The organism is Actinocorallia longicatena, from assembly GCF_039534125.1.
Taxonomy (GTDB): domain Bacteria; phylum Actinomycetota; class Actinomycetes; order Streptosporangiales; family Streptosporangiaceae; genus Actinocorallia; species Actinocorallia longicatena.
The window spans coordinates 1-54675 of sequence record NZ_BAAAUV010000024.1 but is presented as its reverse complement, the minus strand read 5'-3'; the positions used below and the strand labels follow the sequence as shown (position 1 = coordinate 54675).

Genomic DNA, 54675 nt, shown 5'->3' with positions numbered 1-54675 from the left:
CGCCTACGTGCTGCCCGAGGTCATCAGGCTCGACCGCAACGGCTATCCGGTCGTCTCGAACAACCCGCTGCCGACCTGGCTGGAACGCGACGTCCGCAAGGCCGTCGCGATGTGCCCCGCCCTCGCATTGCGCCGCAGTCCCCGCTGAACCATTCCCCGCTCTGCTCCGTACCGGTTCCTGATCGGACGAGTGAGAGAGGGAGGTGCGACATGAGCACCGTGCGGAGGTTCGCCGCGAAGCGACGGGTCCGGACCGTCATGCGGAACCGTCAGCTCAACGACGCGCAGATCCGCACGGCGGCGATCCTGGCCGCTTGCCTCCTGCTGGCGGGGATCGCGCTCTATGTGATGGCCAGGCCGCCGGGAATCCAGGCGCTGGGATTGCCGGCGGCCTCCACCCAGACCAACTGGGGGCCGCTCACCGAGGAGGACCGGCAGCTCCTGACCAAGGTCAAGCAGGCCGGGCTGTGGGAGATGCCCGTCGGCGCGCAGGCGCAGACCAGGGCGAGCCGCAGCAGCGTCAAGGACACCGGCCGGAAGATCAACGCTGAGCACAAGGTGCTCGACCAGGACGTCATCGCCGTCGCGGCCAGGCTCGGCGTGGACCTTCCCGCGAACCCGAACCCGCAACAGCAGGCCTGGATGGACGAGCTGTCGGGCCTTTCAGGCGACGCCTACGACCGCGCCTTCGCGAACCGGCTGCGCGCCGCGCACGGCAAGGTCTTCTCCTTCGTCGCCACGGTCCGCGCGGACACCGGCAACAGCCTCATCAGGGAGTTCGCCACCCGGACGATGACCTTCGTCCAGCGGCACATGGGCTACCTGGAGAGCACCGGACTGGTCGACTACACCCAACGCGCGTAAGAGAAAGAGGTCCACCCATGCGACGAGGAATCGTCTTCGTGGCGCTGTTCGGCGCACTCACCATGGCCCCCGCGGGCGCCATGGCCGCGCCCTGGCCCAAGCCCTCCAGGACCGCCGTCCAGGCACCTCCCGGAGCACAGGACACCGCGACCCCGGGGGTGACCGAGGCACCGCCCGACGTGGCCGTCACCGAGCAGCCGACCGAGGTCCCCACCGAGGCTCCGGCCGTGGATCCGACGGCTCCCGCCCAGGATCCGACACAGGACCCGGCCGAGGTCCCCACCGAGAATCCGGCCACCGACCCAGCGGCCGAGCCGACCCAGGCCGTCACCGAGCCGCCGGCGCAGGCCGTCGCGCCGATCCCGGCGGATCTCTTCATCGACATCCGCAGGGTGAGGCCGAACCGGAACGAGCCGAGAACCGCCAGGGGCGGTTCGGCGGGCTCCTTCGTCTCACAGTGCGGGACCAATGGCAACGCGCACCACAACCCCGACAACTTCATCGTCGCGCCGGGGGTCTCGAACGGCGCCCACCACACCCACGACTACGTCGGGAACCTCTCGACCGACGGCTTCTCCACCGACCAGAGCCTCCAGGCCGCCGGCACCACCTGCCGTAACGACGACCGGTCGACCTACTTCTGGCCGGTGCTGCGCGTCCGCAACGGCGCCGGTGACGTCGGCGAGGACGGCAACGTGGGAACGATCCTGCGCCCGGCCTCGGCGAACCTGCGCTTCCGCGGCAACCCGCGGGCCAAGGTCGTCGCGATGCCGAGATTCCTGCGCGTCATCACCGGCAACGCCAAGTCCGTCAGCCAGGCCGGAGCGAACGCCGCGGCCCAGTGGACCTGCACCGGCTTCCAGAACCGGATCACGCAGAAGTACCCCATCTGCCCGCAGGGCAGCCGCGTCACCCGGATCCTGGACTTCCCGAGCTGCTGGGACGGCCAGAACGTCGACAGCGCCAACCACCGCACCCATGTCGTCTTCCCCGACAAGGCCACCGGAGCCTGCCCGGCCGGCACCAAGGCGATCCCGCAGCTGCGGATGACCCTGACCTACAACGTGTCGCGCGCCAAGGCCAGGTCGATCGCGCTGGACTCCTTCCCCGAGGAGCAGCACGACCCGATCACCGACCATGCCGACTTCGAGCAGGTCATGCCCCAGCGCCTCACCCAGCGCATCGTCACCTGCGTGAACACCAACCGCAACTGCTAGCCCTCTCCGGATAGAACGCGGCGATGGTCCGCTGGGCGCCCCACGCCCGCACCCGCCGCGCGGCCGAGACCGCCGGTCGCCCGCCCGGCGGTCTCGCCCCCCTTTCCCCCATCTCTTCGAGCGAGGGACGGCGATGACCGATGACCATGACCGCGGACTGGATGTGCTGTAGTGATCTGACGCTGGGCGCCGCGGACGACGCCCCCTACTGGGCGCGGCGCAGCGCCGAGAACACGCTGGGCGCCTGGAAGGTCCACGACCCCGACGGGGTGGTCCTGCTGATGGTCTCGGAGCTGGTGACCAACGCCGTGGCCGTCAGCGGCCCGGCGGACCCGGTGCGGCTGCGGCTGATCCGGCTGGCCGACCGGGTGCGGGTGACGGTCTGGGACCGGTGCTCGCTCCAGCCGGCCGTCCGGGCCGCGGACGGCGAAGCCGCCCTCGAGAACGAGGACGGCCGCGGTCTGTGGCTGGTGGAGAACCTCAGCATCGCCTGGGGCTGGATGCTGGAGGCCTCCGGGGGGAAGTTCGTCTGGTGCGAGTTCCTCTGCGATCAGTGGCCGTGACCCGAGCCGCCCGAAGCGTGGTCCTCGCCCGCGACGATGGTGCCCCCGACCTTCTGCTGGAACGTCTTGAGCTGGGGCTCGGTGCCGACGATCACCCAGCGCGGGCCCTCGAGGTAGAGGCCGCCCCACGGCTTGGCCTCGGTCAGCCACGACTTGGCGGCCTCGTCGGTCGAGAAGGAGACCAGGACGTACTTGCCCTGGGCGGTCTCGCAGGATCCCTGCTTCAGCTCCGCGGCGCCCTGCTGCGGGCGGAGTTCGCAGCCGGTGCCGGAGGCGAGCTGCTCGAGGCTCATGGGCTTGGCCTGGACGCCCTGCGGCGCGGCGGCCGAGCAGGCGGCCGTCAGGACGGCCAGGGCGACGGCGCACGGGTAGCGGAAACGGACCATTGCTGCTCCTCATCGATGGGCTTCCCGGCGGTACGCGCGCCGGGGCCCGATGAGTTCAACCGATGAGGTCAGCGGCTCTCGAACAGGGCGATGGCCGTCAGCAGCTCGACGAGGTCGGCGATGTGCCGGGGATTGCGCCCGGTCCGCTCCTGGATGCGCTGGAGCCGGTACTGCGCGGTGTTGTGGTGGACCTTGAGCTCCTGGGCGGCCGCCCGCAGGTTGAGGTCGGCGTCGGCGAAGGCGCGGATGGTGTCGACGAGCGTCCCGCCGCGCATCCGGTCGGTCTCGAGCAGCTCGCGGACGGGCGGGGAGACCAGGTGCCAGGCCGTCGGGTCGGCCCGCAGCGCCAGGTACCGGAACGGCGACAGCAGCGGCAGCGCGGTGACGCCGCCGCCGGGCCCGACCAGGTCGAGGGCCAGGCGCGCCTCGGCGTAGGCGCGCGGCAGATCCGCGGCGCCCTCGGTGATGGTGCTCATCCCGACCGCGAGCCGGATCCCCTGCTCGGCCAGTTCCTCGGTGGCGGCCGTCAGAGCCTCGCTGAGCCGCCGCGGGTCGGCCCCCGGACGGGCGGCGGCGAACGCCATGATCTCCTCGTGCCTGGCGGCGACCAGGGGCCTGCGGTCGGTGCCGCCGATCCCGCCGAGGGCCGCGCACGCCACGTAGAGTTCGTCCGCTCCGAGCGGAGGGGACCCGACCGAAACCGCCACGATGACGGCGATGGAGGCGTCCGGCGTGATGCCGTGCGCCCGGGCGAGCTCTACCATCGGACGTCCCGTGACGGCCTTCCCGGCCAGGAGCGTCTCGGCGAGGTCGCGGCGGCGCCGGTCGTCCTCGGCGATGGTCGAGCTCTGGTACTCGAGGTAGCCCTGGGCGGCGTAGTCGCTGAGCAGGTGGGTGAACCGCACCAGCTCGGAGGAGAGCATCAGCACCGCCCGGTCCGTGGCGGGGGAGGGGAGGGCGTAGGAGGAGATGGCGTTCCAGTAGACGCGCTGCACGATCCGGAAGCCCTTGAGGTAGGCCTCCAGCGGGATGCCGCGCTGCGCGATCTTGGCGGCGAAGGTGCGCGGCGAGGCGATGTCGGCGTCGGTGAGCCGGCGCCCCTCGATGCTGGCCGTCGCGGCCTTGGTCGTGCCGACCATCAGGGAGTGGTGGAGGTCGACCCGGAACTCGTCGCTCACGGTGGAGAACTCGGGGATCTCGCTGCTCATCGCGCGCACGGCCTCTTCGCAGAGTTCGACGGCGTCGGCGTGGATCCGCCGCGCGATCCGGAGGTACTCCTTCCGGACCGCGGCGTCCATCTTGGAGTGCGATCCGCCCGTCATGCCCCGGATAGTCACCCTGGAACGGGACTTTCGTCAATCAGAGGTACGGGAGGGACGGGTTTTATGTGCCGCGCACAAATCCGGGCGTCCGGGTTTGGGTCGCGTGCCCGATGTCACACCGTGGTCACCGACCTAGCCTGACGCGAGGAGGTTTCCAGTGGCCAAACACGCGGCGATGCCGGGGTCGAACCGCCCGGACCTGACCGCACGGCGCACGCTGTACCGCTATCCGGACACGGGTCCGAGGTATCTCTACCTCTCGATAGCGGTGGCCTCGACGATCGTCCTGTACTACGAGCTGTACGTGTTCGGCGGGGTCGCGCCGCTGGTGCTCGCGCACTACCGGATGTCGTTCTCGTACTACGTGAACATCCTGGTCGTGGCCAACCTCATCGGGGCGTTCGGGTCGCTGGCCGCGGGCCTCGGTGACCGGTGGGGCCGCATCAACATCGTCGTCTACGGACTGGCGGTGACCGGGATGCTGTCGCTGCTGACGCCGCTGGCCGCGACCAAGGCGTCCTTCGCCCTGATGCTGATCATGATCAGCGTGGTCGAGGGCGCGGTGCTGGTCGCGACGCCCGCCCTGGTCCGCGACTTCTCCCCGCAGCTCGGCCGCGCCTCGGCGATGGGGTTCTGGGCGGTCGGACCGGTGGCCGGCAGCCTGATCGTGAGCTTCGTGGCCAACCGGACCCTCCAGCGGTTCGGCGACTCGTGGGAGAGCCAGTACTACCTCGTCGGCGCGGCCGGGCTGGTGATGTGCGCGGTGGCGTTCTTCGGGCTCCGCGAGCTGTCGCCGCCGCTGCGCGACCAGGTGCTGGTCGGCAAGGAGGACCGGAAGGTCCTGGAGGTCCATGTCGCGTCGGGCAGCCACCGGATGCGGACGGACGTCCCGTGGTCGCACGTCGCCAGGCCCGACATCCTGCTGCCCGCCCTCGGGATCTCGCTGTTCCTGCTGGTCTACTACGTGGCCATCGGCTTCTCCACGCTCTACCTGAGTACGCTCTTCGGCTTCACGACCCACGAGGTGAACGGGCTCAACACCTGGTTCTGGCTGGTGAACGCCGTCACGCTGATAGCGGTCGGCGCCCTGTCGGACCGGCTCCGCGTGCGCAAGCCGTTCATGGTCGTGGGAACGGTCCTCACGATCCTGAGCACCTATCTGCTGATCGGCCACGCGGGCCGTCCGGACACCGGCGGGCTGACGGTCGCGCTGATCCTCGGCCTGCTCGGCCTGGGCCTCGGCACCGCCTACGTGCCGTGGATGGCGGCCTTCACCGAGACCGTGGAGCGCTGCAATCCCGCCCTGATCGCGCCCGGCCTGGCGATCTGGGGCTGGCTCGTCCGCATCTGCGCGTGCCTGTCGTTCTTCCTTCTGCCGATCATCGTGGGCAGCATGAACACCCTGGTCGACGCCACCGCCACGGGCGACGTCGCCGCCATGCGGGCGGCCGCCGCCCAGGCCCCGGCGCAGTGGCGGCACTGGTGGTGGATCTGCATCGTCGCCCAGGTCGCCTTCCTCCTGCTGATGCTGCCCCTGGCCGGACGCTGGAGCAGCCGTGCCGCCCGGGCCGACCTCGACGCGCACCGCCGCCGCATGCGCCGTCTGCTTCCCTATCAGCCGCCCGTCCGCGTCCCCTGGAGCGAATGATGATCGTCAACCCGGCTCCGCCTCCCCTCGAGGACAACGCCTTCGACCCGGCGAGGGTCGCCGCCGCGCCCCGCCGCGCCCGCGACGAGGAGGCGGACTTCGGCCGCATCAGGGCGGCCGAGCTCAACGCCACCGAGCGCAACTGGCACGTCATGTACGGGTCGGGGTCCCGCTCCTTCTGGGCCTTCCCGCTCTGGGACCCGGGCGCCCGGCTGATCCTCGAGGACGTCGACCCGCACCGGCTGCGCCGCCTCATGCACGAGACGGAGGCCCGGCACCTGCCGCGGTGACCGGAACGGTCCGCACGGACGAGGCCCGGACCGTGAGGAGGGTCGGCCGTCCGGCGTGGACCGTCGCCGGACCGCCCGCCAGCGTCCCGGCCAGGGCGGTGACGGCCAGGTCGACGGTCCCGGCCGGGTCCAGCGAGACCGTGCTGACCGGGGGAGAGGTCCAGCCGTAGGCGGGGTCCTCGCTGCACGTCACGAGCAGGACGTCGGCGGGGACCTCGAGGCCGAGGGCCCGCGCCGCCGACAGGACGGCGCGGCCACAGCCGTCGAACAGGCCGTAGACGGCGTCGGCGCCCGCGGCCAGCAGCCGCCCGGCCGCGACCCTGCCCTCGGTGTCGTCCTCCTCGATGTGGCCGATCAGCGGCTCGTCCACGTACCGCTCGTAGGCCTCGACGCAGGAGCGCGTGTAGTGGTCGGTGGCGTGCCCGGCCAGCAGCGCGATGCGCCGCGCCCCCTGCGAGGCCAGATGGTCCAGGACGCGCAGGGTCGTGGCGGCGTGGTCGTTGTCGACCCAGGACTCGCCGGGGGCCAGATCCCAGGGACGGCCGTCGAAGGCGATCGGGATGCCGCGCGAGCGCAGCGCCGCGACGGCCGGATCACCCTCGGGGCTGTCGAGGAGGATCACCCCGTCGACGGCGAGGGTCCGCCAGCCGCGGTCGGTGAGCGCGGCCGGCAGGACGGTCAGCGCGTAGCCGTGGCGGTGGGCCGCGGCCGTCGCCGAGGTGATCAGCCGGGCGTAGTAGGCGACCTCGCTGAAGTTCCAGGAGTGCCCGCCGTAGGTGGTGACGGCCAGGCCGAGCACGCGGGTCCGCCCGGTGCGCAGCGCCCGTCCGGCGGGGTTGGGGAGGTAGCCGAGCCGGTCGGCGACCTCCCGGACGCGCCGCCGGGTCGCCTCGGAGAGCCGCCCGGTGCCGTTGAGGGCGTTGGAGACGGTCGCGGTGGACACCTCGGCCGCCCTGGCCACCTCGGAGATCGTCACCGTCACGGCCGCAGTCTACGGAATCCGTTGTGAAGACGGTATTTCACTGGTGTTATCCGCAGTTGGCGGCGATTGTGGTTAATGGATTAATCGATCACTCTCGCAACCATGCGAATCCGGACAATCATCACAGGCGGCGCCGTCGTTGCGCTGGGCCTGAGCGTTCCCGCGGTCCCCGCGTCCGCCGCCGTGGCGAAGGCCGACCTCGTCCTGCGGCACGGCTCGGTGGAGACAGGGAAGGGCGGCCGGGCGAAGGCCGTCGCGGTCCGCAGGGGCACGATCGTCTACGTCGGCACCGACGCGGGCGTGCGGCGCTACGTCGGCGAGAAGACCAGGGTCGTGAACCTGCGCGGCAGGACGGTCATGCCCGGCATCGAGGACGGCCACCTCCACCTCACGCCGAAGCTCCCCGTCTGCGACCTGGAGTACCGGTTCCTGACCGTGCCCGAGACCCAGGCCCTCCTGCGCGAGTGCCTGGACGCCGACAAGGCCGCGGGCAAGACCGACGCCGACTGGATGACGGTCCTCAACTGGGACCTGCCGGGCATGAAGCCCGCGGGGACCGTGCCGACCAAGGCCCTCCTGGACGCCCTCGGCACCCGGCGCCCGATCTACATGTTCTCCGACGACGGCCACAACGCCCTGGTCAACAGCCGCGCCCTGGAGCTGGCCGGGATCACCAAGGCCACGAAGGACCCGCGGGGCGGCGTCATCGTCCGGGACGCCTCCGGCGAGCCGACCGGCTACCTCAAGGAGGACACGGCGATCGACCTGGTCCGCGGCAAGATCCCGCCGGCACCGCTGGCGGAACGGGTCGAGGGCCTGCGCGCGACCCTGAAGTACGTGACGTCCTACGGCCTCACCGCCTACCAGCCGCAGCTCCTGACCGAGGCCGACCTCCAGGCGTGGAAGTACCTCGCCGACCGGCACGAGCTGCCCGGCCGGGTCGTCGGCTCGCTGAACCTCGACGCCAACGCCGCCTACGAGGATCTGCCCGGCACCCTGAAGAAGATCAAGGCGCTCAGGAAGAAGTACGAGGGCCCGAACTTCGCGATCAGGACCGTGGGCGAGATCTTCGCCGACGGGGTGATCGAGTACCCGAACCAGACCGCCCTGCTGCTCAAGCCCTACCTGGTGAGGAACGCCAAGGGCAGGTGGGTGCCGGGGAAGACCAAGGGCCCGGTCAGGGTCACCCAGAAGCGCCTCAACAGGGTCGTCGCGGCGCTCGACAAGGCGCGCTGGCAGGTCCACGTCCACGCGATCGGCGACGGGGCCGTCCGGGAGGCGCTCGACTCCTTCGCCTACGCCAGGAAGCGGAACGGCGACCACGGGCAGCGGCACGTCATCGCGCACGCCCAGCTCGTCGACCCGGCCGACTACCAGCGGTTCAGGAAGCTGAACGTGACGCCGTCGGTGGCCGTCCAGTGGGCGGAGAAGGACCCCTACACGATGGAGTCGCTCAAGCCCTACATCGGCACCGAGCGGTGGAAGCGCATGTACCCGTGGAACTCGCTAATCAAGGCGGGCGCCCGGATCGCCAACGGCTCGGACTTCCCCGTCGACTCCCTCAACCCGATGGAACAGCTCGAGAAGGCCGTCACCCGGACCACCGAGGACACCCAGGGGAACGCGCACTACGCGGGCCCCCTGAACGCCAAGGAGCGCATCACCCTCTCCCAGGCGATCAGGATCCACACCCTGAACACCGCCTACCTGCTCGGCCTGGAGAAGAAGACCGGCTCCCTGGAGGTCGGCAAGCGCTTCGACGCGATCGTCCTGAGCGGGAACATCCGCGAGGTCAGGACCACCAGGATCAGCGACCTGAAGGTCACCGCCACCCTGGTCGGCGGAAAGGTGAAGGCGGGCAGGCTCTAAGCTCGGCTGCATGAGTCGTGACGAGAACCCGGTCGTCCTGTCGAAGATCTACACCCGGACGGGTGACGACGGGACGACCGGTCTCGGTGACATGTCGCGGACCTCCAAGACCGATCCGCGCCTGGCCGCCTACGCCGACGTCGAGGAGGCCAACGCGGCCCTCGGGGTCGTGGTGACGCTCGGCGGGCTGCCCGGGCCGCTGACGGCCGTGCTGCGGCGGATCCAGAACGATCTGTTCGACGTGGGGGCGGATCTGTCCACGCCGGTCGTCGCGGACCTCGGGTACGAGCCGCTGCGCGTCACCGAGGCCTACGTCGACCGCCTCGAGGCCTGGTGCGACTCCTACAACGCCGGCCTGCCGGTGCTGCGGAGCTTCATCCTGCCGGGCGGCACCCCCGGCGCCGCCTACCTGCACGTCGCCCGGACCGTCGCCCGCCGCGCCGAACGCACCGTCTGGACGGCGATCGAGGCCCACGGCGAGACGGTCAACGGCCTCACCGCCAAGTACCTGAACCGCCTGTCCGACCTGCTGTTCATCCTGTGCCGCGTCGCCAACGACGGCGACGACGTCCTGTGGAAGCCGGGCGGCGAGACCCAGTAGACCGTTCCTAGACGGTCCTGGCCATCATCACGTCGTCGACGTAACGACCGTCGATCAGGAACTCCCCGCGCAGGACGCCCTCGACGGAGAACCCGACCTGCTCGTACAGCCGGCGGGCAGCGGTGTTGACCGACAGCACCCGCAGCGTCAGCCGGGACGCCCCCTGCCGTCGTGTCTCCTCGCAGGCCTCCTCGAGGAGCTGCCTGCCGATCCCCCGCCCCCGCGCCGTCTCGTCGACCGCGAATCCCTGGATCTGCCGCACATGATCCCCGCTCGGCTGCAGCACCGGCTGGATCAGCCGCAGGTACCCGACGACCCGCCCGTCGAGCTCCCCGACCAGAAAATGCTCCGGCAGATGGAACCGGTCGAAGAAGTGCGGCCCCCGCACCGGCTTGGGCGCGATCGAGTTGTCCGGCGCCCACGTCCGCCAGTCCAGATCGGCCAGCGCCTGCTCGTCCCCGAGAACCGCCTTGCGGATCATCACATCAGCCACGCCCCCAGTCTGCCCCACCAACCCCCGCTACACCCCGAAAAGCCCACCCCCACCCCGAACCGCCACCCCCCGGCGTTCTCACGCGTCCCCGTTCCGCGAGCCCCCGCCGATCGCCCCCGCAGGCCGACACAGCCACCCCATGTATTCCTGTGTTCACTTTCAACGAAAGACCCGAAAACCGGCGCAACAACCCCCTGACCCTCCGTAAGTTCCCACCCATGCCCGACGCCCCTCACGACAGCCATCACACTCGCCGAGTACACCGAAGCCGGCCTGCAGAAGTCCCCGGCGCTGACCTTGTGGAAGGCCCTCATGAGCACCAGCACCCAGCCCTTCAAGTCCGCCCTCCGACTGCAAGCCGAAGCCCAGGGCAAGGCCGAGGGCAAGGCCGAGGGCGAGGTCGAGGCGCTTCTGATCGTTCTCGAGGGCCGGGAGGTGGAGATCTCCGACGAGGCGCGTAGCCGCATCATGGGCTGTTCCGACACCGAGCAGCTCAAGGTCTGGCTGCACCGGGCTCTCCGTGTCACCACCACCGACGAGCTCTTCGCGTCCTGACCCGGGGGGCGGATGGGGGATCGGGGGGTGGGTGGGGTGGGTTTCCACTAACCTCGGGCGGGTGCGTCTCGTCATCGCGCGGTGCTCCGTCGACTATGTCGGACGGTTGACCGCCCATCTTCCGCTTGCTACACGGCTGGTTCTGATGAAGGCCGACGGGTCGGTGTCGATTCATGCCGATGACCGGGCGTTCAAGCCGTTGAACTGGATGAATCCGCCCTGCAGCGTCAGGGAGGAGGCGTATACCGAGCACGACGCGATCGCGAAGTGGACGGTGACGCACGGGAAGTCGGGGGAGCAGCTCATCCTGACGATCTTCGAGATCCTGCACGACCACAAGCACGAGCTGGGGGCCGACCCGGGCCTGCAGAAGGACGGGGTCGAGGCGCATCTCCAGGAGCTGCTCGCCGAGCACATCACGACGCTCGGGGAGGGGTACCGGCTGGTGCGGCGGGAGTTCCCGACCGCGATCGGGCCCGTCGACATCCTCTGCAAGGACGCCGACGGCGGGACCGTCGCGGTCGAGATCAAGCGGCGCGGCGAGATCGACGGGGTGGAGCAGCTGACCAGGTACCTGGAGCTGCTGAACCGCGATCCGCTGCTGGCCCCGGTCAAGGGGGTCTTCGCGGCGCAGGAGATCAAGCCGCAGGCCAGGGTCCTGGCCCACGACCGCGGCATCGAGACCCTGACCCTCGACTACAACGCCCTGCGCGGCATCGAGCTCGACGGCACCCTCTTCTAGACGGGCGTGTAGGGCGTCCCGACCCGGTCGTGGGCCTCCTTGATCGGGCGCCAGACCACCCCGTAGCGCAGGGTGCGGGTGAAGACGTGGCCCGCGGCGCGGGCGGCCAGCGGGGTGGTGGGCAGGCGCGGCCGGAAGCCGAGGAGGTTCTTGGCGAAGTCGGGGAGCAGATCGGTGGCGACCCGGCTGAGGACCTTGCTGCTGATCCGGGTCGCGGCGTCGCCGCCGACGGGGCCGCGCAGGAACTTGATGACCTCGAGGGTCTCCTCGCTGACGGTCAGCCGCGGCCGCATCATCGCGAAGTAGTCCTCGACGTCCGCCCGGGACTTGGGGACACCCGTCGCGCCGAGCTTCTCGGAGATCACCGCGTACTCGGCGAAGTACTGGTCGAGGTCGCTGCCGCCCAGCGGCTTCGGGTGGTAGCGGACATGGGCGCGGGCCGCCGAGTAGGCCTGGGTGACGCCCGTCCAGATGATGTCGTCGGAGCTGGTCGCGCTGTAGGGGCGGCCGTCGGGCATCGTGCCGTGGACGCGCTTGTGCATGGCCCGGATGGTGCCGGTCAGCTTCTCCGCGACGGGGGTCGAGCCGTAGGTGACGCCCATGACGAAGCTCGAGGTGAAGCCCAGTCTCTTGATCGGGTCCTGGAGGTAGTTCGAGTGCTGGTTCGTGCCGTGGGTGACGGGCTCGTTGAGGGCGCCGAGCAGCAGCCCGGAAACCCCGCCGAGGACGCCGGAGACGTCGCCGTGGACGTACCAGATCGGGGAGCCGGGGCCGAACAGGCCGGGGTCGCCGACGGGCTCGGTGTACTGCTCGCCGGGAAGGTGGGCGGCGGCCAGCATCGCCCAGTACGCGTCGTCGATCGCCGTTCTCGGGTTCATAAGCGCATGCTTACACACCGATGAGACACCTCGCAAGTTTTGTCTCACTCGGGTCAGGCCCTAGGCTGGCCCCCGTGTCCAGTCATGACCGGATCGTCGACGCCGCCGAGGAGTGCTTCACCCGTTTCGGGGTCGCCAAGACGACCGTCGAGGACGTCGCGCAGGCCGCGGGGATGTCGCGGGCCACGCTCTACCGCAACTTCGCCGGCGGCAGGGACGAGCTGATCCTCGCCGTCTTCCTGCGCGACGTGGAGCGGTTCCTCGACTCCCTCGCCGACCGTCTGGCCAGCCTGATCGGCGGCCCCGCGGACGGGGGGACGCCCGGCGCCGAGGGGCTGGACGGCGGCGAGGCCGTCGTCGACGGGATCATGGCCGCGGTCGCCTTCGTGCAGGGTGAGCCGAGGATCGCCGCGCTGCTCGTGCCGGAGGCCGTCGGTCACACCCAGGCCGTGGTCAACCAGGCCTCGCAGCGCGTCCTCGATCTGTGCGCCTCGCGGGTGGAGCCCTATTTCGACCTGGCGCGGGAGGCCGGGCTCGTCCGGGCCGATCTGGACGTCGCCGGCGTCGTCGAGCTGCTGTTCCGCATGATCGCCTCGCTCAGTCTGTCGCCGCTTGACCGCCCCGAGGCCGAGACGCGACGGTTTCTGCGGCTCCATGTGGTTCCCGCTCTGATCCCGAGCTGACACTTACGCGGTAACGTCGCTTCTGTGGGAGCAGTCGAAAGCCGCGCGAACCAGCGCATCAGCCCGATTTTCATCGCCATCGTCGCGCTGACGATCATCTTCGGGCTGATCGCCTGGCGCTTCGAGGGGACCGCCACCAGTGGCGCCCGGATGTCCGTCTTCGCCTTCGTGGTGTGCGGCTGGATCGTGTCGCTGTGCCTGCACGAGTTCGGGCACGCGCTGCTGGCGCACCGGTTCGGCGACCGGTCGATCTCCTCCAGCGGCTATCTGACGCTCGATCCGCGCAAGTACGCCGACCTGACGCTCAGCCTGGTGCTGCCGGTCCTGTTCCTGCTCATCGGCGGCATCGGCCTGCCCGGTGGCGCGGTCTGGATCGACCGCGGCGCCATCTCGGGCAAGTGGCGGCACAGCCTCGTCTCGGCGGCCGGACCGATCATGAACCTGATCTTCGCCGGGGTCATCGGCATCGCCCTGATGACGGTCGGCCCGGGCATGTCGGTCTTCGCGTTCATCCAGAGCGGCCACCAGCTCTTCTGGGCGGGCCTGGCCTTCCTGGGCTTCCTCCAGGTGACGGCCGCCGTGCTGAACCTGCTGCCGGTTCCGGGACTGGACGGTTTCGGCATCTGGGAGCCCTACCTGCCGCGCGAACTCGTCAGGAAGGTGGCCCCGCTGGGCGGCTACATCTTCCTCGGCCTGATCGCCCTGCTGTGGATCCCGGCGATCAACGAGCAGTTCTTCAAGCTCGTCTACCACTTCACCGGCTGGTTCGGGATCAACGACGGCCTGTCGGCCCTCGGGCACAGGCTGTTCATGTTCTGGAAGCAGATGTAGCCCCTCACCAGTAAGTGGTGATTTACTGACGGGACCATACCCGCCCCCTTCATCCGGGAGGTCCCGTTATGTCGGTCACGACCGAAGCTGGGACGTTCGAGTCCCTCAACCCGGCCACCGGCGCCGTCGTCGGCACGCACCCGATCCACGACGAGAAGACGGTCTTCGAGACCGTCGAGCGCGCCCAGGCCGCCGCGCGGTGGTGGGCCGGGCTCGGGTGGAAGGAGCGCAAGAACCGCCTGCTGCGGTTCAAGGGCGCGCTGGCCCGGAACCTCAACCGGATCTCGCAGGTCATCCACGAGGAGACCGGCAAGCCGATCGGCGACGCCGTCTTCGAGGCCGTCGGCGCGATCAACCTCCTGGACTGGGCGGCCAAGAACGCCCAGAAGACCCTGGGGCCGCGCAGCGTCTTCCCCGGCGCGCTCTCGATCAACCAGAAGGCGATCCTGGAGTACCACCCGCTCGGCGTGGTGGGCGTGATCGGCCCCTGGAACTACCCGATCTACACCCCGATGGGCTCGCTGGCGTTCTCGCTGGCCGCGGGCAACGCGGTCGTGTTCAAGCCGTCCGAGCACACGCCGGGCGTCGGGGTGCTGCTGGCGGAGCTGTTCGCCGAGGTCGTGCCCGAGCGGCCGGTCTTCCAGGTCGTCACGGGCTTCGGCGCGACGGGCGGCGCGCTGACCCGCGCGGGCGTCAACAAGATCGCCTTCACCGGCTCGGGCCCGACCGCGAAGAAGGTCATGGCGGCCTGCGCCGAGACGCTGACCCCGATCGTCGCCGAGTGCGGCGGCAAGGACGCCTTCATCATCGCCGCCGACGCCGACCTCGAGGAGGCGGCCAAGTCGGCGCTGTGGGGCGCGATGTCGAACGCGGGCCAGACCTGCGTGGGCGTCGAGCGGATCTACGTGGTCGAGAGCGTCTACGAGGAGTTCCTCGGCAAGCTCAGCGCCCGCGCCGAGCAGCTCAAGGCCGGTTACGAGACCGACGGGACCTCCTTCGGCCCGATCACGATGCCGGGCCAGCTCGACATCATCGAGCGGCACATCACCGACGCGCTGGCCGCCGGTGGCCGTGCCGTGGTCGGCGGCGCCGAGTCGGTCCGCCGCCCGTTCGTCGACCCGGTCGTGCTGGTCGACGTCCCCGACACCGCCTCGGCGATCTGCGAGGAGACCTTCGGCCCGACGGTCACCGTCACGAAGGTGAAGAGCCTGGACGAGGCCGTCGCCAAGGCCAACGCCACCGAGTACGGCCTCGCGAGCACGGTGTTCACGAGCTCCAGCAAGACCGCGCTCGACGTGGCCAGGCGGCTGCGCAGCGGAATGACCTCCATCAACGCCGCGATCGCGTTCGCCCTGATCCCCGCGCTGCCGTTCGGCGGCGTCGGTGAGTCGGGCTTCGGCCGCATCCACGGCGCGGACGGCCTGCGCGAGTTCGCCCGCCCGAAGGCCATCACCCGGCAGCGCTTCAAGTCGGCGCTCGACACGACGACCTTCACGCGCACGCAGAAGGAGATCGACCAGATCATCAAGCTGATGCAGTTCCTGCACGGCCGGAAGAAGTAAGAGAAATATCTCCTCGAGGTAAGGCAACGTGAGACTTCCGTCGGACGTCGCTCTGGACGTCACCCGAAAAGGTGATTAGCGTCACTGGTGGTCCATCCGGCGGAAGGAAGCCACACGTATGTCTCTGGACGTGTCCCAACAGCTCCTCGAGCAGGCCCAGCAGGGCGAGATCGACGATGCGGAGTTCGTGGAGTGCATCCGCACGTCCCTCCCGTACGCCTGGGAGCTGATCAGCGGCCTGGTCGCCGACCTGGAGGTCGCGGGCGGTGAGTTCGCCGACAACAACACCCCACCCCCGGACGAACAGGCGAGAGGGCAGCTTCTCCGGGTCCTGGCGAGCGACGCGATGCGGGGCAGCATCGAACGCTACTTCGGCGTGAAGCTCGCCTTCCAGAACTGCCACCGGGTCGCGGTCTTCCCCTCGAAGCTGGCCGACGGCCCGACCTACCGGCGCTTCATCACCGCTCGCGAGCAGATCCTCAACCAGTCGCCGCACCTGCGCGACTGCTAACACCGGATCATCTGGAGAGGGCCGTCCCCACGGGGCGGCCCTCTCCGTCCGTCACAGGGCCGGACGGCGCAGCGCGAGCCGGGCGGGCAGCAGGGTCGCGGCGACGGCGACCGCGGCGGTGGCGGCGACGAGACCCAGATGGACGCCCGTCGAAGGACGGGGCGGTCCGCCGGTCATCCCGTGGGCGTAGGCGGTGAGCGTCACGAGGGCGATGGCGGTACCGGCGGCGGTGGCCAGCAGGGCGACCAGCGCGGTCTCCAGCGTGAGCATCCCCAGGATCTGGCGGCGGGTGGCGCCGGCGAGGCGGAGCAGGGCGAACTCCCGGGAACGTTCGGAGGTCGCCATCGCGAGGGTGTTGACGGCGGCGATCAGCGCGAAGCCGATGACGAGGCCCATCGCCACCAGGCCGGCCTCTGCGTCGGGACCGGCCGCCCGCTCCCCGGGCCCGGAGCCCAGGCGCAGGCCGTACGGGCGCAGGGCCGCGGTGAGCGCGGCGGGGGAGGCCGTGCCCGCGATGAGGACCGTCCCGCGCGGGTCGTCGACATGGGCGGCCAGCAGGGCGTGGTCGAAGGTCAGGTCGCCGAAGGCCAGGGTGCGGGCGTAGACCGCGACGACCTTCACCCTGACGGGGGTGCCGTCCCCGAGGGTGAGGGACAGGGTGTCGCCGACCCGCCTCCCCAGGCCCTCGCCGACCGCGACGGTCCCGGGGGAGAGCGCGCCGAGATCGCCCGCGGTGACGCCGAGGTCGAGGGTCCCGGCCCCGGCCGTGACGCCCTGGGCGGACCGCTTGTCCAGGCCGATCCGGACGGTCGTGCGCACGACCTCCGTGACCTCGGTGACGCCCGGCACCTCCCGCAGGGCCCGCGCGGCCTCGGCGGGGACCCGCGGTCCCACCGTGTGAGCGGCGACGGTCCCCGCGTCGCGTTCGGCGGTCGTCGCCCGTTCCATCGTGGTCCGGCTGAACAGGATCGTCGAGGTCAGGGCCACCAGCAGGCAGAGCGGCGTCACCACCGAGGCCATCCGGGCGGAGGCGAAGCGCAGGTTGGCCGCCGCGAGGAACCCGCCGGCGCGGGACGCCCGCAGCGGCAGGGTGAGCACGGCCAGGGCGGCGCGGGTGAGCGGCGGCCCGAGCAGCGCCACCGCGATCGTCCACAGCAGGGCGGTCAGCACCACGACCGGGCTCGCGGCCGCCTCGGTGCTCAGCCCGGACAGCACGATCGTCAGGACCACGGAACCGGCCAGGACCAGGACGCCGACGACGACGCGTCCCGGGCCCGTCCGCTGGGCGAGCCCGGCCTCGCCGAGCGCCTCGACGGGCCGGATCCGGGCGATCCGGCGGGCGGAGAGCCGCGCCGACGCCCATCCGGCCACGACGGTCGCGCCGATCGCGGCGAGCACCGGGAACGGGCCGGAGACGAGGTGGAGGTTCTCGGGCACGGCGCCGAGGGCGACGAACCGGGTCCGCATCCACGCGGCCGGAAGCGGCCCCGCCGCCGCGCCCAGCGAGGCGGCGCAGACCCCGACGGCCAGCGCCTCCCGGCCGATCATCCTGCGGAGCTGGCGGGGCGTGGCCGCGACCGCCCGCAGCAGGGCCAGTTCGCGCTGACGCTGCTGGAGGGAGAGCGCGATCGTCCCGGAGACGACCAGGACCGCCACGAGCAGCGAGGTGCCGCAGATCGCCCCGCCGAGGCTGATCAGCTTGACCCGGGACCGCTCCGCCGCGGGGAACTCGACCCTGCCGCGGGCGTCCCCGGCCGAGGCGAGGGCGGTCGTCCCGGCGAGCGCGGCCGACACGTCGATCCGGGGCCAGACCCCGATCGCGGAGACCAGTCCCGGCCGCCCGGCGAGCCTGTGGGCCTCCTCGTCGGCGAAGAACACGGTCGCCTGGTGGCGGGCGTTCCGGGTGGTCACCCCGACGACCTCGTAGGTCCGGCCGCCCGCCCGGACCTCGGCCCCGGCGTGGGCGGCGTCCACGACGGCCTCGTGCCCGCCGCGCGGCGGGCGGCCGCTCGCCAGGGTGAAGGGCGTCAGTTCCGCCGAGCCCCAGCCGTGGCCCCAGCCGGGCGCTCCGCCGACGGTCACCGGGAAGGTCACCTCGGGGACGGCCTTCGCGACCCCGGGCAGCGCGCGGATCCGCCCGGCCAGATCGGCGGGGATCCAGGCGCGCTCGGCGATCGGCTTCGCCTTCCGCTTGCCCTTCTTCTTGGTCGCGTGGACGTTCTGGTCGCCGGAGACGACGACGGGCGTCCCCGCGTACCGCTCGGGGGCGATAGACCCGCGCAACCCGGTCTGCAGCAGCGTCCCGCCGGCCGAGACGAGCGCGGCGGCGCAGAACAGGGCGAGGAAGGCCCCGGCGAAGGCGGCCTTGCGCTCCCTGAGCGAGGCGACGACGAGGAACAGCATCAGGCCACGCTCCAGGCGCCGAGGCGGGTCATGCGGGCGGCGACGGAGTCCGCGCCGGGGGAGTCGAGCGTGCCGGCGACGCGGCCGTCGGCCAGGAACAGGACCCGGTCGGCGAAGGCCGCGGCGACGGGGTCGTGGGTGACCATGACGACGGTCTGGCCGAGGGCGTCGGCGGCCTCGCGGAGCAGGGTGAGGACCTGCCGGGCGGTGACGGTGTCGAGCGCCCCGGTCGGCTCGTCGGCGAACACGACCTCCGGCCGGGAGACCAGCGCCCTGGCCACCGCCACGCGCTGCCGCTGCCCGCCGGACAGCTCCGCGGGACGGTGCCCGAGCCGGTCACCGAGCCCGGTCCTGGCGACGATCTCGGCCAGCCACGCCCGGTCGGGCCGCACCCCCGCCAGCCGCAGCGGCAGGGTGATGTTCTGCGCGACGGTCAGCGAGGCGACCAGGTTGAAGCTCTGGAACACGAACCCGAGCCTCGTCCGGCGCAGCTCGGTCAGCTTCGTCTCGCCGAGCCGGGTCAGGTCGGTGCCCGCGAGCGTGACCCGCCCCGACGAGGGCCGGTCGAGCCCCGCCGCGCACTGGAGGAACGTGCTCTTCCCCGACCCCGAGGGCCCCATCACCGCCGTGAACACGCCGCGCGGCAGCCCGACGCTCACCTCGCGCAGGGCCGCCACCGCGCTGCCGCCCTTCCCGTAGACCTTGCTGACCGCTGTCATCTCCACCACGTCTTCCATGGCTTCCATGCTGCTGACCTGCGGATCCCTCCGACAGGGACGCCGTCATCGGCCGGGCGTGACATTTTCACGGTTGGATGGGCGCTGTGATCAAGGTGCTGCTGGCCGAGGACCAGCACGTCGTCCGGGCCGCGCTGGCCGCCCTGCTCGACCTGGAGCCCGACCTGACGGTCGTCGCCCAGGTCGCGACCGGCGCGGACGTGCTGCCGGCCGCCCTCGTCGCGCTGCCGGACGTCGCGGTCCTCGACATCGACATGCCCGTCAGGGACGGCCTGGCCGCCGCGGCCGAGCTCCGCGAGCGGCTGCCCGGCTGCCGGGTGCTGATGCTCACCGGAGACGGGCGTCCGGGTCAGCTCCGCAGGGCGATGGAGGCCAGGGTGACGGGCTTCCTGCTGAAGACCGTTCCGCCGGACGAGCTGGCCGCCGCGATCAGGACCGTCGCGGCGGGCGGGCGCGTCGTGGACCCGTCGCTGGCGGCCGCGGCGTGGGATCTGGCCGACAATCCGCTGACCCCGCGCGAGCTCGACGTCCTGCGGCTCACGGCCGGGGGCGCGGAGGCACCGGAGATCGCCGAGCGGCTGTTCCTCTCGCCGGGGACGGTCCGCAACAATCTCACGTCGATCATCGCCAAGCTCAACGCGCGGGGACGTCCCGACGCGGTGCGGATCGCCCGGGAGGCAGGCTGGCTGTGATCGTGAAGCGCCGGCCGTCGCGCCGCACGGCGAGGGTGCCGTCGAGCTCGGCGAGGCGCGTGGTCAGGTTCCCGAGCCCCGAGCCCGGCGGACGGTCCGAGGGGCCGGCGCCGTCGTTGGCCACGCTCAGCCCGCCGGGAGAGGTCGTGATCACGCAGCGGGTGGCGGTGCTGTGCCGCAGGATGTTCGTGACGGCCTCCCGCACCACGATCCCGAGCACGGCCGAGGCCTCGCCGTCGAACGCGTGCGCGGCGTCGACGTCGAGTTCCACCCCGGCCGCGGCGAGCACCGACCGCGCCGAGGCCAGCTCCTCGCCGAGCCCCATGACGCCCGAGGCGTGCAGCTCCGCGCCCGCCCGCTCGGCCAGCCCGGCGGCCTCCGCCAACTCCGCCCGAGCCCGCTCGCCGGGCAGCCGCACCGCGAGCTCGCCCTTCAGCAGGATCGCCGCCAGCGAGTGCCCGAGCAGGTCGTGCAGGTCCCGCGCCGCCCGCAGCCGCTCACGCACGGTCGCCGCGCGGGCCAGCTCCGCCCCGGCCGCCTGGGACTCCGTGACGAGCTGCGCCAGCCGCACGAACGCGTACACGATCAGCCCGGTCAGCAGGGTGCTCGCCGTGTAGTTGACCACGACCGCCGCCGGCTCGCCCAGTGCGATCCCCATCGCGGCCACGGAGGCCATCACCGGTGGCAGCACCACGAACGGCCGCCCGAACGCGATGAGGAGCGTCCCGGCCAGGAAGCTCGGAACCCCCAGCCAGACGGAACCGAACCAGATCGCGGGCACGTAACTGAGCACCGCCTGCGCCGCCAGCAGCACCGGCCAGCGCGCCGGGCGCGCGGCGCTCCGCCAGCGCAGCTGCAGCGCCCCCACCGCGCCCAGGCAGACGGCGACGGCCACGAACTCCGCGCCCCACGGCACCGGCAGCATGCCCTTGACCAGGAACCCGCCCAGCAGCACCGCGAGGAGCAGGGCGGCGATCCGCGCGGGCCGCGGCGGCGCCGGACGGTCCCGGCCGGGGGCCCGCACCGCCGCCTCGATCACGAACCATCCGTCGGACCGCAGCCCGCTCGTGAAGCTCCCGCCCGCCCCGTCCGTCCGCGCCGCGACCTCGGCCAGACCGGCCGCGCCCAGGTCGGCGGTGGCGGCGCCGTCGTTGGCGATCCGCAGGACGACCAGGCCGTCCCGTTCCCCGGTGCTGATCTCGCAGCGCCCCGCGGAGCCGGCGCGCACGACCTCGCCGACACCGCGCCGCAGGACCTCGGCGAGGACGCCCCCGGCCGCCCCCAGCGGTTCGGCGTGCCCGGCCCGCACCTCGACCGCGATCCCGGCCGATCCGAGCAGCGCCCGCGCCGTGGCCATCTCGGGGGCCAGCGACAGGCTCCGGAAGTCGGCGGCGACCGCCCGGGCCTCGGCCAGGCAGGCGCGGGCCGTCCCCAGCACCTCCCTCATCCCGGCGGTGTCGGTGCCGGTGGCCGCCAGCTCACGGAACCCGGCGGCGATCCCGGTCAGGGCGGCGCCGATCCGTTCGTTCAGCTCCTCGGCGATCCGCAGCCGCTCCCGCTCGACCGCCGCCATGGCCAGCTCGGCCCGCGCGGCCGCCCGTTCGGCGACGGCCTCGGCCAGCCACACCATCCCGTAGAGGACCATCGCCCCGAGCAGCAGGTTGATCGTCGCATCGCCCGGCACCCCGCCCACCCGGACCGCCGCCACCGCGACCCCGCAGCAGAACGCCGCCGCCACGCCCGGCCAGACGGAGGCCAGCGCCAGCGCGCCGCAGAGCACCCCGATCATCCCGACCGGGGCCTCGAACCCGAGGACCACGACCCCGGTGAGCACCGCCTGGACGGTGAGCAGCCGCCCGTCCGGCCGTCTGATCCAGGCCAGCAGCGCCCCGAACGCCCCGGTCACCAGCAGCGCCCCCGCGATCCTGCTCCAGGCCGGCACGTCGCGCGTCAGCGCCGAGAGGACGTACACGAGGCCGAAGCCCGCGGGCACCACGAAGGAGAGCGTCCGTGCCAGCCCCGCCTCGTTCCCGCCCACGTCCCCATTCTCGGACACCGGAGCCGCTGCCGGTCAGTCCCGGACGAGCGGCAGCACCTCCGCGCCCAGCCGGGCGATGTTCTCCAGGGCGGCCTCCGGTGTCCCGGCCGCGTCGGCCAGCAGGATCTGATGGCCGATCCCCGTCGTCTCCCGCGTGGCGCGGAGCACGGCCGCGCACTGCGCGGGGGTGCCGACGGCCCCGCGCGCGACCAGCCCGGCGGCGTAGGCGTGCGGATCACGCGGCGGGCGCGGCCGGCCGTCAATGGCCCGGTGGCCGGCGAGCCCGGGCCCGAGCCAGCGGGGCAGCGCCTCGGCCAGCAGCGCCTCGGCGGCGACCCGGCTTTCGGCGACCTGGGCCAGGTTCGCCGAGATGTGCGGGGCCGGGGACCCGTACCTGGCGACGGCCTCGGCCTTCTCCGGGTCGCTCTGGTGCAGGCCCAGCAGCATGGGCAGGCCCCGCGCGGCGGCGAGCGCCTCGGTGGCGGGGCTCGTGCAGGCCACATGGACGCCGGGAGCCGTCCGGGGCCGCGGCACGAACGGCACCTCGGGGAAGGCGAACACCGGCCCCCGCCCCCGGACCGTCTCCCCGGACAGGCAGGCCAGCAGCAGATCGAGGGATTCGGGGAAGGCCTCCTCGAAGCGGGCGAGACCCGTTCCGAAGACCTCCAGATCGATCCAGGGGCCGCCGCGCCCCACGCCCAGGGCGAACCGCCCGCCCGAGGCGACGGACAGCAGGGCGGCCTCCTCGGCCAGCGCCACGGGGTGGCGGGTGGAGAGCGTCGCCACCGCCGTGCCGACCGTGATCCGCGACGTCGCGCCGAGAAGGAACCCCGCCAGGACGGTCGCCGACGGGCACACGCCGTAGGACATGAAGTGGTGCTCGGCCAGCCAGACGTCGTCGAATCCGGCCTCCTCGGCGGCGACGGCGGCCGCGATCGTCCGGTCGAGGGCGTCGGCGGGGGAGTGCTCCGGCCACTGGCCGGACGGCAGGAAGATTCCAAAGCGCATGGCCGCTAACTGCCCGATCAGGGCGTCTGCCAGACTTCACCCGTACGGAACCTGGATGGAGGGTGGCGCTGTGAGCTTCGAGAAGGTCGGCGTGGTCGGGCTCGGCACCATGGGCGCGGGGATCGCCGAGGTGCTGGCCCGCGGCGGGATCGCCACCGTCGGGATCGAGATCGACGACGAGGCGCTGGCCCGCGGGCGCGCGAACGTCGCGTCCTCGACGGGCCGGGCGGTCAAGCGCGGGAAGCTGACCGAGGAGGGACAGGCCGAGATCCTGGGCCGGATCCTGTTCTCGACGGACTTCGCCGACCTGGCGGACTGCGGCCTGGTCATCGAGGCCGTCCCGGAGCGCCTCGACCTCAAGGGCAGGGTCTTCGCCGAGCTCGACAAGGTCTGCGGCCCGGACGCCGTCCTGGCGACCAACACCTCCTCCCTGTCGGTCACGAAGATCGCGGCGACGACGACCCGGCCCGACGCCATCGTCGGCGTGCACTTCTTCAACCCGGCCCCGGTCATGAGGCTGGTCGAGGTGATCTTCACCGAGCGGTCCCGCAAGGACTTCGTGGACGCCGTCACCGAGCTGGTCCGCTCCCTCGGCAAGACCCCGGTGACCATCGGCGACCGGGCCGGATTCGTCGCCAACCGGCTGCTGTTCGGCTACCTCGGCCCCGCCGCCCACCTCCTGGAACAGGGCAGGACCGCGGCCGACATCGACGCCTCGATGACCGCGATCGGCCTGCCCATGGGCCCGCTCACCCTGATGGACCTCATCGGCCTCGACACCTGCCTGGAGGTCCTGGAAGCCGTCCACGCCGACTCCGGCGACCCCCGGCACGCCCCGGCGGGCCTGCTGCGCGACCTCGTCGCCGAGGGCGCGCTCGGCCGCAAGAGCGGCCGCGGCTTCTACACCTACGAGGGGATCGGCTCGGGCGCCGTCGTGGACCCGCGGGCCGGCACCGCCTCCACCGAGATCTCCGACGCCCTCTACCTGCCCTACCTCAACGACGCCAGGGAGATGGTCGCGGCCGGGTACTGCACCGGGGCCGACGCCGACGCCGCCATGACGCTCGGCTGCGGCTTCCCCGAGGGGCCGATGGCCGCCCTGGCCCGTCTCTGACCGTCCGGGCACGGGAGGGGAGACAGGCCCGGGCCCGCCAAGATCGAAATATCCTGTAACGGTGAGTCCCCGGAAGAACAGACGCGACGGCGACGGCGGCAAGGCCGTCGGCGGCGCCTGGTCCTACGGGGTCCAGGGCACCGAGCAGGCCACGGACGGTGACTGGCACGTCCGCACGATCCTCGCCTCCGCCGCGGTCAAGACCTATCGCTGCCCCGGCTGCGACCAGACGATCCCGCCGGGCACGGCCCACCTCGTCGCCTGGCCCGCCGACCGCGGTGGGGAGGACTTCCGCCGCCACTGGCACCGCCCCTGCTGGAACGCCCGCCTCCGCCGCGGCCCCCGCCGCTGAGGCCGGTCCGCGCCGCCGGATTGAATCGGTTAAACCTGGCGTCCGATCACGGCCAGCGGGCGGGGCAGGCGTTGCGAAACGGGTACAGAAGTCTCCATTGACCGCTTTTGCAGGGGCCTGAGGGGGTTGCTCTGATGCAGTTGTACGCGCGTGACGTCGGGGAAGGCACGCCGTTGGTACTGCTGCACGCGTTTCCGCTGTCGTCGTCCATGTGGCTGACGCAACGGGAACAGCTGGCGCCGAGATTCCGCGTGATCACGCCCGACCTGCGGGGATTCGGGGGGTCGGTGCTCGGCGGCGACGAGCCGTCGATCGAGGCCATGGCCGACGACGTCGCGAACCTGCTCCGGCAGAAGGGCATCGCCAAGGCGGTGATCGGCGGCCTGTCGATGGGCGGCTATGTGGCGATGGCCCTGTGCCGGCGCCATCCGGAACGGGTGCGGGGCCTGATCCTCGCCGACACCAAGGCGACGGCCGACCCCGACGAGGCGCGGGCCAACCGGCTGCGGATCGCCGAGCGGCTGAGCGCGGAGAACACCGTGGCCGTCCTCGCGGAGGAGCTGCTGCCGAAGCTGGTCGGGCCGACCACGCTGCGGCAGCGCGCCCTGATCTACGGCCGGGTCAGGGGGCTGGTCCAGGCGACCCCCGCCAAGGCCGCGGCCTGGGCGCAGCGGGCCATGGCGGCCAGGCCCGACTCCCTCGCCACCCTGCGGGAGACCAAGGTCCCCGCGCTGGTGATCGTCGGCGCCGAGGACACCATCGCCACCGAGGCCGACGCCACCGCCATGGTCGAGGCCCTCCCCAACGCCGAGCTGCTGGTGATCCCGCGCGCGGGCCACCTGTCGTCGCTGGAGCAGCCCGACCTGTTCAACCAGGCCGTCACCGAGTTCGTCAACGCCATCGCCCGCACGACCTGACCGGGCCGGACCACCGACCCGGTCGGCGAAGCGCTAAAGCGTGTCCTGGCGCGGGTGGATGACCTCGCGGACGATCAGGGAGATCGCGGCCGCCACCGGGATGGCCAGCAGGGCGCCGACCACGCCCATCAGGCTGGCCCCGATGAGGGCGGCGATGACGGTCACGGCGGGCTGGACGTCCACCGAGCGCTTCATCACGCGCGGGGCGACGATGTAGTTCTCGACCTGCTGGTAGATCGTGAAGAAGATCACGCAGGCGATGCCCTCGGGGAGCCCGGTCAGGAACCCGATGATCGACACGATGACCGCGCCGATGGTCGCGCCGATCAGCGGGATCAGGTCGGTCACCGCGACGATCAGCGCCAGGGCCGCCGCGTAGGGAACCCCGGTGATCGTCAGGAAGATGTAGGTCGTGACGCCCGCGATGATCGAGATGATGAAGTTGCCGGCGACGTAGCCGCCGATCCGGTCGAGGATCTCGTCACCGAGCAGGGCGACGCGCGCCCGCCGGGTGCGGGGGGTGAGCCGGTAGAAGAAGGTCTTCATCTGGGGCAGGGCCGACAGGAAGTACAGCGTGAGGATCAGCACCGTCAGCGTGTTGAAGATCGCCGACAGGGTGCCCTTGCTGACGTCCAGCGCCCAGTTGGCGACGTTCTTCTGGAAGTTCGACTGGGCGAGCTGATCCTGGGCCTTCTCCAGCAGGCGGTACTTGGTGTCCCACTCGCGGATCTTCGGGTTCTCCTGGAGCTGGGTGATGTAGCCCGGCACGTGCTCCGCGAACTTGGAGATCTCGTTGACCAGCGGCGGCACCAGCACCCAGCCGACCCCGGCGAAGAACGCCACGACCAGCAGGAACACCACCGCGACGGCCCGGCCCCTGGTCAGCCCCATCCGCACCAGCCGCTCGACGCCGGGGTTCAGCCCGACCGCGAGGAACAGCGCGATGACGATCAGCACCAGGACGCTCTTGACGCTGATGACGGCCTGGACCAGCAGCCAGGCGACGATCACGCCGAGGGCGCCGGTGAACCCGATGGAGAAGGGGTGGAACCGGCCGAGCGGCTGCCCGGGCTTGCCGAACGGCAGCAGGTCGGTGACCCCGGCCTCCCGCCGCCGGACGTCGATGTCGTCGGCCGGGTCGGTCACCGTGGCCGTCCCTGCACCGGCCTGAGCGGGGACGAGCGGCCCGCCGGTCCCGTGATCGCCGGTGCCGCGGTCACCTGTGCCGGGGCCGTTCGTGTCGTGGTCGCCGGGTCCGTCGTCGGCGGGAACCGGTTCCTCCAGCCGCTCGGCCGGGGAGAACGGCCGCTGGGTCTCCTCCGCCTGGTCGCCCGCGGGAGGGCTCTGCTCTTTCACGCTTGCTCCTGCACTACGGGGGGCGGGGGACTGCTTGCCTTTGCTCAGACGAGAAAGAGCCTAAGGCCAGTTCGCGGCCTCAGGCTCTTTCTCGTGATCGATCTGTGGACGACCCTCGGGTGAGGGCTATTCCTGCCACCAGTCGTCGTCCTCGGAGCCCGGCTTGGGCTTGCCTCCGGCCGGCTTCGCCGCGGCGGCGGCGGGAGCCGGAGCGGCCTTCGGCTCGGGAGCGGCGACGGCCGGGGCGGGCTCGGCGGCCTGGATGGCCTCCGGGGCGCCCATGACCGGGGCGACGCCACCGATGAGCTGACGCAGCTGGTTGAGGTGGCTGGTGATCGAGTCGCGCTGGCGCGTGAGCTCGTCCACCTGGCGCTGCGCGGCGGTCCGGATGCGCTCGGCCTCGGCCTTGGTCTCGGCGAGCAGCTGCTCGGCCTGCGACTTCGCCTCGGCGATCACATTGTCGGAGTTCTTGCGCGCGTTCGCCATCAGCTGCTTGGCGTGGCTGTCGGCCTCGCGGCGGGTCTGCTCGGCCTGCTGCGTGGCCTTGGCGGCCCGCTGCTCGGCGGAGGCGGCCCGCTGCTCGGCCTCGGCGACCAGCTTCTGCGTGGCGGCCTGGGCGGCGGCGTGACGTTCGGCGTCCTGACGGTCCGCCTCTTCACGGCGGGCGGCCAGCTGGATCTCGAACTCGGCCTCGGCCTGGGCGCGCTGCGCCTCGGACTCCTCGAGGATGCGCTGGGCCTGGGCCCGCATCTCGTCGGCCTGGCGCTTCGCGGTGGTGAGGATCTCGTCCCGCTCGCGCTTGGTGGACGCCCTCAGCTGGGCGACCTCGCGCTCGGTCGTGGTGCGGAGCTTGGCGATCTCCCGCTCGGCGGAAGCGCGCTTCTCGGCGACCTCGTGGTCGGCGGTGGCGCGGAGCTTGGCGACCTCACGCTCGGTCGTGGAGGTCAGCTCGTCGGCCTCGCGGCGGGCGCTGGTGCGCACCTCCTCGGCCTCGCGCTCGGCCGTGTTCCGCATGTCGTCGCCCTCGCGCTGCGCGGTGGCGCGCAGCTCGGAGGCGTCGTTCTCGGCGGTCGCGCGGAGTTCCGCGGCGTCCACCTTGGCGGCGGCCTTGATCTCGTTGGCCTCGGAACGCGCCGCGCCTACGAGCTCCGTCGCCTGCTCTTCGGCGAGGCGGAGAAGCTGCTCGATGCGGGCGCCGAGGCCCGAGTAGGTCGGGCGCTCCTGCTCCTGGAGCTGCCGGTGCGCGTCCGAGAGTTCGCGCTGCATGGCGCCAACCTGTTCCCGGGACTGCCGCACCTCGTTGTCGAGCGACTTGATGTGCTCGTCGACCTGGTGGCGGTCGTAACCGCGGAGCACCACGTCGAACTCTTTGGGGGCGTTGTCTTCGAAGAAGTTGCTGAGCTGGGCGTCGATGTCGGACTGCATTGAGGCTCAATCCTGGGATGTGACGAGTGCGGCCGGGGTTCTGGGTTTGTTTCAGACCGGTTGATCGCCTGGCTGCTGCCCAGACCTCTTACCGGAGACAGCAGAGTACTCCCGCAGGTGCCCCGATGGGGGCTCAACCGGAGGCACTGCGGCGAAATGTCCTGTTTGTAACGGTCAAAACCCCCGTCTGGGGGTTACGACTCGGCAACGGGAGCTTTCTGTACGAGCTCCGTCAACACTCCGTGACAGTCCTTCGGATGCAGGAACGTGATGCGCGAGCCCATCGAGCCACGCCGCGGTTCGGGATAAAGCACCCGAACTCCCTTCGCTCCGATCGCGTCGGCGTGCTGCTGGACGTCTCCGCCGTCGGTGCCGAAGGCGATGTGGTGGACGCCTTCGCCATTCTTCTCCAGCCACTTCGCCACAGTGGAGTCGTCCCTGATGGGCGTGATCAGCTGGATGTAGGACGCGCCGCCGTCCCCGGTCGTGTTGATCTTGAGCATGGCCTCCCGGACGCCCTGCTCCTCGTTGACCTCGAAGTGGACGTCGGTGAAGCCGTAGGTGCTCTTGTAGAACTCGACGGTGGCGTCGAGGTCATGGCAGGCGATACCGATGTGATCGATACGGCTCAACATGTGGGGAAACCCTCCATATTTCGCGTCAGGGGCCGCTGAGTATCGTTGCAGGCGTAAGAAGCCGCGCCTTGGGAGGCCCCCTCTATGTCTTCTGTGATCGTTGCCGGAGCCCGTACGCCCATCGGGCGTCTCATGGGCTCCCTGAAGGACTTTACCGCCGCTGACCTCGGCGGTCTCGCGATCAAGGCCGCTCTCGAGCGTGCCGGGGTCTCCGGTGAGCAGGTCGACTACGTGATCCTCGGCCAGGTGCTCCAGGCCGGTGCGGGCCAGATCCCGTCGCGGCAGGCCGCCGTCAAGGGCGGGATCCCGATGGGCGTCCCGTCACTGACGATCAACAAGGTCTGCCTGTCCGGGCTCGACGCGATCGCCCTCGCCGACCAGCTCATCCGGGCCGGCGAGGTGGAGATCGTGGTCGCGGGCGGCATGGAGTCGATGACCCAGGCCCCGCACCTGCTGCCGAAGTCGCGGTCGGGCTACAAGTACGGCTCGATCGAGGTCCTCGACCACATGGCCTATGACGGCCTCACCGACGCCTTCGAGGCCTGCTCGATGGGGGAGGCGACCGAGCGGCACAGCCAGAAGCAGGGCATCACCCGCGAGGCCCAGGACGCCTTCTCGGCCCGTTCGCACCAGCGCGCCGCCGCGGCCATCGCCGCGGGGAAGCTGGCCGAGGAGATCGTCCCGGTGGAGATCCCCTCCCGCAGGGGCGCCCCGGTGGTCTTCGCCGAGGACGAGGGCGTGCGCGCCGACACCACGGCGGAGTCCCTGGCGAAGCTGCGGCCGGCGTTCGACCGCGACGGCACCATCACGGCGGGGTCCGCCTCGCAGATCTCCGACGGCGCGTGCGCGGTCGTGGTCATGTCCGAGGAGAAGGCGGCCGAGCTGGGCCTGCCGGTGCTGGCGAGGATCCTGTCGCACGGCAACGTGGCGGGGCCCGACAACTCGCTGCTGTCCCAGCCGTCGAACGCGATCGTCCACGCGCTCAAGAAGGCCGGGCGCCAGGTCGCCGACATCGACCTGGTCGAGATCAACGAGGCGTTCGCCTCCGTCGGCCTCCAGTCGGTCGCCGACCTCGATCTCGACCCGGAGATCGTGAACGTCAACGGCGGCGGCATCGCCCTCGGCCACCCGATCGGCATGTCCGGCGCCCGGATCGTGCTGACCCTCGCCCACGAGCTGAAGCGGCGGGGCGGTGGCCTGGGCGCCGCCGCGCTGTGCGGCGGCGGCGGCCAGGGCGACGCTCTGCTGATCGAGGTCCCGTAGCCCGCTACTGCGCGGGGGCCTGGGTCTCGATCGTCACGGTCTTGAAGCCCAGGCCCTTGAGCAGGCCGGTGAGCATCGTCTTGGTGTTGCCGTCCGCGCGTTCCTTGAGGCCGCTGCCCTGAGCGGCCTCGAGGATCTTGTCGGACGCCAGCACGTAGAGCTTCTGCTGGTCGTTCGGGTTGCCGGAGAAGAAGTCGCCGAGGCGGTCGAAGATGCCCCGCTGGGTGGCGAAGACGTAGGACTTCTTGGGGTCGAGGTTGGTGGGTTCCAGCTCGGCCGGCGGAAGCTTGATCGTCGCCGTCGTGCGGTCGGCGTTGACGGTGATGTCCTTGTCGGAGATCTTGCCGAAGTCGACGTAGGCGTCCACGGTGCCGTTCCCGACGAACAGGGTGCGGTTGCCCCGCAGGGCGCTCGGCAGGAACTTGGCGTCCTTCTCCAGGTCGACGACGACCTGGAACTGGCCGGTGGCGGCCTCATATCGCGAGAGATCGCGGATCGACTTGAGCAGCACGGGGCCGGAGCGGTCCTTGGTGCGCTCGCCGAACGGATTGCTCCAGTCCGGCAGCCAGTGGAAGCCCGTGCCGACCGCGTAGAGCGCGACCAGAGCGAGGACGACCACTGTCGTGGGTACGATCCGCCCGTATTTCGAGGGGTTCATGCCCCTGGCATTCCCTCGCATGGATGTTTGATTCAGGGGGGCGGGTCACAGCATGGTGATCAAGCCCTTACCTTGGGGGCCGTGGACATGTTGCGCGCCTTCCGGCTCGTCTCGCTCGCCGAGGCGACCTCTTTCCTGATCCTTCTGCTCATCGCGATGCCCGTGAAGTACATGGGCGACAACCCCGTTCTGGTCAAGATCGTCGGCCCGATCCACGGCGTGCTGTTCATCGCCTACGTCGGCCTGGTCCTCCTGACCTTCGGTCAGCTCCGCTGGGGCTGGGGCAAGGTGATCCTGGCGCTGGCGGCCTCGGTCCTGCCCGTCGCCCCCTACTTCGTCGAGCGGAACTGGATCAAGGCCCCGGCCGAGGTCCGGGCCTGACGGCTCAGCCCGCGTAGCTGGCGGGGCCCAGACCGCACACCCGGTAGGCCGGGTAGTGGGCGGTGAACCAGGCCCGGCGGCGCTGCTCGTCCCAGCGGGTGAAGGGGACGGCCGGCGCCGCGGGCACCGGCTCGTCGCGCAACCAGGCACTGACCTGCGCCTGGTAGCTGCCGGGTCCGGCGAGGCCGGGTTCGGGGCAGCGCCACAGGCCCGCCTCGATCTCCCGGACGGCCCGCCGCGCGAAACCGTCCTTCAGCCCGGTGAGGTGGAAGGCCGCGGTCCCCCCGGAGACCCCGGCGGGCTCGCGGGCCGAGCGCTGCTCGACCCGGCCGAAGGCGGCCGGGGTTCCGGCGAGCCGGGTGGCGAGCGGCGCCACGGCGGCCCCGAGCACGGGCAGCGCCCCCTTGAGCGCCGGGTGCACGCAGACGGTGACGGGCCAGTCCCGGCAGGAGTACTCGCGCGCCGACGGCGCCGTCACCACGCCGCCCGCGGCCTCGAGCCGCAGGGTGCACACCGCGGTGACCAGGAGCGCGACGGCCGCCGCCGCAGCGGGCCCGCGCCGCCGGGTGACGGCCGCGACATAGCCGAGGACGAGCACCCCGCCCGCCCCGAACGCCCAGAACATCTGGCCCGCGAGCACCTCGCCCTTGAGCCCCTCGAACAGGTCGACCCGCCCCAGCTCGACCGGCGGCAGCAGCCCGGCCCAGCCCCAGCGGGGCCGTCCCGACGCCCACACCGCGCTACCCGCGACCACCGCGGCGACCGTCGCCGGATGCGCCCACAGCCGTCCGGAGAGATAGCCGACGATCACGAACAGCGCGAGCGTCGCCGCCCCCGCCGTCAGCCCGACCGGGTGGATCCAGCCGAACCCGCCCACGGAGAAGGCCCGCACGCAGGCCACGAGCGCGCCGGCCGCGTAGCCGAGCACGCAGACCGCCACCAGCACCGACAGATCGTGCAGGACCGCGACGGCCGGCGAGCGCGCCGCGAGGGCCCGCAGGTAGTCGAGGCGCTGCGCCCGCAGCCCCGTCCAGGCCGCGAGCCCCGCCCCGAGCGGGCCGAGCCAGCGCACCGAGCCCTCCACGGCGGCGACCGCTCCGTCCCAGTCGGCCACGCCCGGCTCCAGCCCGCGCCAGGCCGCTACCGCGCCGTCGGCGGCCAGCAGCGCCACGGCGGCGATCAGCGCGCCGCCGCGCGCGTCGAGCCTGACCACCCGCGCGACCCTCGCCACCCGGGCGGGCCTGACCAGCCGGGCGAGCTCAGACACGGCGGACCCCCGGTGCGGGCGCGATCTCAGGCATGGGCCAGGGCTCCTCGGGATCGGTGTGCTCGGGACCAGGCCGCCGCGATGTGCGGCATGGTGCGCTGCGGCGGCCGGAAGACCGGGCGCACCAGCCGCGCGGTCACCCGGTCGGCCAGGGCCAGCCGCCCCGCGTCCATCAGGTAGACGCGGTCGCACCAGCCGAGGTCGGCCGCCGACTCCGCCGTGACGACCACCGTCGGCGCGACCGTTCCCAGCAGCGGGACCAGATCGCGGACGGCGTGCGCGGGCAGCCCCGACAGAGGGGCGTCGAGAAAGGCGAGATCCGGGGCGTGGACGCAGGCCGCCGCGAGCCCCGCGCGGACCCTGAGGTCGGCGGGGAGCTCGTTGAGCTGCCATGAGGCCACGTCCGCCAGATCGAGCCCGTCCAGGACCCGCCGGACGGACGAGGACGGGCGGCGCTGGTAGTAGGCGGCGTAACTGACGAAGTCGGTCACGGTCGAGCCGCTGGCCCAGCGCGCGTCCGAGGGCAGGAAACCGATCCTGGCCCGGGCGCGGCGCAGCGCCGTGCGGGTGGTGACGGGTTCGCCGAAGAGCTCGACGGTCCCCGTCTGCGGCCGGCGTAGCGTTGCGAGCGTGGCGAGCAGGACCGACTTGCCGGACCCGGCGGGCCCGGCGATGCCGATCACTCCTCCGGGAATCCCGAAGGAGGCCGGACGGAGCAGCCACCGCCCCCCGCGGCGGATGCCCAGACCCTTCGCCACGATCGCGGACGACTCCACGATCATTTTCTAATCCCCCCTGCGTAAAAGGCGACGCGGTGCGGTTCCGGCGATCCGGCGGTGGCCCGTATCCCCCCGCGCCCGCCCGCCTTTTGCCGTCGCACTACGCATCGACAGCGGAACTATATCCAGCCGTGGTCATCGCTGTCAGTAGTCTTTGGCGAACCGAACGTAATGTCCCTTCGCGGCGGCCGATGCGGCAGGATGGTCGTATGCAGAAGCCCAATTTCTCCCTGCACGGCGCCGTTGACCTCGGCGCCCGGGCGGCGGCCGCGAAGGCACAGCAGGAACGGGCTGCCCAGGGGCCAGCGCCCGACGGCGGCCAGTATGTGATCGAGGTGACCGACGCGACCTTCAACACCGACGTCGTCGAGCGGTCCCTGCAGATCCCCGTCATGGTGGACTTCTGGTCGGAGCGCTCCGCGTCGAGCATCCAGATCCAGCCGCTGCTGGAGAAGCTGGCGGGGGAGAGCGGCGGGGCCTGGATCCTCGCCAAGGTCAACGCCGACCTGAACCCGTCGCTGGCTCAGTACGTCGCGCAGATGGGCGTGCGGAACCTGCCGTTCGTCGGCGTGGTCGTCCAGGGCCAGATGATGCCCTTCCTCAACGGCCCGGTCACCGAGCAGGAGCTGCGCGCCGCCACCGACGAGCTGTGGGCCGCGCTCAAGGAGCAGGGCCTGATGGGCGAGACGCCCGAGGGCGCCGAGCTCCCCGAGGCGGAGGCCGAGGAGGCCGACCCCGTGCACGCGGCCGCCGAGGAGGCGCTGGGCAGGGGCGACTTCGAGGCCGCGGCCCAGGCGTTCCGCGACGTCCTCGCCGCCGACCCGCGCGACGAGACCGCCAAGCGCCGCCTCGCGCTCACCGAGCTGACCATCCGGGTGAAGGGCTACGACCAGGAGCAGGTCGAGGCCGACCCGCTGAAGGCCGCCGACCTCCGGCTGCTGCAGGGCGACCCGGAGGGCGCGTTCCAGCTCCTCATCGACCGGGTCCGCGCGACCGCGGGGGAGGACCGCGACGCCGCCCGCGTCCACCTGCTCGCCCTGTTCGAGACCCTCGGCTCCGACGACCCCCGCGTGGCCAAGGCCCGCCGGTCGCTGCAGAGCGCACTGTTCTAGAAGAACGGCGATCGTGAACAAAATCTGAAGTTCGAACATTGTTCACGATCGCCGGGCAGGGCCGTGGCCACCGGGCGTATCCTCGAACGTGGCTCTGACGTGCCGTTGGGTGCGCGGAGCGGCTGATTTCCGCGATTCGAGGAGTGCAAGGTGGCCACCGCGCCGAGCGTGTCGTATTCGATCACCGTCCGGCTGGAGGTTCCCGCGGGGGGCAAGGCCGTCAGCGGGATCACCCAGCACGTGGAGAACGCCGGGGGGATCGTGACCGCCCTCGACGTGAGCTCCGCGGTCGGCGACACCCTCCGCATCGACGTGACGATCGCGACCCGCGACACCGAGCACGCCGAGGCCATCGTCAGCGTGCTCGAGTCGATCGAGGGCATCAAGATCCACAAGGTCTCCGACCGGACCTTCCTGATGCACCTCGGCGGCAAGATCGAGATGAAGTCGAAGGTGCCGCTGCGCACCCGTGAAGAGCTCTCGATGGCCTACACGCCCGGCGTGGCGCGGGTCTCCCTGGCGATCGCCCGCAACAAGGAGGACGCCCGCCGGCTGACGATCAAGCGCAACAGCGTCGCGGTCGTCACCGACGGTTCGGCCGTCCTCGGCCTGGGCAACATCGGCCCCGAGGCCGCGATGCCGGTCATGGAGGGCAAGGCCGCCCTGTTCAAGCGGTTCGCCGGGATCGACGCCTGGCCGATCTGCCTCGACACCCAGGACCCCGACGAGATCGTCAGGACCGTCCAGATCATCGCCCCCGGCTTCGGCGGCATCAACCTCGAGGACATCTCCGCGCCGCGCTGCTTCGAGATCGAGGCCCGGCTGCGCGAGCTGCTCGACATCCCCGTCTTCCACGACGACCAGCACGGCACCGCGATCTGCGTCCTGGCCGCCCTCACCAACGCCCTGCGCGTGGTCAAGAAGGACCTGGGCGAGGTCAAGATCGCGATGGCGGGGGCGGGCGCGGCGGGCAGCGCCATCCTGAAGCTGCTGATCCACGCGGGCGCGCGCGACGTCATCGTCTGCGACTTCCACGGAGCCGTCCACCAGGGCCGCTCCGACCTGGACTCCTCGCTCCAGTGGATCGCCGACAACACCAACGCCGGCGGCTACGACGGCGACCTCAAGGGCGCGGTCAGGGGCGCCGACGTCTTCATCGGCGTCTCGGCCCCCGGCATCCTCGACGGCGGGGACATCGAGGGCATGGCCCACGACTCGATCGTCTTCGCGCTCGCCAACCCCGAGCCCGAGGTCAACCCCGCCGACGCCCGCGAGCACGCCGCCGTCGTCGCGACCGGCCGCAGTGACTACCCCAACCAGATCAACAACGTGCTGGCCTTCCCCGGGGTGTTCCGCGGCCTGCTCGACGCCCAGGCCGACGGCATCACCATCGAGATGCTGACGGCCGCCGCCCGGGCTCTGGCCTGCGTGGTCACCGACGACGAGCTCGGCCCGAACTACATCGTCCCGAGCGTCTTCCACCCGGAGGTCACCACGGCCGTCGCCGCCGCGGTCCGCGAGGCCGCGGGGGGACGCAGGCACGCCGCCCCCGAGGAATCGTCCGAGATCACCTACGGCTGAGCGGGCGCGCCGCGCGCCGGGCCGTGCCGTCGACGACGCGGCCCGGTTTCAGCGCACCGGTTTCAGCGCACCGGTGTCAGTGCCCGTCCCCGTGCCCGTCCGGCCGCCCGCGAGGCCGCGGGTGCCGCCGGGGCGGCCCCGGGTGGGCGGGCCGACGCCGGCGCGGCCGTGAAAGGGAGCAGGACCGCAACGCCCCGCCGCATCCGTCCCCCGAACCCCCGCCCGATGCGGCGGTCAGGTTGCATGATCTTGATCGGAGTGCGGCGGAGGCTCGGGCGTCTACTTGTCGTCCTTGTTGCCGCCGCCCGGCGCGAGACCCTCGTAGATCTCCTTGCACTCCGGGCAGACGGGGAACTTCTTGGGGTCGCGGTTGGGGACCCAGACCTTGCCGCACAGGGCGATCACGGGCGTCCCGGTGAGGGCGCTCTCGGTGATCTTGGCCTTCTTGACGTAGTGCGCGAACCGCTCGTGGTCACCGTCGCCGTGGGACAGGTCAGGGCGCTCGTCCTGGTCCGGCTTGAGGATCGTCCCGGTGCCGCCGGGCTCGAAGAATGGCGTGCTCATCCGCTCAGTTTAGTGACGGATCCTCCGGATAGGTGGCGACGAAGGCGAGGTCGCCCCCCTGGCGGCGGAGTACGCCCTGCCAGAGGCGGTCGGGATCGTCTCCGAAGACGTCGGACGGCTCGCCCGGAACGACGTACCAGGAGCCCTCCTCGATCTCTGACCGGAGCTGGCCAGCGTTCCAGCCGGAATAGCCCGCGAACACCCGGAAACGGTCCACGCCGCCCTTGAGCAGCGAGGGCGGGCTGTCGAGATCGACCAGCCCGATCCTGGCGACGGCCGGGATGCCGCCGAGGCCGCGCCAGCCGACCGGATCGTCCGCCCCGGTGATCCTGGCCAGGGCCAGGGCGCTGTCGAGCGCGACAGGGCCGCCCTGGAAGACCACCCCCTGGTACGCGGCGCCGCCGCCCTCGAGGAGATCGGCCCACGGCGGCAGGATCTGGCCGACCTCGACCTCGGTCGGGCGGTTGAGCACCACGCCGAGCGTGCCCTCCTCCTGGCCGTGGTCGACGACGAGCACCACGCTGCGCCGGAAGTTCGGGTCCTCCAGCAGAGGCGTCGCGACCAGGAGGCGGCCGGGCCGGATGTCGTCGTCCATGCGGCCCATTCTTTCGTGTCCGTACCGGTTCTGGACACGCCGCGCGAGCACTGCGGGCGGCGTTCCGCCTCGCGAACCGGGGCGTAACCCTCACAATGAAGGGTAAAGAAACGATCAAGCGGTGCCCGTGCTCGTACAGGTGCTGGGGAGGCGTGGGGATGCAGCCGGTCAGGGTGATCATTGCAGCGATCTTCTTCGTGATCGGGGCGCTGATCGTCATCCCCGCCTTCACGTCGGGAGGGAAGAACACCTCGAACGCCGACCCCGTCCCGACGACGATGACGCCCACGGTGACACCGACCGTGACACCGACGACGGCCAAGCCGACCGGGAAGCCGACGGCGACGAAGACGGCCTCCCCGACGCCGTCGAAGACCCCGTCGAAGACCCCCACGCCGACGCCCAGGCCGACCACGAGCAGGCCCGTCCCGCCGGTCACCCCGTCCGCGACGCCCTCCAGGTCCACCCCGGTGCCGTCCGCGCCGAGCCTGGTGCCGCTGAAGGTCGCCTTCGGCAAGGTCGACTGCCCTGCCAGGCTGGTGACGATCAAGGTCGTGAACGAGGACCCCGCCACCACCCAGGGCTACTCGATCGTCCGGGACGGTTCGATCGTCCTGGCCGACCAGCTCGGCCCGAAGGCCTCCCGCAGCAGCGAGCTGACGCTGAAGGAGGACAAGGCGACCTCGATCCGGATCACCCAGGACGGCAAGGCCAAGGCCACCCACACCTACAAGGCCAACTGCAAGGCGGCGCCGTCCAAGTCGGCGGCGGAGGAGGAGCCGGCCAGGAAGCGGCCGACGACCCTGCCGAAGACCGGCAACGACGACACGGTGATGTTCGCCCGGATCGCCACCGGCGCGGCGTCCATGCTCACCGGCGCGATCGTCCTGTGGTGGGGCGGCCTGTGGCCCCGCCGCAAGGACAAGATGCTCGGATAACTCCCCCCGTGTTCGGTTCGGCCGAACACGGGGTAGTTCACCCTTCGTGATCGAACAATCACGATCGGGGGTGGTCTGGTGCTGGGTGAGCTGGTCGTCGCCGCGGTCGGGGATCTCGACGCCGGGGTCGGCGCGGTCCGGTGCCCGTCGAGGACGGTCGTGGTGACCGTGACGAACGCGGGCGACTCCGACGAGTCCTACTCGCTGATCGTCGGCGGCAGGACCGTGCGCACCGAGGTCATCATCGGGGACTCCACCCTCAGGAGCACGGTCGAGCTGGCCGAGGACCGCAGGACCCGGATCCGGGTCCGCGCCCTGGGCACGGACGTCACCTCGACCGTGCGGACCGCGAACTGCCGCCGCGCCCACGGTCAGGGGCACGGAAAAACCCGCACTCTGCCGAAGACCGGCACCGGCACCTCGCTCGCGGTCACCAGCGGCGCCACCATCCTCACGGGGGCCCTGCTGAGCTGGTACGGCCTGCTCTGGCCGCGCCGCCGCCCGACGCTCTTCCCGTGATCTAACACACAGGAGCGAAGACGGCGAGGACGTTCCTCCCCGGCATGTCTTGTCGGTGGGGCTCGGTAGCCTTGGCCCATCGTGAGTACCTTCGCCGCCTCCAACCTGCCCCCCGCCCTCCCCGAGAAGGCCGCCTGGGGCACCGCGGGATCGCTGCGGGCCTGGCAGCAGCAGGCTCTTGAGCTCTACTTCCGCGAGATCCCGCGCGACTTCCTGACCGTCGCGACCCCCGGCGCGGGCAAGACCACCTTCGCGCTGCGGCTCGCCCGCGAGCTGCTGGACAGGCGGGCCGTCCAGGGGATCACGATCCTCTGCCCGACCGAGCACCTGAAGCGGCAGTGGGCGGAGTCGGCGGCCAGGGTCGGCATCAAGATCGATCCCGAGTTCACCAACGCGATGGGCAAGACCGCCAAGGACTTCCACGGCGTCGCGGTGACCTACGCGACCGTCGCGGCCCGCCCGGCCCTGCACCGCAACCGGACCGAGGCCCGCAAGACCCTGATCATCATGGACGAGGTCCACCACGCCGGCGACGGCCTGTCGTGGGGCGACGCGGTCCGTGAGGCGTTCGAGCCCGCCACGAAGCGGCTCGCGCTGTCGGGCACCCCCTTCCGCACCGACATCAACCCGATCCCGTTCGTGGAGTACGAGGAGGGCCCCGACGGCATCCGCCGCAGCCGCTCCGACTACACCTACGGCTACGGGCCCGCCCTCGCCGACGGCGTCGTCCGGCCCGTCATGTTCATGGCCTACTCCGGCGAGATGCGCTGGCGCACCCGGGCGGGCGACGAGCTGGCCGCCAGCCTCGGCCAGCCCCTCACCCAGGACCAGACCGCGCAGGCCTGGCGCGCGGCCCTCGACCCGAAGGGCGACTGGATCCGGCAGGTCATCGAGGCCGCCGACCGCCGCCTCACCGAGGTCCGCAAGGGCATGCCCGACGCGGGCGCCATGGTCATCGCGACCGACCACGAGGCCGCCCGCGCCTACGCCAAGATGATCCGCGGGATCACCGGCCAGGGCGCGACCATCGTGCTCTCGGACGACCCGAAGGCCAGCAAGAAGATCAAGCAGTTCGCCGACTCGGAGGACCGCTGGCTGTGCGCGGTCCGCATGGTCTCCGAGGGCGTCGACATCCCGCGGCTGGCCGTCGGCGTCTACGCCACCTCCACCGCGACCCCGCTGTTCTTCGCCCAGGCCATCGGCCGGTTCGTGCGCGCCCGCAAGCGCGGCGAGACCGCCTCGGTCTTCCTGCCGTCGGTGCCGACCCTGATGGGCCACGCCTCGGAGATGGAGACCGAGCGCGACCACGTCCTGGACCGCAGGACCCGCGAGCAGGACGGCTTCGACGACGACGCCCTCGAGCAGGCCAACCGCAAGAACGACGGCGCCGACCTGTCGGAGGAGCTGCCGTTCGAGACCATGGAGGCCAGCGCCACCTTCGACCGCGTCCTGTACGACGGCGGCGAGTTCGGCATGCAGGCGGCCCCCGGCAGCGCCGAGGAGGAGGACTTCCTCGGCATCCCCGGGCTGCTGGAGCCCGAGCAGGTGACCGCGCTGCTCCGCCAGCACCAGGCCAACCAGATCGCCGCCCAGCGCAAGCGCGGCGTCGCCGACCCCGAGCCCGTCGAGCGGACCGCGTCGGAGGACCTCCAGGGTCTGCGGCAGGAGCTCAACGGCCTCGTCGGCGCCTGGAGCCATCGCACGGGCAAGCCGCACGGCGTGGTCCACACCGAGCTCAGGGCGTCCTGCGGTGGTCCCGCGGTGCCCCAGGCCAGCGCCAAGGACGTCCAGGCCCGCATCGACAAGATCCGCGAGTGGGCGGCCCGCAGGACCTGAGGTCAGCGCAGGACGGGCTCGCCGACGAGGCCGATCCCGGCGGCGCGCATCTCGCCCAGCGCGGTGAGGGTGCTGCCCGCCGCCACGCCCGCGGTCAGCGGAAGCAGCACGGTCGTCGCCAGGCCCGCCTTCACCGCGTCGAGGGCGGTGGCCCGGACGCAGTGGTCGGTGGCGATGCCGACCACGTCGACCTCGGTGACGCCGTGGGCCGCCAGCCACTCGCCCAGCGGGGTGCCGTCGTCGTGCAGGCCCTCGAAGCCGCTGTAGGCGGCCGATTCACGGCCCTTGCTGAAGACCGCCTCGATCGGGGCCAGCACCAGGTTCGGGTGGAAGTCGGCGCCCGGGGTGCCGATCACGCAGTGCGGCGGCCAGGTCGTGGCGTAGTCGGGGTCGCCGGAGAAGTGGGCGCCCGGGTCGAGGTGGAAGTCCCGGGTGGCCACCACGTGGTCGTAGCCGCCGTCGGCGACATGACCGGAGATGGCCGTCGCGACCTCGGATCCGCCGCCCACGGGCAGCGAGCCGCCCTCGCAGAAGTCGTTCTGCACGTCCACGATGATCAGTGCTCGCGTCATCTGCCCATCTTTCATCTTTTACGCCGCCACGCCTAGGACAAGACCGTCGGAAGGGCCGGATCGCCCTTGCTGAGGTGCCGCGCCGCGGCCGGGAGCTCGTTGAGCGAGCGCAGGTGGCGGTCGCGGGCCGCGGTGAGGGGCTCGCGGCCGACCGGCTCCCCGGCGCGGATCAGCGGGACCTGGAGCGGCCTGTCGCCGGCCCCGGCGGAGTGCTCCTCGGCGGCGCTGACGACCTCGGCGCTCGCGACCTCGCCGGTGAAGCGGCGGTAGGCGTGCTTGCGGCCGCCCCGGCTGGGTTTGCCGGGCGAGGCCTTGGCGACGGGCGCCAGGACCCCCGAGGCGTCCTCACGGGCCACCAGCTTGTAGACCAGGGACGCGGTCGGCGCTCCCGAGCCGGTCACCAGCGAGGTGCCCACGCCGTAGCCGTCGACCGGGGCGACCGCCAGGGCCGCGATCGCGTACTCGTCGAGGTCGCCGGTCACCACGATGCGGGTGCCGGGGGCGCCGAGGGCGTCGAGCTGCTTACGGACGTCCTCGGCGACGAGCCGCAGGTCGCCGCTGTCGATCCGGACCGCCCGGAGGTCGGGGGCGAGCTCGATCGCCAGCGCGACGGCCGCCGTCACGTCGTAGGTGTCCACCAGCAGGGTCGTGTCCTGGCCGAAGGCGGCGAGCTGGGCGGCGAACGCGGTCCGCTCGTCGTCGTGCAGCAGGGTGAAGGCATGGGCGGCGGTCCCCGCGGTCGGCACGCCGAAGGTCCGGCCCGCCTCGAGGTTGGAGGTCGTGGCGAAGCCGCAGAGGTAGGCGGCCCTGGCGGCGGCCACCGCCGCGTCCTCGTGGGTGCGCCGCGACCCCATCTCGATCAGCGGCCGGTCGCCGGCGGCGTGCACCATGCGGGAGGCCGCCGCGGCGATCGCGCAGTCGTGGTTGAAGATCGACAGAGCGAGGGTCTCGAGGATCACCGCCTCGGCGAAGGTGCCCTCGACGCGCAGGATCGGCGATTCGGGGAAGTAGCAGTCGCCCTCGGCGTATCCCCAGACGTCCCCGGTGAACCGGTAGCCCTCCAGATACCCGGCCGTGGTGTCGTCGACGACCCCGGTGGCGGCCAGGAAGGCCAGCTCGGCGGGGTCGAACCGGAAGTCCGCGACGGCCTCGATGAAGCGGCCCGTCCCGGCCACGACGCCGTACCTGCGGCCCTGCGGAAGGCGCCGGGCGAACACCTCGAACACCGAACGCCGCGCCGCCGTACCGCTGCGCAGGGCCGCCTGGAGCATGGTCAGTTCATAATGATCGGTGAGCAGAGCGGTGCTCGCGCCGTTCTTCCGGTCCCGTTGGTCCACAGCGCCAGGTTACGGGGGCATCCGGCCGAGGCTCGCGCCCGGTAGGTTCCATGGAGAGGGGAAAGGGGGGTTGGGACACATGACCACCGCACCTGTTGAGCTGAACAGGCCCGATGTGGGCGAGGAAGTGCGCCCTGATCTGCCATGGTTGACGATCGTCTGGAACGACCCGATCAACCTGATGTCCTATGTGACCTACGTCTTCCAGAGTGTTTTCGGGTTCGCCAGGGAGAAGGCCGAGAAGCTCATGATGGACGTCCATCACAAGGGCAGGGCCGTCGTCGACTCGGGCACGCGCGAGGAAATGGAACGCAATGTCGAGGTCCTGCATTCGTATGGACTCTGGGCCACGGTGAAACGGGACGACTGATGAGCGGATTTCGCCGCAGCGGGGCCTCCGGGGTCACCCTGCGCCTCGAACAGGTCGAGAACGCGGTTCTGCAGAACCTCGTCGAGCAGCTCCAGCAGATGCTGGGCGAGCTGCCGAAGGGCGATCCGGGCCTGGCGGAACTCGGCATCTCCGAGAGCACCGAGGCCCCGGCCGATCCGGCCCTGGCCCGGCTGTTCCCCGACGGCTACAGCGGCGACGACGACGCCTCGGGCGAGTTCCGCCGCTACACCGAGACGACGCTCAAGGACGGCAAGGAGAAGGACGCCCGGGTCGTCCTGGACACCCTGGCCTTCGACCGGCGCATCGAGCTGGACGCCGACCAGGCGCAGTCCTGGCTGCGCGCCCTCAACGACCTGCGCCTGGCCCTCGGCACCCGGCTGGAGATCACAGAGGAGAACCACGCCCGCTTCGCCGAGCTCGCCGTGGACGATCCGGCCTACGCCATGTTCGTCACCTACGACTGGCTCACCCAGCTTCAGGACAGCCTGATCCACTGTCTCTGGCGGGAATAACCAATACCGAAAGTTCCGGAGAAACTGCGCTCGGTGTTGTTAAATGGGGCTCCCTCAGGTGATGGGAGTCACATGGACGCTCCGTCAGGCCCCCCGGTCCGCCGCCACGTCGCCGTCGGGGACATGCGGATGGGCGACCATCTCGGCCTCGTCTACGACAACGACACCGAGCGCCGGTCGATCCTGGTCTCCTTCGTCCGCGACGGGCTCAGGGACAACCACAAGATCATCTACAAGTCGGACTCGGCCGAGCCGGACGCCCTGGTGGAGTGGCTGGCGGCCGACCCCGGCGCGGAGGGCCTCGACCTGGCCCAGGCCGTCGCCGACGACCAGCTCGTCGTCCGGACCGCCCGCGAGGCCTACCTGTCCACCGGGAGGTTCGATCCCGACGAGATCATCGGGCTCTCGCTGACCGAGCTCGAGGTCGCGCTCGTCCAGGGCTGGGGCGGGGTGCGTCTCGCGGGTGAGCAGACCTTCGCCCTGCGCGGGTGGCCCGGCACCGAGCGGTTCGGGGAGTTCGAGCGGAAGATCTGCGAGGCCTTCGCCGCGCTGGCCCCCGCCCCGGCCATGGCGATCTGCCAGTTCGACCGGCGCTGGTTCCGCAGCCGGCCGCTGGAGAGCCTGCTGGAGAGCCACCACGGGCTGGTGCACGTCGACGACGTCTACTACGACGGCGTCCTGCGGATCACCCCGACCTTCACCCCTCCCGGGCTGGCCCTGGCGGGGGCCGTCGAGGAGTCGACCTTCCCCGCGCTGACCGAGGCGCTCCAGCGGCTCGGCGGCGAGACCGGCCACCTGTGCCTCGACCTGACCGATCTGGACTTCTGCGACATGGCCGGGCTGCGGGTCATGCTCGCCGCCCGCACCTCGCCCGACGGCCAGGAGCGGATGGTCCTGCTGCGCGGCGTCGGGGAGACGCTCGCGGGGCTGCTGAAGATCGCGGGCTGGGACGACCTGCCCGGCCTGGTGGTGGAAGAGGGGTGACACGGTGCCTGCGCTGCTGGGCGCCGGCAGGGACTCCTTGATCCATCAGGCGCTCCTGTACGGCTCGGAGACCGAGTTCACCGAGGAGGCGCTGGCCTTCCTCGCCGAGGGCCGCGGCGCGGACGACGCCCTCGTCGTGATCGCCCCACCGGACAGGATCGACCTGCTGCGCCCGGGACTGCCGCCCGAGTGCGAGTTCCGCGAGGCGGCCGGCTACTTCACCACCCCGCCGCGGAGCATCGCGACGGCCGTCTCGGTCGGCAGGGACCGCTGGTGGAAGGACGGCGGCCGGGTCAGGGTCGTGGCCGAACAGGTCTGGAAGGGCCGCGACCCGGTCGAGGTCAGGGAGTGGAAGCGGTTCGAGGCCCTGGTCAACGTGGTCTTCGCCGGCACCAGGACGTCCCTGCTGTGCGCCTACGACCTGCGGACCGTCCCCTCGGACGTCATGCGGATCGTGGAGCGCACCCACCACGGCCTGGATTACGAGCCGCCCGCGCGGGTCTACGCCGAGCTGGACCGGGCGCCGCTGCTGCCGCAGACCGGGCAGGTCGCCCACCGGGGGTTCGTCCGGGGCGAGCTGCCGGGGCTGCGGGACTTCACGGCGAAGGCCGCGGCCGTGTTCGGGCTCACGGCGGCGATGCCGCTGATCATGGCCGTCAACGAGGTGGCCACCAACATCATCAAGCACGGCGGCGGCTCCGGCTCGCTGCTGGTGTGGAGCGACGGGGGAGCCGTGATCTGCGACCTGCTCGATCCGGTCGGACGGGTGGAGGACCGGTTCCTGGGCTTCCTGCCGCCCTCGCCCGACCAGCCGTCGGGCGCCGGGATGTGGATGGTCCGCCAGCTCTGCGACCTCGTGGAGATCCGTTCGGGCGGCACCGGGACGATCTTCCGCCTCACCGCGAGGCTCCCATGATCCAGGAGCTCGTCGCCCTGGCCGGGCATCTCAAGGACCTGGGCCTGGCCATCGAGGAGGCGCCGGAGACCCTGGCCGTGGCCAACCCGGTGGCCGCCACCGTCCGCGCGGTCGTCGCCGTGGACGGCGAGGTCTACGTCTCCTTCGGCGGCATGATCGTCGGCAGCGTGGACGACCCCGCCGCGGCCGCCGACCGGATCGCCCACCTCCTGGGCATGATCCAGCCGTGACGTCCGCCTAGAATTCGGACATGCTCACCATCACCCGGGATCTCGTCGATCAGCTCGTGGCGCACGCCCGCGCCGACCACCCCGACGAGGCGTGCGGGGTGATCGCGGGTCCGCTCGGCTCCGACCGGCCCGAGCGGTACATCCCGATGATCAACGCCGCGCGCTCTCCCACGTTCTACGAGTTCGACTCGACCGAGCACTTCAAGGTCTGGCGCGCCCTGGACGACGCCGACGAGGAGGCCGTCGTGATCTTCCACTCGCACACGGCCACCGAGGCCTACCCCTCGCGGACCGACGTGACCTACGCCAACGAGCCGAACGCCCACTACGTTCTCGTTTCCACACGTGACGAGCAGGAGGCCGAGCTCCGTTCCTACCGGATCCTCGACGGCGTGATCACGGAGGAAGAAGTTCGCGTCGTGGACGCTTACACCTAGGAGCGGTTCGTCCACAGGCCACAGGTGGGTTCGCACGCTCGGCAGGTCATTCCGTAAAGTAGGGGTCATGCCACCGGTCCAGAGCTTCCTCTTCAGCCACTCGCGGGCTGAAGTCGTCTACGACTGTCGTTGACGTTCCACCCCGGCTGTCCCGTTAACGTTCCGTCATAGACAAGAAGGAGATTCACCGATGGCCATCGAGGTCCGGATCCCCACGATCCTGCGCAACCTCACCGACGGCAGCAAGGCCGTCGAGGGCAAGGGCGCCACGATCGCCGAGCTCTTCAGCGACCTGGACGTGCGCCACCCCGGCCTGCGCGACCGCCTGGTCGACGAGAAGGGCCTGCGCCGCTTCGTCAACGTGTACCTGAACGACGAGGACGTCCGCTTCCTCGGCGGTCTGGAGACGGCGCTGTCGGACGGCGACACCGTGACGGTCCTCCCGGCCGTCGCAGGCGGCTGATCACCCGTCATGCGTTTCGACTCGCTTCTGGAGTCGCTGGGGCGGACCCCCCTGGTCGGTCTGCCCCGGCTCTCGCCGTCCCCCGACGTCCGGATCTGGGCCAAGCTCGAGGACCGCAACCCGACCGGTTCGATCAAGGACCGCCCCGCGCTCCGCATGATCGAGAAGGCGGAGAAGGACGGCACCCTCACGCCCGGCTGCACGATCCTGGAGCCGACCTCCGGCAACACGGGCATCTCGCTCGCGATGGCGGCCAAGCTCAAGGGCTACCGGATCATCTGCGTCATGCCGGAGAACACCTCGGCGGAGCGGCGCCAGCTGCTGCGCATGTGGGGTGCGGAGATCATCTCCAGCCCGGCGGCCGGCGGCTCGAACGAGGCCGTCCGGGTGGCCAAGGGGCTGGCGGCCGACAACCCCGACTGGGTGATGCTCTACCAGTACGGCAACGAGGCCAACGCGCTGGCGCACTACGAGACGACCGGCCCGGAGATCCTCGAGGACCTGCCGACGATCACGCACTTCGTCGCGGGCCTGGGCACCACCGGCACGCTGATGGGCACCGGCAGGTTCCTGCGCGAGCACGTCCCCGGAATCAAGATCGTCGCGGCCGAGCCGCGCTACGGCGAGCTCGTCTACGGCCTGCGCAACATCGACGAGGGGTTCATCCCCGAGCTCTATGACGACTCGGTCCTGACCACCCGCTTCTCGGTCGGCTCCCGCGACGCCCTGCGCCGCACCCGTGAGCTCCTCGAGTCCGAGGGCATCTTCGCCGGGATCTCCACCGGCGGCGCCCTGCACGCGGCGCTCGGCATGGCCGCGAAGGCGGTCAAGGCGGGCGAGCGCGCCGACATCGCCTTCGTCGTGGCCGACGGGGGCTGGAAGTACCTGTCGACCGGTGCCTACGAAGGCACGATCGAGGAGGCCGAGGCCGCCCTCGAAGGCCAGCTCTGGGCCTGACCTCCCGGCATCGACCGGCATCGACCCGGCCCCGGCCGCCCGTCACGGGCGCGGCCGGGGCCGTCGTCGTTCAGCCCAGGACGCCCAGGAAGCGGGCGGACTCCTCGCGGGTCATGCCGGTCTCGGCCTGGATCAGCGCCACGGCCCGTTCGGGATCCCCGGAGTCGCGGAAGGCGCGCGCCCGGTCGGCCAGCGACGCCTGCGCGGCCTGCGGATAGGAGGGCTGCGGAAAGGAAGGCTGCGGAAAAGAAGGCTGGGCGTAGTTCGGCTGCGGGGGAGCGTGGAACTGCTGCGGGGTCGGCGGGAGGTAGCCGCCCTCCATGGCGTCGGCCAGGTCCTTGGCCTCCTTGAGGCCGCTTCCGGTGACCTCGCGGATCAGCTTGATGGCCTGGATCTTCTTCCGGGCCGCGAGGAGATGACGGACCTCGGCGATGACGTGGTCGGGGAGGACGATCGGCGGGGGCGGGGGAGTACTGCCGAACTTCAACGGATTCCTCCGGGGGTGTCCAGGTAGGGGCGTCGATGACGCCGGAACATCAGGGTAACCGAGCGGGCGGATCCGCGATCTGTAGGCTGTGGCCCGAATGACGTTCTGTCGGGAGGCGCGCATGACGAGGTTCGCGGATGCCACGGGGATCGTCCCCCTCGGTGAGGGCCGGTACCGGGCCGAGCTCGACGAGGGGTTCGGGTTCGGGGCGGCGCTCAACGGCGGCTACCTCATGGCCACGGTCATGCGGGCGGTCGTCGCGGAGTCCCGGCACGAGCACCCGGTCGCGACGGCCGTGAACTTCCTGCGCCCGGCCGGTCCCGGCCCCGCCGAGATCGTCGTCGAGCAGCGCAAGGACGGCAAGACCGCCTCCATGGCCCGTGCGACCCTCGTCCAGGACGGCAAGGCGATCCTCGACGCCCAGGTGACCACGGGCACACTCGACCTCGAGGCCGTCCCGGTCTACTGCGGGCCCGCACCGGCGATGGCACCCCTGGAGGCCTGCCAGACCTCCGGCCGCGGCTCCGCCGAACGCGGCTTCCCCGCCCGGGTCGACATGCGCTTCGACCCCGCGGCGATGGGCTGGCTCGACGGCCGTCCCACCGGCAGGCCCGAGATGCGCGCCTACTTCCGGCTCGCCGAGCACGACGACCCCGACCCCTACGTGCTCGCCCTCGCCCTCGACGCCCTCATCCCCGTCGTCTCCAACACCGGCATCTACGGGTGGTCGCCGACCGTCGAGCTCACCTGGCATCTGCGCGCCCTGCCGGCGCCCGGCTGGCTGACCGTCCACGGCACCGGACGCCTCGTCTCCGACGGCTGGTTCGACGAGAACGTCGAGATCTGGGACGCCCGGGGCACCCTCGTCGCACAGTCACATCAGCTCGCGAGAGCCGCGAGGGGCCGATGAGACGGTAGTACCGATCGGTAGGCATTGATGTATTGAGCGTCACACAGGTTGTTCCAAGGTTCTCGCATAGCCTTGGGCGTCATGTCAGACGCGCCGATCGGGATCTTCGACAGCGGCTTCGGTGGCCTCACGGTGGCCCGGGCCGTTCTCGACCAATTGCCCGGAGAGCCGATCCTCTACCTGGGCGACTCGGCGCGTCAGCCTTACGGAGCCCGCCCGATAGCGCAGGTCCGCGAGTACGCCCTGGAGATGCTCGACCAGCTCGTCCGCGAGGGCGTCAAAATGCTCGTCATCGCCTGCAACAGCGCCAGCTCGGCGATGCTCCGCGACGCACGGGAACGGTACGACGTCCCGGTCGTCGAGGTGATCTACCCGGCGGCCCGCCGTTCCTTCGCCGCCACCCGCAACGGCCGTGTCGGCCTGATCGCCACCCGGGCGACCGTCACCAGCCGCGCCTATGACGACGCCTTCGCCATCGCCCCGCACATCACCCTGACGAGCGCCGCCTGCCCGCGCTTCGTGGAGTTCGTCGAGAACGGTGTGACCATGGGCGAGGAACTCCTGGCGGAGGCACGGGAGTATCTGCGGCCGATCGTCGAGGCGGGGTGCGACACCCTGATTCTCGGCTGCACCCATTACCCGCTCCTGACCGGTGTCATCTCGTATGTCGTCGGCGACGGGGTCACACTGGTCTCCAGTGCCGACGAGACGGCGAAGGACGTCTACAGACTGCTGCAAGACCGGGGACTGGCCCGCGCGGAGGCCGCCGTCCCACCCGTTCACCGGTTCCGCGCGACCGGTGACCCCGAGGTCTTCCGCGCCATCGGAACCCGCTTCCTCGGACCGGTTATCGGCTATGTCGAGTCGCCGTCCGATACGAGCGTTTTCCGTCTCACCCCATAACCCCGCCGAACCCGGGAATGGACTTCCCGGGAAGGATTCAACGTAGAGGAGCTCCCCGTGCGGGTGACTGTGATCGGCTGCTCCGGCAGCTTCCCGGGGCCGGACAGCCCCGCCTCCTGCTATCTGATCGAGGACCAGGGCTTCTCGCTGCTCCTGGACTTCGGCAATGGCGCGCTCGGGGCTCTGCAGCGCCATCACGACCTGTACGACGTCGACGCGATCGCGATCTCCCATCTGCACGCCGACCACTGCATGGATCTGTGCGGCTACTACGTGGCCCGCCGGTACTGCCCGCAGGGCACCAAGGACAGGATCCCGGTCTACGGGCCGGAGGGCACCGCCTACCGCATGGCCGAGGCCTACGACCTGCCCCAGGACCCGGGCATGACCGACACCTTCGACTTCACGACGCTGAAGAACCAGTTCGAGATCGGCCCGTTCTCGGTGACGACCACCCCGGTCAACCACGTCATCGAGTCCTACGGCTTCCGGATCTCCTCGGGCGGCAGGACCGTCGCCTACTCGGGGGACACCGGCCGCACGGACGTCCTGGTCGACCTGGCCCGCGACGCCGACCTGTTCCTGTGCGAGGCCTCGTTCCTGGAGGGCGACAACCCGCCGGATCTGCACCTCACGGCGAAGGAGGCCGCCGCCTACGCCGACCGCGCCGACGCCCGCAAGCTCATCCTCACCCACCTGGTCCCGTGGAACGATGCCGAGCAGTCCTTCGTCGAGGCCAAACTGGCCAAGTACGCGGGGCCGATCGAGCTCGCACAGTCCGGAACGTCCTACGAGCTGTAGGGCCTGTTCCGAGGCCGCCCGCCCTGCTGCGCGTCGCCCGGGCACGCACCTGGACGCCGCTCGCCACGGGCGCCGACCTCGAAACAGGCCCCAGCGGATAGGCTGAGGGTCATGTCTCGCCCCGACGGCCGTGTGGCCGATCAGCTCCGTCATGTCCGGATCCAGCGCGGCTGGCTCGACCACGCGGAGGGCTCCGTCCTGGTCGAGTTCGGCGGCACGCGGGTGCTGTGCGCCGCGTCGGTCCAGGACTCGGTGCCGCGCTGGCGGCGCGACACCGGCCTCGGCTGGCTGACCGCCGAGTACGCGATGCTGCCGCGCGCCACCAACACCCGTAACGACCGTGAGGCCGTCAAGGGCAAGCTCGGCGGCAGGACCCAGGAGATCTCCCGGCTGATCGGCCGTTCGCTGCGCGCCTGCGTCGACTTCAAGGCGCTCGGCCAGAACACCATCACCCTCGACTGCGACGTCCTCCAGGCCGACGGCGGCACCAGGACCGCGGCCATCACCGGCGCCTACGTGGCGCTGGCCGACGCCGTCACCTGGATGCGCGACAAGCGCCTCACCAAGGGCGACCCGCTCATCACCTCGGTGTGCGCGGTCAGCGTGGGCGTCATCGACGGCCAGCCGCGGCTCGACCTCTGCTACGAGGAGGACGTCCGCGCCGACACCGACATGAACGTCGTCTGCACGGGCGACGGCCGGCTCATCGAGGTCCAGGGGACCGCCGAGGGGCAGCCGTTCTCCCGCGCCGAACTCAACTCCCTGCTCGACCTGGCCGAACTCGGCTGCGTCGACCTCACCATGATGCAGAAGGAAGCGCTCGCCCGATGAAGATCGTCCTGGCCACCCGTAACGAGGGCAAGATCGTCGAACTGCGGCGGCTGCTCACCGACTACGACGTGGTCGGGCTCGAGGAGTTCCCCGACGCTCCGGACGTTCCCGAGACCGAACTCACCTTCGCCGGGAACGCCCTGCTCAAAGCCCACGCGATCGCCCGGCACACCGGCCTTCCCGCGGTCTCCGACGACTCCGGCCTGTGCGTGGACGCCCTCAACGGGATGCCCGGAGTGCTGTCCGCCCGCTGGTCGGGACGGTTCGGCGCGGGCGAGAAGGACCTGCGCAACCTCCAGCTCGTCCTCGACCAGCTCGGTGACGTCCAGGACGGCGCGCGCGGCGGCCACTTCATGTGCGCCGCGGCCATCGCCTACCCCGACGGCCGTTCCCAGGTCGTCGAGGGCCGCATGGAGGGGGTCATCCTGCGTGAGCCGCGCGGTACCGGCGGCTTCGGATACGACCCGATCTTCCTGGTCGAGGAGCTCGGCAAGACCACCGCGGAGCTGACCCCGGACGAGAAGTCCGCCGTCAGCCACCGCGGCCGGGCCTTCAGGGCCCTGGCCGAACTCCTCCGCTGAACGCCCCTGGGGTCCGTTCGGCGCGTCAGAGCGCCGAACGGAGCCGGACGCGGGTGCCGTCGTAGCCCGCGCGGATCTGGATGACGTCGACGAGCATCCGGGCGCTCCACAGGCCGAAGCCCTGCGCCGTGGCGTCGGCCGGGGGGATGAAGCCCGCCAGCTCGTCCGGGTGCCACAGGCCGATGTCGGCGACCTCGCAGTGCAGCTCGTCGTCCTGCTTCCAGACCATCAGCTCGATCGGGGGGGTGCCGTGCACGACCGCGTTGGTGGCGATCTCGTTGACGGCCGTGACGAGCCCGCCGAGCTTCGTGCGCTCCAGCCCGAGCTGGGCGGCCTTGTCCTTCAGGAACCGCCGCATCGGGGCGAGGTCCAGCGATTCGATCCCGATCCGGTCGACGCCGTCCGGCGGTGCCTGGAGGGTCTCGCGCCGGTTCATGCGCGCCCCGAACTCCAGCGGGTCGGTGTAGGAGTTCCCGTTGTAGGTCGGGTAGTTGCCGCCGGAAAGCATCTCTGGGTGGGTCCGCATCGCTTCGTCAATGACCGGCGGCGGTAGCACCCGGCGGTCGTAGGGGCAGATCACCTGAGCGCCCGACGACCCGAACGCCACATTGACGAGGGATTCGTACCGGGCCCACTCGGCGAGCTGGATGCCCCCCTTTCTACCGGTCCAGTCGACGCTGGCCAAGGCCCTGACCCGACGTGGGGCGACACCTCGCACCACATCGTTATAAGCGGAGATGGTGCGGACCGGGTGCCCGTAGAACTCGTGGGCGTCGTAGAAGTGGATGTGCCCGGCGTCGCCGCGCATGACGTCGCGGACGGCGTCGCTCTCGTTGCGCGGCAGCACGGCGAGGATGTGGTCGCCGGTGCCGAGCCCTTCCTGCAGGAAGGGTACGGCGGCGCCGAGGAACTCCTCGTCCTTGCCGTAGAGGAGAGCGCGGTGCACGAGCGTGTGATCGGTCACTGGGCCCTCCAGCCTTCGCCACGGGTGATTCCGGGGTAGCGGTGGAATCCCACCATGTCGATGACGCCCTGGAGCTCGGGGGTCGGGTTGTCGAGCACGAGGCCGTTGCCCCGGGTGAGCCGCAGCGCGTGCGTGCCGATGAGGCTCAGCGCGCCGAGGTCGATGAACCTGAGCTTGTCCAGATCCAGGTGGACCTCGCTGCGCGGGTCGCTGACCTGGGTCAGGGTCTGGGTGAACGCGGCGTGCCGCGCACCGTCGATCTCGCCTTCGAGTTTCAGGCCGTGCGGACGGTAGGTCCGGGTGATCCGGAGCACGCCGTCGTCATATTCGGGGTTCACTTCGACGAGTACCTCGTGATGGTGCTGCAGGACGTCGATGGCCTCGGGGGTGCACGCTCCCCGGTCCACCTGGCAGATGCCGGTGGCCAGCGTGCTCGGTCCGATCATCGCCTCCACCTCGTTGTCGCAGGCGAGCATGAACTGGTCGCCGCCGGGGAGGCCGGCCGCCCAGGTCATGTCGGCGGTGATGCGGACCCGCTGGAACTTCTGGTCGAGCGCCTTCGCGATCTCCCGTTCCAGGGTGGTCGCGAGCAGGGCGGGGTCGCTGAATCCATCGCGAGCGCAGGCGACGTGCCACGGAACGACCGCGAGATGGCCCGCCTCGGCGAAGGGGGTCGCGTCGATGCCGTGGAGGGGGAGCAGGCCGGGCAGGTGGCGAGGGGAGGAGTCGGTCACGCAGATGACCTTCTCGCCCGCGTCGAGTCCGGCGTAGACGAAGTCCCCGAGCACGCGGCTCTGCTCGTCCGGATGGGCGAACGCCAGCCACGCGTGATCGCCGGGTCGGAGGTCTCCGACCGAGCGCTGCGTGTACAGGTGGGTCATGCCCCGTCGATTGGGTTATCGCGATGGGTAAGGGTCAGAGTACGCCGGACGTTGGAAATTTGCGGGGAGTCTACAGACCTTTCTCTGGATTTATGCTGATCTTCGTGTTGCACGTGCATGTTCAAGCGCAGAGTGGTGTGCGAATGCGAATGCGAGTACCCGTGGGACCCGTCCTGACCTGCACGATGTCGCACAACATCCGCACCGCCCAGAGGCCGAGTCTTGGATTTTCTCCGGTTTTGGCCGGATTTGGCGGAACGAGTCCGGGACCCGCGGATTCTTCCGGTTCCCAGTGGCCTTCGTCCGCCACTTCGCACACCAGCTCGTCCCCATCGGGCCAGAGCCGCAGGACGATCGGAGGGGTTCCGTGCCGGAGCGCGTTGGTCGCCACCTCGGTCACCGCGACCAGAAGCTGGTGCAGCGATCCACCCGAGAGACCGTACTGCCGGGCGTGCACGGCCACCAGCGCCCGGAGATCCCGCATGTCGGGGGAGAAGACCGGCATCGCGGTCGAACTCTCAGGGGCCGGGGCGAGCGGGATCCGGTCGCACATCGCGCTGAAGGTCTCCGGCTCGAGATAGCCCGGGTTCTCCCGGCGGAACCGCCCGTGCGCCGAGACCGGATGGGTCCGGCGCGCCGCCTCCAGGATCTCCAGCGGCAGGTTCTCGAGGTCGTAGGGGCACATGAACGACGCGTCGGTGCCGGCGAACACCAGGTTCACCAGCGCCTCCAGCCGCTGCCACTCGAGGATCTCCAGCCGGCCCCACTCCGCCCAGTGCGGCTCGCCGAGGATCCGCAGGCCGCGGCCCTCCGCCGCGCCCTCCTCCCACTGGCCCAGCACCTTCGCGATGATCCGCATCGGATGCTCGTAGAACACGGCCTGGTCGAGCATCTGCACGGCGTCGCCGAGCTCGGCGGCCAGCAGCTCCCGCTTGCGCGGCGAGGTCACGGCGAACATCGTGTCGCCGCGGGCGGCCCCCTCGGCCAGGAACGGCAGGGCCGTCCCGAAGAACTGCGCGTCGTCCTCGTAGGGGAGCGCGAAGTGGCCGAAGCTCATGACTCCTCCCCGAGGACGATCCCGGGCAGCTTCTCGATCCCGACGGTCCTGATGACCGAGGCGACGTCGCTGCCGACCCGGTGCAGGACAACCCGCGAGGTCGAGCCGCGTCTGCGGGTGTACTCCGTCATCGACTGGAGCGCCCGCAGGCTCAGGAACTCGAGATCCGCGAGATCGAGGTGCACCGCCTCCCCGTTCGGCGTGACGGAGTTCAGCACCTCCTCGAACCGCCCTTGCCGCGCCTCATCGAGTTCGCCCTTCAGATGCAGCCCGAGCGGCTGGTAGGTCCGGGTG

Annotated in this window: 62 protein-coding genes (1 of these 62 only partly in view); 38 read left to right on the top strand and 24 right to left on the bottom strand. The window is 71.2% G+C overall.

The window, feature by feature from the left end; all coding sequences use genetic code 11:
• From ABD785_RS32620 to ABD785_RS32605, 4 genes are all read left to right on the top strand, one after another.
• Positions 1–148, top strand: the 3' end of a protein-coding gene (locus ABD785_RS32620) for a ferredoxin (RefSeq protein ID WP_344835991.1). The gene continues 1268 nt to the left of window position 1, outside the view; 148 of the gene's 1416 nt are visible here — the last part of the coding sequence; the start codon falls outside the window, past its left edge; it ends in the stop codon at positions 146–148.
• A 62-nt stretch (positions 149–210) separates the two neighbouring features.
• The gene (locus ABD785_RS32615) at positions 211–864 is read left to right on the top strand and encodes a DUF4142 domain-containing protein (RefSeq protein WP_344835988.1); all 654 of its coding nucleotides are present in this window, start codon (positions 211–213) and stop codon (positions 862–864) included.
• A 17-nt stretch (positions 865–881) separates the two neighbouring features.
• Positions 882–2081 carry a DUF1996 domain-containing protein gene (locus ABD785_RS32610; RefSeq protein WP_344835985.1) on the top strand — a complete coding sequence of 400 codons (1200 nt, stop codon included), beginning with the start codon at positions 882–884 and terminating at the stop codon, positions 2079–2081.
• A 140-nt stretch (positions 2082–2221) separates the two neighbouring features.
• Positions 2222–2644, top strand: a complete 423-nt coding sequence (locus ABD785_RS32605; protein ID WP_344835983.1) for an ATP-binding protein — start codon at positions 2222–2224, stop codon at positions 2642–2644.
• On the opposite strand, the gene ABD785_RS32600 is transcribed toward ABD785_RS32605, so the two are convergent.
• Together ABD785_RS32600 and ABD785_RS32595 are read right to left on the bottom strand one after the other, a co-directional pair.
• On the bottom strand, positions 2632–3030 hold the full coding sequence (locus ABD785_RS32600) for a hypothetical protein (protein WP_344835980.1): 399 nt from the start codon (positions 3028–3030) through the stop codon (positions 2632–2634). The genes ABD785_RS32605 and ABD785_RS32600 overlap by 13 nt on opposite strands.
• A gap of 68 nt (positions 3031–3098) precedes the next feature.
• Positions 3099–4352: a PucR family transcriptional regulator gene (locus tag ABD785_RS32595; protein ID WP_344835977.1), complete on the bottom strand. Its 1254-nt coding sequence runs from the start codon at positions 4350–4352 to the stop codon at positions 3099–3101.
• 157 nt (positions 4353–4509) lie between these two features.
• Between ABD785_RS32595 and ABD785_RS32590 the strand changes: the two genes are divergently transcribed.
• Both ABD785_RS32590 and ABD785_RS32585 read left to right on the top strand, forming a co-directional pair.
• Positions 4510–6000 carry an MFS transporter gene (locus ABD785_RS32590; RefSeq protein ID WP_344835974.1) on the top strand — a complete coding sequence of 497 codons (1491 nt, stop codon included), beginning with the start codon at positions 4510–4512 and terminating at the stop codon, positions 5998–6000.
• Positions 5997–6290, top strand: a complete 294-nt coding sequence (locus tag ABD785_RS32585) for a hypothetical protein (RefSeq protein ID WP_344835971.1) — start codon at positions 5997–5999, stop codon at positions 6288–6290. Before ABD785_RS32590 ends, ABD785_RS32585 begins: the two co-directional genes overlap by 4 nt.
• Here the strand turns inward: ABD785_RS32585 and ABD785_RS32580 are convergent.
• The gene (locus ABD785_RS32580) at positions 6253–7272 is read right to left on the bottom strand and encodes a LacI family DNA-binding transcriptional regulator (RefSeq protein ID WP_344835969.1); all 1020 of its coding nucleotides are present in this window, start codon (positions 7270–7272) and stop codon (positions 6253–6255) included. The two genes, ABD785_RS32585 and ABD785_RS32580, sit on opposite strands and share 38 nt — an antisense overlap.
• Before the next feature lie 102 nt (positions 7273–7374).
• On the opposite strand from ABD785_RS32580, the gene ABD785_RS32575 reads away from it, so the two are divergent.
• Entirely contained in the window at positions 7375–9141 is a 1767-nt protein-coding gene (locus tag ABD785_RS32575; RefSeq protein ID WP_344835966.1) for an amidohydrolase, read from the top strand.
• Between the two features lie 10 nt (positions 9142–9151).
• Entirely contained in the window at positions 9152–9742 is a 591-nt protein-coding gene (locus ABD785_RS32570; protein WP_344835963.1) for a cob(I)yrinic acid a,c-diamide adenosyltransferase, read from the top strand.
• 7 nt (positions 9743–9749) lie between these two features.
• Here the strand turns inward: ABD785_RS32570 and ABD785_RS32565 are convergent, their stop codons facing one another.
• A complete protein-coding gene (locus tag ABD785_RS32565; protein ID WP_344835960.1) occupies positions 9750–10235 on the bottom strand; it encodes a GNAT family N-acetyltransferase in 486 nt (161 codons plus the stop codon).
• Between the two features lie 312 nt (positions 10236–10547).
• Between ABD785_RS32565 and ABD785_RS32560 the strand changes: the two genes are divergently transcribed.
• Together ABD785_RS32560 and nucS are read left to right on the top strand one after the other, a co-directional pair.
• Positions 10548–10790, top strand: a complete 243-nt coding sequence (locus tag ABD785_RS32560) for a hypothetical protein (protein WP_344835957.1) — start codon at positions 10548–10550, stop codon at positions 10788–10790.
• 61 nt (positions 10791–10851) lie between these two features.
• Complete coding sequence (nucS, locus tag ABD785_RS32555; RefSeq protein ID WP_344835955.1) at positions 10852–11532, top strand: endonuclease NucS; 681 nt, start codon at positions 10852–10854, stop codon at positions 11530–11532.
• Here nucS and ABD785_RS32550 read toward each other — a convergent pair.
• Positions 11529–12410, bottom strand: a complete 882-nt coding sequence (locus ABD785_RS32550; RefSeq protein WP_344835952.1) for an oxygenase MpaB family protein — start codon at positions 12408–12410, stop codon at positions 11529–11531. The two genes, nucS and ABD785_RS32550, sit on opposite strands and share 4 nt — an antisense overlap.
• Positions 12411–12484: 74 nt before the next feature.
• Here ABD785_RS32550 and ABD785_RS32545 point away from each other — a divergent pair, with 74 nt between their 5' ends.
• From ABD785_RS32545 to ABD785_RS32530, 4 genes are all read left to right on the top strand, one after another.
• On the top strand, positions 12485–13093 hold the full coding sequence (locus tag ABD785_RS32545) for a TetR/AcrR family transcriptional regulator (protein ID WP_344835949.1): 609 nt from the start codon (positions 12485–12487) through the stop codon (positions 13091–13093).
• 24 nt (positions 13094–13117) lie between these two features.
• Positions 13118–13924, top strand: a complete 807-nt coding sequence (locus ABD785_RS32540; RefSeq protein ID WP_344835947.1) for a site-2 protease family protein — start codon at positions 13118–13120, stop codon at positions 13922–13924.
• 68 nt (positions 13925–13992) lie between these two features.
• The gene (locus ABD785_RS32535; RefSeq protein WP_344835944.1) at positions 13993–15486 is read left to right on the top strand and encodes an aldehyde dehydrogenase family protein; all 1494 of its coding nucleotides are present in this window, start codon (positions 13993–13995) and stop codon (positions 15484–15486) included.
• 118 nt (positions 15487–15604) lie between these two features.
• On the top strand, positions 15605–15997 hold the full coding sequence (locus ABD785_RS32530) for an SCO5389 family protein (RefSeq protein WP_344835942.1): 393 nt from the start codon (positions 15605–15607) through the stop codon (positions 15995–15997).
• 51 nt (positions 15998–16048) lie between these two features.
• Here ABD785_RS32530 and ABD785_RS32525 read toward each other — a convergent pair whose 3' ends face one another.
• Together ABD785_RS32525 and ABD785_RS32520 are read right to left on the bottom strand one after the other, a co-directional pair.
• On the bottom strand, positions 16049–18400 hold the full coding sequence (locus tag ABD785_RS32525) for an ABC transporter permease (RefSeq protein WP_344835940.1): 2352 nt from the start codon (positions 18398–18400) through the stop codon (positions 16049–16051).
• Entirely contained in the window at positions 18400–19137 is a 738-nt protein-coding gene (locus ABD785_RS32520) for an ABC transporter ATP-binding protein (protein ID WP_344835936.1), read from the bottom strand. The genes ABD785_RS32525 and ABD785_RS32520 overlap by 1 nt, the downstream gene beginning before the upstream one ends.
• A gap of 86 nt (positions 19138–19223) precedes the next feature.
• Between ABD785_RS32520 and ABD785_RS32515 the strand changes: the two genes are divergently transcribed.
• A complete protein-coding gene (locus ABD785_RS32515; RefSeq protein WP_344836126.1) occupies positions 19224–19829 on the top strand; it encodes a response regulator in 606 nt (201 codons plus the stop codon).
• Here the strand turns inward: ABD785_RS32515 and ABD785_RS32510 are convergent.
• Together ABD785_RS32510 and ABD785_RS32505 are read right to left on the bottom strand one after the other, a co-directional pair.
• Entirely contained in the window at positions 19771–21867 is a 2097-nt protein-coding gene (locus ABD785_RS32510) for a sensor histidine kinase (protein WP_344835933.1), read from the bottom strand. The genes ABD785_RS32515 and ABD785_RS32510 overlap by 59 nt on opposite strands.
• A 33-nt stretch (positions 21868–21900) precedes the next feature.
• Complete coding sequence (locus ABD785_RS32505) at positions 21901–22875, bottom strand: LLM class flavin-dependent oxidoreductase (protein WP_344835930.1); 975 nt, start codon at positions 22873–22875, stop codon at positions 21901–21903.
• A gap of 70 nt (positions 22876–22945) precedes the next feature.
• Between ABD785_RS32505 and ABD785_RS32500 the strand changes: the two genes are divergently transcribed.
• The 3 genes from ABD785_RS32500 to ABD785_RS32490 all read left to right on the top strand — a co-directional run bounded on the left by ABD785_RS32500 (position 22946) and on the right by ABD785_RS32490 (position 25258).
• Positions 22946–23989 carry a 3-hydroxyacyl-CoA dehydrogenase gene (locus ABD785_RS32500; RefSeq protein WP_344835928.1) on the top strand — a complete coding sequence of 348 codons (1044 nt, stop codon included), beginning with the start codon at positions 22946–22948 and terminating at the stop codon, positions 23987–23989.
• A gap of 61 nt (positions 23990–24050) precedes the next feature.
• A complete protein-coding gene (locus ABD785_RS32495) occupies positions 24051–24341 on the top strand; it encodes an ATP/GTP-binding protein (RefSeq protein ID WP_344835925.1) in 291 nt (96 codons plus the stop codon).
• A gap of 134 nt (positions 24342–24475) precedes the next feature.
• The gene (locus tag ABD785_RS32490) at positions 24476–25258 is read left to right on the top strand and encodes an alpha/beta fold hydrolase (RefSeq protein WP_344835923.1); all 783 of its coding nucleotides are present in this window, start codon (positions 24476–24478) and stop codon (positions 25256–25258) included.
• 33 nt (positions 25259–25291) lie between these two features.
• On the opposite strand, the gene ABD785_RS32485 is transcribed toward ABD785_RS32490, so the two are convergent.
• The 3 genes from ABD785_RS32485 to mce form a co-directional block, all read right to left on the bottom strand.
• A complete protein-coding gene (locus ABD785_RS32485) occupies positions 25292–26614 on the bottom strand; it encodes an AI-2E family transporter (RefSeq protein ID WP_344835920.1) in 1323 nt (440 codons plus the stop codon).
• Between the two features lie 126 nt (positions 26615–26740).
• The gene (locus ABD785_RS32480; protein ID WP_344835918.1) at positions 26741–28039 is read right to left on the bottom strand and encodes a DivIVA domain-containing protein; all 1299 of its coding nucleotides are present in this window, start codon (positions 28037–28039) and stop codon (positions 26741–26743) included.
• A 194-nt stretch (positions 28040–28233) separates the two neighbouring features.
• A complete protein-coding gene (gene mce, locus ABD785_RS32475; protein WP_344835915.1) occupies positions 28234–28674 on the bottom strand; it encodes a methylmalonyl-CoA epimerase in 441 nt (146 codons plus the stop codon).
• An 84-nt stretch (positions 28675–28758) separates the two neighbouring features.
• Here mce and ABD785_RS32470 point away from each other — a divergent pair, with 84 nt between their 5' ends.
• Positions 28759–29937 carry an acetyl-CoA C-acetyltransferase gene (locus ABD785_RS32470; protein WP_344835913.1) on the top strand — a complete coding sequence of 393 codons (1179 nt, stop codon included), beginning with the start codon at positions 28759–28761 and terminating at the stop codon, positions 29935–29937.
• A 4-nt stretch (positions 29938–29941) separates the two neighbouring features.
• On the opposite strand, the gene ABD785_RS32465 is transcribed toward ABD785_RS32470, so the two are convergent.
• On the bottom strand, positions 29942–30595 hold the full coding sequence (locus ABD785_RS32465) for a DUF4230 domain-containing protein (protein WP_344835911.1): 654 nt from the start codon (positions 30593–30595) through the stop codon (positions 29942–29944).
• An 87-nt stretch (positions 30596–30682) separates the two neighbouring features.
• Here ABD785_RS32465 and ABD785_RS32460 point away from each other — a divergent pair, with 87 nt between their 5' ends.
• Positions 30683–30976, top strand: a complete 294-nt coding sequence (locus tag ABD785_RS32460; RefSeq protein ID WP_344836123.1) for a DUF3817 domain-containing protein — start codon at positions 30683–30685, stop codon at positions 30974–30976.
• 4 nt (positions 30977–30980) lie between these two features.
• On the opposite strand, the gene ABD785_RS32455 is transcribed toward ABD785_RS32460, so the two are convergent.
• Together ABD785_RS32455 and ABD785_RS32450 are read right to left on the bottom strand one after the other, a co-directional pair.
• Positions 30981–32243 carry a hypothetical protein gene (locus tag ABD785_RS32455; protein ID WP_344835909.1) on the bottom strand — a complete coding sequence of 421 codons (1263 nt, stop codon included), beginning with the start codon at positions 32241–32243 and terminating at the stop codon, positions 30981–30983.
• Between the two features lie 26 nt (positions 32244–32269).
• Positions 32270–33025: an ATP-binding cassette domain-containing protein gene (locus tag ABD785_RS32450; protein WP_344835906.1), complete on the bottom strand. Its 756-nt coding sequence runs from the start codon at positions 33023–33025 to the stop codon at positions 32270–32272.
• 206 nt (positions 33026–33231) lie between these two features.
• Between ABD785_RS32450 and ABD785_RS32445 the strand changes: the two genes are divergently transcribed.
• Together ABD785_RS32445 and ABD785_RS32440 are read left to right on the top strand one after the other, a co-directional pair.
• Positions 33232–34134 (top strand): tetratricopeptide repeat protein, encoded by a 903-nt coding sequence (locus ABD785_RS32445; RefSeq protein WP_344835904.1) that lies wholly within the window; start codon positions 33232–33234, stop codon positions 34132–34134.
• Positions 34135–34284: 150 nt separating this feature from the next.
• Positions 34285–35715 (top strand): NAD-dependent malic enzyme, encoded by a 1431-nt coding sequence (locus ABD785_RS32440; protein WP_344835902.1) that lies wholly within the window; start codon positions 34285–34287, stop codon positions 35713–35715.
• Between the two features lie 279 nt (positions 35716–35994).
• Here ABD785_RS32440 and ABD785_RS32435 read toward each other — a convergent pair whose 3' ends face one another.
• Positions 35995–36279 carry a DUF3039 domain-containing protein gene (locus tag ABD785_RS32435; RefSeq protein ID WP_344835899.1) on the bottom strand — a complete coding sequence of 95 codons (285 nt, stop codon included), beginning with the start codon at positions 36277–36279 and terminating at the stop codon, positions 35995–35997.
• 4 nt (positions 36280–36283) lie between these two features.
• Entirely contained in the window at positions 36284–36874 is a 591-nt protein-coding gene (locus tag ABD785_RS32430; protein ID WP_344835897.1) for a YqgE/AlgH family protein, read from the bottom strand.
• Between the two features lie 158 nt (positions 36875–37032).
• On the opposite strand from ABD785_RS32430, the gene ABD785_RS32425 reads away from it, so the two are divergent.
• From ABD785_RS32425 to ABD785_RS32415, 3 genes are all read left to right on the top strand, one after another.
• Positions 37033–37812, top strand: coding sequence for a hypothetical protein (locus ABD785_RS32425; protein WP_344835895.1), 780 nt, complete (start codon positions 37033–37035; stop codon positions 37810–37812).
• A 78-nt stretch (positions 37813–37890) separates the two neighbouring features.
• A complete protein-coding gene (locus tag ABD785_RS32420; RefSeq protein WP_344835892.1) occupies positions 37891–38331 on the top strand; it encodes an LPXTG cell wall anchor domain-containing protein in 441 nt (146 codons plus the stop codon).
• An 81-nt stretch (positions 38332–38412) separates the two neighbouring features.
• A complete protein-coding gene (locus ABD785_RS32415) occupies positions 38413–40167 on the top strand; it encodes a DEAD/DEAH box helicase (protein ID WP_344835891.1) in 1755 nt (584 codons plus the stop codon).
• A gap of 2 nt (positions 40168–40169) precedes the next feature.
• Here ABD785_RS32415 and ABD785_RS32410 read toward each other — a convergent pair whose 3' ends face one another.
• Together ABD785_RS32410 and ABD785_RS32405 are read right to left on the bottom strand one after the other, a co-directional pair.
• A complete protein-coding gene (locus tag ABD785_RS32410) occupies positions 40170–40739 on the bottom strand; it encodes a nicotinamidase (RefSeq protein ID WP_344835889.1) in 570 nt (189 codons plus the stop codon).
• 32 nt (positions 40740–40771) lie between these two features.
• Entirely contained in the window at positions 40772–42076 is a 1305-nt protein-coding gene (locus ABD785_RS32405; protein WP_344835885.1) for a nicotinate phosphoribosyltransferase, read from the bottom strand.
• Between the two features lie 79 nt (positions 42077–42155).
• Here ABD785_RS32405 and clpS point away from each other — a divergent pair, with 79 nt between their 5' ends.
• From clpS to ABD785_RS32365, 8 genes are all read left to right on the top strand, one after another.
• Entirely contained in the window at positions 42156–42446 is a 291-nt protein-coding gene (gene clpS, locus ABD785_RS32400; protein WP_344835883.1) for an ATP-dependent Clp protease adapter ClpS, read from the top strand.
• Entirely contained in the window at positions 42446–42979 is a 534-nt protein-coding gene (locus ABD785_RS32395; RefSeq protein WP_344835880.1) for a DUF2017 domain-containing protein, read from the top strand. The genes clpS and ABD785_RS32395 overlap by 1 nt, the downstream gene beginning before the upstream one ends.
• Before the next feature lie 72 nt (positions 42980–43051).
• Positions 43052–43963, top strand: coding sequence for an MEDS domain-containing protein (locus ABD785_RS32390; RefSeq protein WP_344835878.1), 912 nt, complete (start codon positions 43052–43054; stop codon positions 43961–43963).
• A 4-nt stretch (positions 43964–43967) separates the two neighbouring features.
• Positions 43968–44879, top strand: a complete 912-nt coding sequence (locus ABD785_RS32385) for an anti-sigma factor RsbA family regulatory protein (protein ID WP_344835876.1) — start codon at positions 43968–43970, stop codon at positions 44877–44879.
• On the top strand, positions 44876–45109 hold the full coding sequence (locus ABD785_RS32380) for a hypothetical protein (RefSeq protein ID WP_344835873.1): 234 nt from the start codon (positions 44876–44878) through the stop codon (positions 45107–45109). Before ABD785_RS32385 ends, ABD785_RS32380 begins: the two co-directional genes overlap by 4 nt.
• A 20-nt stretch (positions 45110–45129) precedes the next feature.
• Positions 45130–45546, top strand: coding sequence for a M67 family metallopeptidase (locus ABD785_RS32375; RefSeq protein ID WP_344835870.1), 417 nt, complete (start codon positions 45130–45132; stop codon positions 45544–45546).
• Positions 45547–45736: 190 nt separating this feature from the next.
• Entirely contained in the window at positions 45737–46009 is a 273-nt protein-coding gene (locus ABD785_RS32370; protein ID WP_344835868.1) for a MoaD/ThiS family protein, read from the top strand.
• Positions 46010–46018: 9 nt separating this feature from the next.
• The gene (locus tag ABD785_RS32365; protein ID WP_344835866.1) at positions 46019–46966 is read left to right on the top strand and encodes a PLP-dependent cysteine synthase family protein; all 948 of its coding nucleotides are present in this window, start codon (positions 46019–46021) and stop codon (positions 46964–46966) included.
• Between the two features lie 70 nt (positions 46967–47036).
• Here ABD785_RS32365 and ABD785_RS32360 read toward each other — a convergent pair whose 3' ends face one another.
• The gene (locus tag ABD785_RS32360; protein ID WP_344835864.1) at positions 47037–47453 is read right to left on the bottom strand and encodes a ribosomal protein L7/L12; all 417 of its coding nucleotides are present in this window, start codon (positions 47451–47453) and stop codon (positions 47037–47039) included.
• A gap of 121 nt (positions 47454–47574) precedes the next feature.
• Between ABD785_RS32360 and ABD785_RS32355 the strand changes: the two genes are divergently transcribed.
• From ABD785_RS32355 to rdgB, 5 genes are all read left to right on the top strand, one after another.
• Positions 47575–48363 carry a thioesterase family protein gene (locus tag ABD785_RS32355; protein ID WP_344835862.1) on the top strand — a complete coding sequence of 263 codons (789 nt, stop codon included), beginning with the start codon at positions 47575–47577 and terminating at the stop codon, positions 48361–48363.
• Between the two features lie 81 nt (positions 48364–48444).
• Positions 48445–49266, top strand: coding sequence for a glutamate racemase (murI, locus tag ABD785_RS32350; protein WP_344835861.1), 822 nt, complete (start codon positions 48445–48447; stop codon positions 49264–49266).
• A gap of 57 nt (positions 49267–49323) precedes the next feature.
• Entirely contained in the window at positions 49324–50067 is a 744-nt protein-coding gene (locus tag ABD785_RS32345; protein ID WP_344835860.1) for an MBL fold metallo-hydrolase, read from the top strand.
• 111 nt (positions 50068–50178) lie between these two features.
• A complete protein-coding gene (rph, locus tag ABD785_RS32340; protein ID WP_344835859.1) occupies positions 50179–50898 on the top strand; it encodes a ribonuclease PH in 720 nt (239 codons plus the stop codon).
• Entirely contained in the window at positions 50895–51479 is a 585-nt protein-coding gene (gene rdgB / locus ABD785_RS32335; RefSeq protein ID WP_344835858.1) for an RdgB/HAM1 family non-canonical purine NTP pyrophosphatase, read from the top strand. The genes rph and rdgB overlap by 4 nt, the downstream gene beginning before the upstream one ends.
• Positions 51480–51504: 25 nt before the next feature.
• Here the strand turns inward: rdgB and ABD785_RS32330 are convergent, their stop codons facing one another.
• The 4 genes from ABD785_RS32330 to ABD785_RS32315 form a co-directional block, all read right to left on the bottom strand.
• Positions 51505–52443, bottom strand: coding sequence for an anti-sigma factor RsbA family regulatory protein (locus ABD785_RS32330; RefSeq protein ID WP_344835857.1), 939 nt, complete (start codon positions 52441–52443; stop codon positions 51505–51507).
• Positions 52440–53324, bottom strand: a complete 885-nt coding sequence (locus ABD785_RS32325) for an MEDS domain-containing protein (protein WP_344835856.1) — start codon at positions 53322–53324, stop codon at positions 52440–52442. The genes ABD785_RS32330 and ABD785_RS32325 overlap by 4 nt, the downstream gene beginning before the upstream one ends.
• 121 nt (positions 53325–53445) lie before the next feature.
• Positions 53446–54381 carry an anti-sigma factor RsbA family regulatory protein gene (locus ABD785_RS32320; protein WP_344835855.1) on the bottom strand — a complete coding sequence of 312 codons (936 nt, stop codon included), beginning with the start codon at positions 54379–54381 and terminating at the stop codon, positions 53446–53448.
• A partial coding sequence (locus tag ABD785_RS32315) for an STAS domain-containing protein (RefSeq protein WP_344835854.1) occupies positions 54378–54675 on the bottom strand: 298 nt, incomplete at its 5' end. The genes ABD785_RS32320 and ABD785_RS32315, both read right to left, overlap by 4 nt.

Excerpts from the sequence above, each read along its gene's own strand:
- ABD785_RS32615 (WP_344835988.1), top strand. The coding sequence starts at position 211 with ATGAGCACCGTGCGGAGGTTCGCCGCGAAGCGACGGGTCCGGACCGTC.
- ABD785_RS32390 (WP_344835878.1), top strand. The coding sequence starts at position 43,052 with ATGGACGCTCCGTCAGGCCCCCCGGTCCGCCGCCACGTCGCCGTCGGG.
- ABD785_RS32600 (WP_344835980.1), bottom strand. The coding sequence starts at position 3,030 with ATGGTCCGTTTCCGCTACCCGTGCGCCGTCGCCCTGGCCGTCCTGACG.
- ABD785_RS32570 (WP_344835963.1), top strand. The coding sequence starts at position 9,152 with ATGAGTCGTGACGAGAACCCGGTCGTCCTGTCGAAGATCTACACCCGG.
- ABD785_RS32355 (WP_344835862.1), top strand. The coding sequence starts at position 47,575 with ATGACGAGGTTCGCGGATGCCACGGGGATCGTCCCCCTCGGTGAGGGC.
- ABD785_RS32575 (WP_344835966.1), top strand. The coding sequence starts at position 7,375 with ATGCGAATCCGGACAATCATCACAGGCGGCGCCGTCGTTGCGCTGGGC.
- ABD785_RS32605 (WP_344835983.1), top strand. The coding sequence starts at position 2,222 with ATGACCATGACCGCGGACTGGATGTGCTGTAGTGATCTGACGCTGGGC.
- ABD785_RS32435 (WP_344835899.1), bottom strand. The coding sequence starts at position 36,279 with ATGAGCACGCCATTCTTCGAGCCCGGCGGCACCGGGACGATCCTCAAG.
- ABD785_RS32480 (WP_344835918.1), bottom strand. The coding sequence starts at position 28,039 with ATGCAGTCCGACATCGACGCCCAGCTCAGCAACTTCTTCGAAGACAAC.
- ABD785_RS32460 (WP_344836123.1), top strand. The coding sequence starts at position 30,683 with ATGTTGCGCGCCTTCCGGCTCGTCTCGCTCGCCGAGGCGACCTCTTTC.
- ABD785_RS32520 (WP_344835936.1), bottom strand. The coding sequence starts at position 19,137 with ATGGAAGACGTGGTGGAGATGACAGCGGTCAGCAAGGTCTACGGGAAG.
- ABD785_RS32560 (WP_344835957.1), top strand. The coding sequence starts at position 10,548 with ATGAGCACCAGCACCCAGCCCTTCAAGTCCGCCCTCCGACTGCAAGCC.
- ABD785_RS32380 (WP_344835873.1), top strand. The coding sequence starts at position 44,876 with ATGATCCAGGAGCTCGTCGCCCTGGCCGGGCATCTCAAGGACCTGGGC.
- ABD785_RS32425 (WP_344835895.1), top strand. The coding sequence starts at position 37,033 with ATGCAGCCGGTCAGGGTGATCATTGCAGCGATCTTCTTCGTGATCGGG.
- ABD785_RS32525 (WP_344835940.1), bottom strand. The coding sequence starts at position 18,400 with ATGCTGTTCCTCGTCGTCGCCTCGCTCAGGGAGCGCAAGGCCGCCTTC.
- mce (WP_344835915.1), bottom strand. The coding sequence starts at position 28,674 with ATGTTGAGCCGTATCGATCACATCGGTATCGCCTGCCATGACCTCGAC.
- ABD785_RS32585 (WP_344835971.1), top strand. The coding sequence starts at position 5,997 with ATGATGATCGTCAACCCGGCTCCGCCTCCCCTCGAGGACAACGCCTTC.
- clpS (WP_344835883.1), top strand. The coding sequence starts at position 42,156 with ATGACCACCGCACCTGTTGAGCTGAACAGGCCCGATGTGGGCGAGGAA.
- rph (WP_344835859.1), top strand. The coding sequence starts at position 50,179 with ATGTCTCGCCCCGACGGCCGTGTGGCCGATCAGCTCCGTCATGTCCGG.
- ABD785_RS32395 (WP_344835880.1), top strand. The coding sequence starts at position 42,446 with ATGAGCGGATTTCGCCGCAGCGGGGCCTCCGGGGTCACCCTGCGCCTC.
- ABD785_RS32470 (WP_344835913.1), top strand. The coding sequence starts at position 28,759 with ATGTCTTCTGTGATCGTTGCCGGAGCCCGTACGCCCATCGGGCGTCTC.
- ABD785_RS32505 (WP_344835930.1), bottom strand. The coding sequence starts at position 22,875 with ATGCGCTTTGGAATCTTCCTGCCGTCCGGCCAGTGGCCGGAGCACTCC.
- ABD785_RS32550 (WP_344835952.1), bottom strand. The coding sequence starts at position 12,410 with ATGAACCCGAGAACGGCGATCGACGACGCGTACTGGGCGATGCTGGCC.
- ABD785_RS32595 (WP_344835977.1), bottom strand. The coding sequence starts at position 4,352 with ATGACGGGCGGATCGCACTCCAAGATGGACGCCGCGGTCCGGAAGGAG.
- ABD785_RS32490 (WP_344835923.1), top strand. The coding sequence starts at position 24,476 with ATGCAGTTGTACGCGCGTGACGTCGGGGAAGGCACGCCGTTGGTACTG.
- ABD785_RS32445 (WP_344835904.1), top strand. The coding sequence starts at position 33,232 with ATGCAGAAGCCCAATTTCTCCCTGCACGGCGCCGTTGACCTCGGCGCC.
- ABD785_RS32375 (WP_344835870.1), top strand. The coding sequence starts at position 45,130 with ATGCTCACCATCACCCGGGATCTCGTCGATCAGCTCGTGGCGCACGCC.
- ABD785_RS32370 (WP_344835868.1), top strand. The coding sequence starts at position 45,737 with ATGGCCATCGAGGTCCGGATCCCCACGATCCTGCGCAACCTCACCGAC.
- ABD785_RS32410 (WP_344835889.1), bottom strand. The coding sequence starts at position 40,739 with ATGACGCGAGCACTGATCATCGTGGACGTGCAGAACGACTTCTGCGAG.
- ABD785_RS32450 (WP_344835906.1), bottom strand. The coding sequence starts at position 33,025 with ATGATCGTGGAGTCGTCCGCGATCGTGGCGAAGGGTCTGGGCATCCGC.
- murI (WP_344835861.1), top strand. The coding sequence starts at position 48,445 with ATGTCAGACGCGCCGATCGGGATCTTCGACAGCGGCTTCGGTGGCCTC.
- ABD785_RS32430 (WP_344835897.1), bottom strand. The coding sequence starts at position 36,874 with ATGGACGACGACATCCGGCCCGGCCGCCTCCTGGTCGCGACGCCTCTG.
- ABD785_RS32530 (WP_344835942.1), top strand. The coding sequence starts at position 15,605 with ATGTCTCTGGACGTGTCCCAACAGCTCCTCGAGCAGGCCCAGCAGGGC.
- ABD785_RS32465 (WP_344835911.1), bottom strand. The coding sequence starts at position 30,595 with ATGAACCCCTCGAAATACGGGCGGATCGTACCCACGACAGTGGTCGTC.
- ABD785_RS32325 (WP_344835856.1), bottom strand. The coding sequence starts at position 53,324 with ATGACCCACCTGTACACGCAGCGCTCGGTCGGAGACCTCCGACCCGGC.
- ABD785_RS32610 (WP_344835985.1), top strand. The coding sequence starts at position 882 with ATGCGACGAGGAATCGTCTTCGTGGCGCTGTTCGGCGCACTCACCATG.
- ABD785_RS32535 (WP_344835944.1), top strand. The coding sequence starts at position 13,993 with ATGTCGGTCACGACCGAAGCTGGGACGTTCGAGTCCCTCAACCCGGCC.
- ABD785_RS32320 (WP_344835855.1), bottom strand. The coding sequence starts at position 54,381 with ATGAGCTTCGGCCACTTCGCGCTCCCCTACGAGGACGACGCGCAGTTC.
- rdgB (WP_344835858.1), top strand. The coding sequence starts at position 50,895 with ATGAAGATCGTCCTGGCCACCCGTAACGAGGGCAAGATCGTCGAACTG.
- ABD785_RS32365 (WP_344835866.1), top strand. The coding sequence starts at position 46,019 with ATGCGTTTCGACTCGCTTCTGGAGTCGCTGGGGCGGACCCCCCTGGTC.